The sequence below is a fragment of the Bradyrhizobium shewense genome, from assembly GCF_900094605.1.
In the GTDB taxonomy this organism is placed as follows: Bacteria; Pseudomonadota; Alphaproteobacteria; order Rhizobiales; family Xanthobacteraceae; genus Bradyrhizobium; species Bradyrhizobium shewense.
In genome coordinates this window covers 114,624-171,704 of the sequence record NZ_FMAI01000009.1, presented here as the reverse complement: position 1 = coordinate 171,704, position 57,081 = coordinate 114,624, and the positions used below count along the sequence as shown (strand labels likewise).

Here is a 57,081-nt window from a genome sequence, read left to right as displayed (position 1 = left end):
ACTCGCAGAATGAAGAGTACCAGCACGATACAAGACAGAGCTGCCCAAACCGTCGCGATATAATCGGCGATATCGCGTTTCTGGCGGATGGTTCTCTGCATCGAAATGTAGGCCAGCAACAGCAAGGCGAGGGAGCCGATAATTGGCACACCCATCGTGTACAAGATCAGTTTCTTGCCGGTGGTCGCGAGCGCGGCAGCCACAGTCTGGTTTAAGCCGTAGCCGGCCACAGAGTAGAAGTAGAGCACCTCGGGTAAGAAGCGAACTATAAAGTAGCCGGCTACAATGCCGAGGCCAGCTACGAAGCTAATATGGGAAAGAAGGAACTGCCGGATCGGCCGTTCGGTTTTTAGAGATCGTTCGAACGCGAACATCGTGACGATTGGGGCGATGACCAATGCTCCGTACATGAAGGCGTGGAAACGAGTCAGCGTTGCAAGCCCTAGGAAAGCACCAGCGACAAAGCTGCCCGCCGTGTTGCTGCCGTCGGATCGTCTTACGAAAAGCGTAAAGAGTGATGCGCCAAAGAAGAATGAAGCGGGCATATCAGGCAGGCGCGAAGGAAGACCATACTTTGGATCCCAAAAGCAAAACGCCAAAAATATGGCCCACGGCGCTGCAAATGCGTAGAACGCCGACTGAGTCCGTACCCAGATGCAGGCGCAAAGCGACGCAAGAAAGAAAAACGCGGCGAAACAGGAGAAGTACAGGTGCCCATTGACCGAAAGTGTGTTGTTCTGACCCACAACGGCATACGATAGTGTGCGGAGGGGGTCGCGGGCGTTGTCACGTGCGAAATGTAGAACATGGGTGAGCCACCGTCCCGGTGGGCCACTGTCAAGAATAGACAAATCTCTCAGCCAATAGGAAGCTGTGTCGCCGATCAGAGGCCAACTGCGATAGAAGACTACGTTAACGTGGACCGCGGCAAGGAACAGCACAGTAGCCATTAGGGCAGACCAGACCGCGATTAGTCCAAGCCTGTTCCGCGTCCCCACCGTAATCAACATCTCTCTTGGACCGATGTCAAACTCGAACCCGCTGTCGAAGGCAGCAGGATCTTGTTCACCTAATTCTTTGCACCAGGTGGTAACCTTTACCCTTATTTGAGAATAGGTCTAGCCAACTGACGAATCTAGCAGATAGCACGATCGAAATTGTACGGAAAGTCGCGCTCCGCTGCAAAGCGCGGGTTGAGAATATTTTCCTTGCTGTGCGCCTTACCAACCCGGCAACTGCTCTTTTGATCGTGTACTTTCTGTCTACTTTTAGCATTGCGCTTGAGCAATAGCGTTTCTCATATAGAGCCTTGGCGACGGCATGTCGCTGCTGTAACCACTGATAGTTTTCCGAAGTCGGATCCTCGCTCCAGTTGCGATAGTGGTGCAGGGCAATCGCGCGCGTGTAGACTACCTTGTAGCCTTTGAACAGGACCTCGGCAGTCAGAGCATTATCAATTCCATAGTCGCGGAACTCCTCTGAGAACCCGCCAATCTCCTGAAGCAGGCCAGTAGGTAATACCCCTTGATTGACATTGAGAATACCCGCTGGAGAAAGTCCGCCGATAAACGGCGCGTCAGCAAATGGTCCTTGTACATCTTTTGTCTTGAGAGCGACCATGCCAATGGTGCGGTCGTTTTCAAGAATATTTACAGCTCGGTCCAAGCCATTATTGACCACTTCATTGTCGTCGCTGAGCCAACAAACAAATGGCGAATCCACATGCTTGAACACCTCATTGTATGCTCTCGCTTGTCCCAGCTTCTTTCCCACAAAAATCGGAGTGATAGACTCGCTTGCGATTGAGCTGAGATATTCGATCGTCCCATCGGTTGAGCCGGCATCCGTGACATACACGCGCGTGTGAGTCGTCGTGTTCGCGACGATACTCTCGATACATCTCTTCAGTTGATCCAGTCGGTTATACGTGCCTACGACAACGGTCAAAACGTACTTCATGACGCGCTCACCCAATGAACTGAAGCCGATAGAACACGAGCGAAGTCCCCGAGGACTCGCAAGGCTTGCTGTGGCTATTCACAACTCAACCAGACCGCTTGCGTCGAGGAAGTCTGCTGTTGACCGAGACTTCCCGATAACCCATCTCGGTGAGAGCGAAAGCCATTGCTGGAAAGGAGCTCGGTCGCTCTAGAGATTTTGAGTTCATCGTTTCGCATTAAGTTCCGCCGGGACACTCCGGATGTTTAATGCAGCTTTCGCTGTTTGAAGAAGGTTTAGCTTTAATTCATCGATGTCGATTTTCACTAGGGCAACCCCCCTTGCGTGATTGGTCACGATGCATCCTCTAGAAAATTGACGTTCTTTGTCGGTGAAAAGTTCTTTACATCGACCCCATCGACATACAGTACGAGGCAAGTATTCCGGATACGAAACAGAGGGCGTTCGATGCTGAGTTCTTGGAGATAGCCGAAAACTCCCGGACTCTTCGGAGCATAGTCGTGCCATACGACCATGCCGCCCGGCTTGAGCATTTCGAACGCTTTTAGCGTATCGTTCCTGATGCCTTCGTAACTGTGATCCGCATCGACGAATATATAATCCATACTCGCCGCGTAATTGGTGGTATCGAACCTACGCGAGTCAGAGAAGAGTTGCTCGATTCGATTTTTATAGGGGCTGTCCTGAATAAGCCTACCGATGTACGGACCATATCGTTGGTCCTCATTGGGAGGTAGGTTAAGCGTAAAGACCTTGACTTCCTTGCTGATCGACGCAAGGCCGCAGGTGGTTCTGCCCATGTATGTGCCGAACTCGAATATTCGCTTGGCATTCCTTAGCTTTGCCGCAGCGACAACGAACATCATATCCATGTGGTTTTCATGGTGGCTCGCTTCGTTGCTGATACTTAAGGGCAGCGACATCTTGCCGATACCTTCGAAGATCTCCTCTGCGTAGAGCTCTCTGATATTGCTTGCTTCGAGCGTCTTACCGAAGCCGAGTTCGAGGAGCATTCGATTGAAAAGACCGCCGAGTTCAGCCTCTAAAGTGCCCCGCACGTACAGCTCTTCAAGGCGCGTGCGAGGATGCTTTTCCAGTAGAAGCATGCATTTGCTGATGGTGCTCTGTGCCAATAAAAGGCTAGGGGTGCGAAGGGCAGTTAATATTCGTTCGATCTTGTCGATGTGCTGTCCGCTTGATGCAAGAATCTCAGCAAACTGCCCAAGTAGAATGGCACCCGCTTTCTTATTTTCGAGTTTGGGCAGCAGGAACGAAATCAGATTTGATATCGCGCGCCGCTCGACTTTGGTCCTCGGCTCAGTCTCAGGGGTGTTATTGTCTTCCATGAACCAAACCTATCGCCACTCATTAGAGAATTTAACCAGGATGTCGCCCTGCTGGTTAGGAGGTAATCTGCCTGTACCGAAAAAGTCGGACTCGGTCACTATAAGACGCTTTGCAGAGATAAGTTTGTCTGTGGTCGATCGGTTGATGATGCATCCCAAATCAAGGTCATAAATTCCAGGAAGTAATGGAAGTTGCGGTATTCTGATCAGATACTCCCCCTCGCTATGTATCCTCGTGGGGAGTGTCGTAGGAAGAACTTCGCTGGGAGTGCCAAACAGTCTCTGTCCCTTGTCGTTCTTAAATACGACTGAAATACTCAGATCCCTAATGGGTTCGAGCTTTTCAGGTCGCGCTTGGTATCTCAGGCCGATAATGACATCCTGGCCGGACTTGAGGCGTTCGCATCGCTGCATATTGCCATCATAAAACGAGATGCTGCTGAACCTCAGGTCGCCGGTACCGATTCGTTCATGGCGCGTGTCGAGCGATTGTACCGTAGCAGGAATCATCGCTTTGTAGTATTCGGCGATACCAGCCTCGGTAGATCCGAAGTATCGCACTTGGCCTTGATCCAGCCACAGCACCTTAGAGCAAATATTGGAAACGGCGCTGAGATTGTGGCTTACGAACAGGACTGTGCGACTACCCCCTACCATCTCCGAAAACCTATTAAGGCACTTCTGCTGGAAAGCGATATCGCCGACGGCGAGCACTTCGTCGACAAAGAGCAGATCCGGATCCAGATGCGCCGCGACAGAAAATGCCAAGCGGCTGTACATTCCGCTTGAATAATGTTTGACAGGGGTATCGATGAATTTCTCGACTCCCGAGAATTCCACGATCTCGTCGAGCCGCGTAGTTATTTGCGATCGTGTCAGGCCGTGCAGGGACGCGTTGAGAAAGATATTCTCACGTCCCGTCATATTCGCGTTGAACCCAGTTCCCACTTCGATCAAAGAGCTGACGCGCCCGCGGATAGTCGCGCTGCCCAGCGTCGGCGAGATAATGCGCGAGAGGATTTTTAGTAACGTACTCTTGCCTGCACCGTTCGATCCGATGATGCCGACGACTTCTCCCTGTCCAACCGAGAACGATATGTCGCGGAGAGGCCAGAATGTTTGCCGTTTCTTGATGATCGGCGGAATAGGGTGGCCCCTCAGTTTGCGATAAGGCAACCATGCAAGCTCGCGTGCAACACGACCCAGGGTCGCGCTACCACCAGTGCCTATCGCATATTGCTTTGATAGCGCATCAACTTCGATCACCGGAGTTGTCATGCTCTAAATCGCCTCCACCAGTTCGTGCTCGTATCTCATATAGAGATAGAGACCTACGATCACGGCGATCATTGCGAAAGCGAGCGAAGAAAGCCAAGCTTGCCATGGGAAGCCTTCACCAAAGAGAGCCGCGCGCCAACCCATCAGAGCGCCGACCATCGGATTTAATTGATAGATGATGTGAAATCGGTCTGGGATCATCTTCGGAGAGAAGATGACGGGCGAAACAAACATTGCGAGATAAAGGCTGAACTCGAAGACTTTCTGAAAGTCCCTGAGTCGCAGCGTCACCGCGGCGATGATGAGACCCGTGCCGAGGGACATCAGCATGACGATGAGGAGAGTCGGCAGTATCATGAAAATAGCCCGCCCGGGATACACGCCGAAATAGACCATCATTCCGACTAGGGGAATCGCTGATACGATCAGATCCAAAAGATTTGCGATTAAGGGGACAGTGGGCGTGAGCAACCGAGGAATATAGATCTTCGTGATCAGTGACGCGTTCGCCTTGATGTTCATTGACACGTCGATCGACGTCTCCATGAAATAGTACCAAAGGATCAAGCCACTGTAGATATAGAGCGTATAAGGGAGTTCGACCCCTGTTTTTGCTTCGGACCAGCGTTTGAATAGACCGAAGATTGTCACATAGATTAGTGGTCGAGCGCAGAGCCACACAAACCAGAAGTACATCTCGCCGAATGATGCGCGGATCTTCTTCCACACGAGCATCGAGAACATATACCGGGCGTTCCAGTACTCTTGAGGATCGATGGCCATGAATCGTCCCGCTGGGGTAATGCGGGTGACTTGCTCTCGACTTGCCATGAAGGTGCTCTCGCTACTTAGCTATGAATGTCGCGTCAGGTTCGTCCAGCGGCAGCCGCTTTTGCGATCGAAAGGAAATCGCGCGCATATCGTAGGCTGCGCTCGACAGCCTCGCGACGGGCCAAGCGTTCGTTCTCCAGGCGTGGCTGGTGTGAGGCCTGATTCCACGCCGCCAATAGTTTTTCTGCCAGATCATAGTGGTCATCAACAGCGAAGAAGACCGCGTTCGCCGGATTTTGCTCCTTGTGCACGTCGATGTCTGACAAGACTATTGTTTTTCCGAGTGCACGCGCGTCCTCGACTGTTGTGCTCCATCCCTCAAATCGAGAAGGCTGAAGCACAAGGCTGGCTTGGCGATAGAGTTGGATTTGATCGCGACGATCAAGTAAGCCCAGGCGAAGAGTCTGCCCGTGGATTGAGTAGCTTTTCAGGAGATCGTCAAGGTGACGGCCATATTCGTTGGTGCGATAGTCCTCATTGCTCCCCGTACAAACGAGCGGGATTTGAATCCCTCGCTGCTTAAGAATTCCAAGTGCGCGGAAAGCGGTGTCGTGTCCCTTGTGCTGCCACAGCTGGTTCGGCAGATAAACAAACTCATTGGGCAGAGCAAACCGGGTGCAGACGGATAGCGGATCGGCTGCGAAGTCGTCTGGCGCGAACGTGCTAACGAAATGGAGGATGCGCACGGGCTTCTCTTCGAACTGCGGAAAGAAGCGGTGAAAATCTTGCTTCGCCGCCTCGCTGCTCAAGACTAGAATTCCAGGCTCTGCAAACATCCGATTGTACATTGCGTCGCGGCTCTTGAGCTCTTCTGAAGAGAAGAATTCCGGAAAGTGTTTATATTGGAAGTCGGGCACCCAATATATCTTCTGGGACGGGCCCGGGATATTGGGCCCCTTTGCGGGGAAGGCGACGACGCACTCATCGGAAAGAAGAAATTTGCCCTGCAGCTCTCGGCCGGAGAGTTTGCGGAATGCACGGCGCAATTTGCTAAGCGTGTCGTGGCCGACCTTAAGAGGGGCGTCGATAAGCACGTTTGGATAAGTCCGAAACTCGTCCTCGAAACCTGCAAGTCGATTCTTCGAACTGATTTGCAGAACGAGCTGAGGGCGCTCGGAAGCCGGCAGGAGGGCAAGTGCCCGTAGCAAATTACGGGTGTACTGAACGCCACCGATCCAGTGCAGGCCGCCAGTCAGGTAAATTAGGATTTTCATCTGAGCGTCCGGAACCAGCTCACGTACTCAGCCACGCCCTCGTCTATCCCCACTTGGGGTTTGAATCCGAGCGCGCTGACCAGGCCGATATCGGCCCGCCAGTTCTTAGGATCTCCGGCGCGATTGTCCCCGCTAAAGACTATTCGTTCCTTATTCTCTCCGAAAGCAGCGACGACGCGGTGGGCAATCTCCGAGATGGAAATTTCTATGCCCCGCGCGACATTGTAACTTTCGCCATTGAATGCTCCTCTGCGGAGAAGACAGAGCGTCGCTTGAGCGATATCGGAGGCGTGAACGAAGTCACGGGATTCGGTCCCGTCGCCACCAAGCCGAATGATATCGCCAGCAAGGCATTTGTGACACAGGTCCCAGAATATTTGCTTCCGCAGTCCTGCCCCATAGGCCGAAAAGATGCGCGAAGAAGCGACTTGCAGGCCGTAGATCGAGTGATACTCGGCGGCCAGCTGCTCACACATGACCTTGTGGAATCCATATGGTGAAATAGGCTGTCGCGGCATATCCTCGGTAATGGGCAATAGATTGGGTTGACCATACACTGCCGCACTCGAGGCGAATAGGACCCGTGTCTCGGGCGATCGAAGACGCACTTGGTCGAGGATAGATGAGAAGAGATTCACCGACGAAAGGAAGTCGAAACGAGGAGCTTGGATTGACGTTCCGACATTGGCATTACCCGCCAGATCAATCAGGTAGGTCGGTCTCTGCTCCTTAAGAATCTGGCCGAGCTCAGAATCCAGGTCGGTGCAACAATAGAAATTCAGATAGGGCTGTTGCTCAGCAGCCGCAACAATGTCCACGCCAATCACGGAGAGGCCTGCCCTGGAAAAGTAGCGTGAGACAGCTCTGCCGAGAAAACCGGCTGCTCCGACTATAACAACACGTTCCGGCGAGTTTACCATTTTCGAAGTGCAAATCCGACGCCATAGCCGATATCCGCATCAGTCCATGCAGTGAAGCGCGAATCCTCCACGATGAGGCGCTTCCAGACATCCTCTAGATAGCGATGTTTCGGATGGCAAACATCATCGAAAACAATCGCGCCGCCGATCTTCAGGTGAGGTAATACATAGCATAGATCTTCTACGGCACCATCGTAGGAATGGTCACCATCAACGGTGATGAGATCGAACGCTAGGTCCTGATGAGTTTCGAAAAACGGCTTCAGCGTCTGATGCGAGTTGCCATCGGTGAAGATACGCTCGCCCGAATGTGAGAACTTGTCTAGTTCTTGTGAGACGAGTTCCGGGCCGGGGTTCTCCATACCTGCGTAATTGCTTACCCACATGTCGAACATGTAGAGATCGCAAGCGGGAGCCTTCGATGCGACGGCGCTGACACTGCGACCGCGGCGGACGCCAATCTCGAGATAACTCTTCGGCTGTAATTGTTCTGCTAAAGCGAGTAGTACAGTTACGATATCGACATAACGCCAGCCGGCATTGAAGCGACGAGCGCCTTCTCTGTAGTATTTCAAGAGATATTCGCTGTAGTCGTCCCTGCTCAAGCGGTCTAGCAAGGCAATCGCCTCCTGAACGCGCTCAGCGCATACCGCGCGTTGCGCGATCGACCCTGCTGACACCATTAGCGGTGGATACCATTGGGTCTGCCCCGGTGCGGCTGTGTAGCAAACCGCCTCGACGTACTGATCCATTTTGAAGTAGGCGGGCGTCTGCGTGTTTGGAGAAGAGCTCGCTGTCGACTTCCGGAATTTTTCTAACATGCGCATAGCCTCTTTCAATTCCTGTCTTTTAAGTCGACAAAAGTTGTCTTTGAGCCGATGACTAAGGTATCAGGCGGAACATCGCTCGTCACGATACAGCCTGCGGCAACAATCACCCGGTCTCCGATACTCACGCCCTTCAGGATTGCGCTTCCAAACCCGAGCCAGCAGTTTCTGCCAATTGTTACCGGGGCGCTCGGAATCTCGATTTTCTGATCAATTTTTTGGCCGAGAATTTTCTTGAAGTGCTTCTCACGTTCCAACCAATTGATGGAGTGGGATGTGTTATCGAAAATCTGGACGCGATGTGCAACCAGAGTCCCGCTTCCGATCGTAATCTGCTGTGCGGCACTGATGATGGTATCGTCTCCGAGATAAACCTCCTCGCCGATGGTCAGGGCTCCTCCAGGCTCTACTCGGATCGTTCCTCGACATACCGTATGTTGCCCGATCCGAACGGCCTCGCGATTGTGCTTGTTAATCAAACGAGCGTTGCCGCCGAGGCTCACACCTGCGGCACAAACGGCTGCTCTGTCCCAGGACCTCCAAAGGCGCCTAACGCAATAGTCTCCGTACAGCTTTTCGGCAAGTTTTAGAAATGGATCAATCAGGAGAGACCCCGCGCCCCTGGGGCGCTTGTAGACGCCTCCGCTCGCAAAAGCGTGGTCCCAATACTTGGTCAAGTTGCCCCCTGTCGAGTTTCGGCAGGATAAATGAACTCGCTGCCATGAAGAATGCCATCACATATCACGTCCAAGCCGACATCGCTTCTGGGCAACAATTGTTCAATGTTGTCGATGCCGATTTCATAAGGAACTCCTCCGGAGGCCGGTTCCATGTAAGAAATCGGAATAAAACGACGAAAAAAGAAATGAAACGCGTATTTTTGCGCCAAATCTACCGTCCTCGCGTCCAAGCGTTTGCCAGCCGGCAATTTGTCAAGGATAGCAAAGTAGGAGTCTGGCGACGTTGCGTCGCGGGTAAGACCTTTATTCCGGATCCATGCCTCTCCCGCCACGATCACAGGAATGCCCATGGCCGTCAGTTCGACACCCGTCTTGGTTCCGTAGATAATGACGGAGTCGCTGTTTTCGCAAAGCACGTAGGTGCTGACCTGACTGTCCGGTGGAATGACAAACACATTTTCTGGCAACTTTGGGAAGAACGTTGTTATTTCATCTACTAGTGGTTGACGAGACGGTATGGCGCCTCTTACCTCGGCAGGATGGATTCTGATCGCTAACTGGAGATCGGGACGGCCCTTGAAATATTCGATGGTCTGGACCAGCCAATCTAGCATGTCGCGAAAGGCGTTCGCCTTGTAATGGAGCTGCGCGTCCCAGAAGACGTTAGTTAATAGGCTGATCGTAGGGCGTGAGAAATCGATCCCAGTTTCGTTCATGATCATTTCAGCATTGTGCTTCGGCTGATCGTGAAACCAGATCCAGTCGTCGGTGCCGTACCAGCGACTCTTCAGATATGCCAAGGTGTCGTTTTGCAGGGCCTCATTCCAGGCAAAATTTTTCCAGTTGGAGTCTGGCTCTTCGAGAAGGGTGTGATGATATGTCTTCTTGTGTGAGAAGATAAACGTCCTCTTCCGATAGCCTACCTGCCAGTTTGCGACGCGAACCCCTCTCGCCCGGCAAACCTCACCGATGATGCCCTGAGGAACGTAGATTCCATGATGGAAGACTGCGACCTGGGGCGCGTACTTGGAGCAATATCTACTCGTGACCAGTTCAGTAATCAGAGCCGCCTCGAAATATCGGCGCAGAACCTGGTCGGCCTCGGTCGTCTGGGGTAAAGTTCCGCACGCGAAGAAACGTAATGCGCCGGCAAGGGCATGCTCTCCGAGAGCGAGACCGCCCGCCGTATAAGCGCTGATGTCATCAGAGGAAATGGTCGCCGCGAAGTTTTTGAGGTTGGCCCGCTCAGCGTCCGAGATGAATTCGCTGTAGTAGGAGACCGCGAGACCGATTTTATCGTAAACCGACTTCCCTCGTGCTAAGCAACCCGGGCAGACTTCTTTCTTGAGACGATACTCCGTGATGACCTCAGTACTTTTCACTTTACCTGCATGTATGTGAAGACATGCCGGCAGCGCAGCGTCACACAGCAGAAGGCGAACATTTGCGCCCCTCAAGGTCAGCGACACTGCGATTAGGCTCTCCAATATTGTGGCTGCTGCAAGGCCGCCGACACTTGTTGCAACCAGGACTTTCTCGCCCCCTTTGGCTGCTTGGAGAGCTTTATCCCAAGTCGGCGAGTTCTTAAGATATTTGTGCCAATCGGGGAGGGAAGGCGGAGCTTCGCGCGCAGGCCTCTGGGCAATCGGCTGGCTAGCTGAAGTAGCCATACTCCGTAGCCGCCTTACGATCGCGGACAGTAACCTGGATGACATCGTTCGCCGTAGCCTTCATACTGGAGACGATTAATCGTCAAAGTGATTGTGACGTTGAAGGAGAAGCTTCGCCTAATCCACGTCTCCCTGCAGCTGCAGGCGCAACGAGGGGAAAGGAAAGGCGATCTCGGGGTTAAATGCGCCATCAGAACTGCTGGTGTAATCCTAGAACGGGCGTCCCTCTCACAAGGTGAGCGATCTCCCTTAGGCGCACGTCGATTAGGTCGAGCTTAAGGCATAGGTGATCGTTTGGGCGACCGATACTGCGTCCAGGCGCACACGCTCCAAAACTTGTTGATTCGTGCCGCTCGGCGGCACATCGTATAGGCCAATACAAGTGTAGGGGATGCTCGCGCCAAGGCCCGCTAGCGTTCTGCCGATGGCATCGCCCTGCCCCCCGATCACGTAATGATTGTCGATGGAAAAGACGTGCCTGCAATTTTGCACAGTCCTCTTCATCCAGCTAGGGCTTACAACGTTCAGCCAAGGTAGGTTGATCACCTTGACACTTAACTTGGCTGTCTCGGTTACCATGCGAGCTGCCCTGACTGCGGAGCTCAACATGACCGGGCCGTATGCAATGATAACGACGTCATTGCCCTCGGTGAGGACAACGCCTTCACCGTATTTCGGCTTATAGTTTGAAGGGAGCGAATAAGACACATCCCACGGCAGCGAGATCAAACGAATATAGCTGCTGCCCGGAGCCTCGTCGATGCACCATTCCAACAAGCTCTCGACTTCCGCCTCGCAGGAAGGTTCAACGATCGTCATCTTCGGGATTGCTGCCAGAGCGGAGATATCCCTGACCGCTTGGTGCGAATGTCCAGGCCCGCCTGGTACAACCCCGGCGAGAGACCCGACATACACGATTTTCGTGAGCTCAGTGGCGTTGTTATAAATCTGTTCGTTCGGGCGCGCCGATAGGAAACAGGCGAACGAATGTACAATGGGTAGTAGTCCTTTCAACGCCATGCCGCCGGCCATCGAAACCATGTCTTGCTCCGCAATCCCGCATTCGAAGAAGCGATTCGGGTACTTCTCCCGGAAGGGAATGAGTCCAGTATCCAAGATCAGATCCGCATCGAGCGCCACAAGATTGGCACGTCTTTCTGCCTGCTTGAGTAGCGCCTGCGTATAGGCTCCTATAAGCCGCTGCGCTGTTGCGGGTAGCGCGGACGGCTGCGGGCGTTCAATCGTTTCCAGCTCCATCGGTGCCATGCCGGAGTCCGAAAACTTCTTGTTCAGCCTCGTCATGATCTCTTGGGCCGCAGCGCGGTACAAGCTGGCGTCCGGTGCGCCGCTGTGAAATCGGTACATGGCCACGTCCGAGTCAAGCGAAGTGTGCTCCATGAAAGATACGCCCTTGCCCTTCACCGTGTCCGCGATCACAATCTTCGGCCGACGGTCTCCTTCGATAGAGGCGAGCGCTTCAGCGAAGGCACTCAGATCGTGGCCATCGCAGCGCTCGACCCGCCAGCCAAAGGCCTTGCACTTGGCTTCGAGGTCTCCGAGGTCGGAGACGTTCTTAACGAATGTATCGGACTGTAGCTTGTTGTGATCGACAATCACTGTAATCTCGTGCAAGCCGAAGTTAGCCGCAGAGATAAGAGACTCCCAGAACTGACCTTCCTGCAGTTCGCCGTCGCCGGTCATGACGAAAATTCTTCCGTTGCGGTGCGTCAAGCGATTGGCGAGGATCATGCCCTTCGCTTTCGATACCCCCATGCCAAGCGAACCGCTGTTGGTTGCCATGCCCGGCGTGCCGATGTCCGGATGGCCGGGTAGGCCATCGATCTGGCGCAGTTTGTGGATCAGTTCAAAGTCAAGTCTGCCCAATCCGATGAGGGCAGCGTAGTAACCGGGGGCGTCGTGGCCCTTCGAGCTGAAATAGACGTCCGCTCCCTCAATTTCCTCGAGCAGCAACCAACTGACGATGTCCAGGCTGCTGAAACTGCTGCCGATGTGTCCCGAGCCTGCGCGCGCGATCATGTAGAGCGCGTTCAAGCGACACAGATCCCCGAAAATTGCTGCTCTTTCCTTTGCGGGAAGGTTCGAGCCGGTAACGCGTTCGAATTCGGCATGCGGGGCAAAATAAAGCGTGCCTTCGACGGCCTGTCCTGCGAGCTCACCCACTTCAAACTCCACTTATTCGTTGACTTTATAAGGCTCGATATCGATCGTCGGGAGTACGGTCGCCTTGGTATCGAGAAGCCTTTCCGCTAGCCAGCAGTCTTCCGGCTCGTTGATGTCGAATCCTTCGTAGCCTTGGCTCACGAAAGGAATGATGGCTTCCCCTGCTATGCTGTTTAGTTTGAGCGGAACTCGTGACCATGCAATTTCAAGACTAGCGTCCTGCGCGTAGACTAGAGGAAGCGAGGCATATTGGCTGCTATGCCATGGCGTGTCTCCGTTAGAGAACGGCAACAATGGCAGCATGCGGCCGCCTCGAATGACCCACATTTTTCCTGGATGCTGCTTACACTTTTCGACTGCACGAAGCGAATCTGCGCCGGGATCAGCCAGAAAGGTTGACCACGCTCGCTGGATCGTTTCTGGAAGCCGGAATGGGCTAGTCGGCCGCAAGATGCTGAAGATGTCGAAATGACACCCTATTGCGGTCAGCTGATTCAGCATCCATACGACCCATTCAATATCCGGAGACTTATCGCCCGATATCTCGGCCGATCGTAGGAATGGAACCTCCGCACCGTAGTGGCGAGCGATGTCTGCATAAAGCTCGCTATCGGTTGCGCAGATCACGCTACCGAATACGCCACTATCGATAGCCGCTCGGATTGAATACGCCATGATTGGATGGCCGCCCAACGGAAGGATATTCTTGTTCCGGACCCGCTTTGATCCAGATCGTGCCGGAATGAATGCGACAGCGCGGGAAGGCTTGCTCATGACAGCAGCGCGGGTCGTATCAGGAAGGAAATATTCTTTAGCTCGGAATACACCTCAAGCGCCTCTACCCCAGGTTCTCTTGTTCCGTTACCGGAAGCGCCGAACCCACCAAACGGCATGTGTGGCTCGCTGCCGTAGGTTCCCATGTTGACGTTAGCGACGCCGGCTTTAACGTGCTGCGCGAACCACATGGCACGATCAACATTGGTGGTATGAATCGCGGCGGTAAGCCCATATTCGGAAGAATTGGCTGCGGCAACCGCTTCGATGATGTTTTCGACCACGTGCAGGGTGGCGACGGGGCCGAACACTTCTTTGGACCCAATTTCTGAGCCGGTCGAAAGACCGTCGATGACGGTAGGTTCTACATAATAACCGTTGATCAGGTCGAGTGCGTCGGAAGCCTTGCCGCCGCACAGGATGCGTCCTCCTTCAGCCCTAGCGCGCTCGATAGCTGCGAGAATTGACTGTTGCTGTCGCCGGCTGACGACCGGTCCGAGATCGCTATCGGCCGATATGCCGAGCTTGAGGCTGCGAGCTTTCGCAACCAATTTGTCCCGGAATGGTTCGTAAACGGAGCGAAAAACCAACATGCGGCTGCCAGCCGCGCAGCGTTGGCCAGCGTTGCTGAAAGCCGATAGGCTCGCCCAGTGCACAGCCTGATCCAGATCGGCATCGTCGCATACTACGAAAGGATTCTTGCCGCCCAGTTCTAGCGAAACTCGTGCAAGTCGCTTGCCGGCGACTTCGGCAATCCAGCGGCCAACATTCGTCGAGCCGGTGAAGCTGATGACGTCGATCCGCTCGTGCATCACCAGGGCGGCGCCGCTTTGCTGCCCGCGCCCTTGGATGAGATTGAACACCCCATCAGGCAATCCTGCGTCCTTTGTGATCTGCGCGAATAACCATGCGATCTGCGGAGAGTCCTCCGCAGCTTTCAGGACAACGCTATTTCCGCAAATTAGTGCAGGAAATGTCTTCCAGGCGATATTGGCAATCGGCGTGTTGGCTGGGACTATGAGACCAGCGACGCCTCGTGGTTGGCGGACAGTGTGGCTGTATTTGTTGGGTGTCCCCGAGGTTAGAGAACGCCCATGCAGCCGCATTCCTTCGCCTGCGAAATATTCGGCCTGCAATATCGCTCCATCGGTTTCGCCCAATGCATCCTGTGGTGGTTTCCCCGTTTCGATGGCTATGCACTCGGCGAGCTCGGCGCGGCGCAGATGCATTATCGACGCGATGTTAGCCAGGATTTGTCCGCGCCTGATCGGAGTAATTGCCGCCCACGCTTGTTGCGCGTCACCCGCTGCTGAAACCGCCAGCTTGACGTCCTCCTCCGTCGAGTCTGTCACATAGCTCAACAAGCGCCCGTCATGGGGAGTAAACTTTTCGAGCCAGCCTCCGGTCGACGATCGACGCGGCTTGCCGTCTATCCAGTTAGGAATCCGGAGTTCGGTCATCGCTCAAATCGCTGTCCAGCCGCCATCGATCACCAGAGTCGCCCCTGTCATGTATCGCGACGCGGGGCTAGCTAGGAAGACTATTGCTCCATTGTACTCGCTCGCCGCTGCCATGCGCCCAACCGGAATGCGTCCGCAATAGGCGGCGAGGAACTGTTCGTCTTGATTATTGAAAACGCCCGCAATGGTCAGTGAATTTACTCTAACGTTGCGTTTCGCCCAATATACAGCAAGATATCGCGTGAGATTGAGGATGCCCGACTTCGAAGCCGAATAAGCAACTGGCTTGTAAAAGACCTCGCCGCGCTGACGGCGGTACTCATACAGGCTTTGGTCGGGCGCGACCATTCCGTATATTGACGCAACATTGATGACCGATCCCTTTTGGGCTCGCGCCATCGCGCCGCCAAATATCTGGCAGCATAGATAAGTCCCCTTGAGATTGACGTCGATAACGTTGTCCCATGACGACTCTGGGTAATCCTCGAAGCGCCCATTTTCTTCGATAGGAGCCGACGGTGGCGAATCGATCGCGGCGTTGTTGACGAGAACCGTTGGTGTGCCGAATCGACTTTCAACTCGATGAAGCGCCTCGTTGATAGAAGATCTGCTCGTAATATCGGAATCTACAAACATGAAAGTGTCAGAAAAAACAGATAGCAGTTCTTCGGTGGCGGGCGAGATACGCAAATCGAGCCCAGCAACCCGAGCGCCGCGCGTCAGAAAGCTGCGTGCATATTCACTTCCAAGTTGTCCAGATACGCCGGTGATGAGGACGATTTCGCTGGCGACATCGAAAAGCTCATCCATGATTATCTCGGCCATTGTCTAGTCGCCCCGCGTTGAAGACAGCGTCGCAGATTTCGCGAACGGCCCCAAAGCCGCCGGGGCGCTTCGTCCGCCAAATTACATGGAGGTCAACGTCCGGGTGGGCGTCCGCAACGGCGACGGGCAGTCCAACGACTGCGAATGCCGGAATATCATTGATATCGTTGCCGACGAACATCGTCCGTTCAGGTGTTACTCCGAATTCTCGACAAGACAGCAAAACGGCTTCGGCTTTATCGTCAATACCTTGTTTGCAGGGCAGTCGAAGTTTCGTTGCGCGCGCTGTCACAACTGGATTATTTTCGGTCGATACGATCAGCAATTTTACTCCAGCGGAGCGCAACCTGGTCAGCCCCAGGCCATCGCTACGCCAACAACGAACAGACTCGATGCCATCTTGGGTTACGTAGACCGTGTTGTCCGTAAACACCCCATCGAAGTCGAACACGATCAACTGCACGACAGCTAGGCGATTTGCGTCAATCATGGTCAAACGCGCCGTTTCGATGTTCTACATCCGAGAGTTCGATTGGTTCCCCTTTCGCGATATCCCGCTTCAGTTTGGTGCCGACGATCTTGTTGGATTCCCGGACGGGCAGATACTGCTTGTTGAAAATGCGTCCCGATAGCACATCAAGCGTCAGCTCGTCGCCTGCCTTTAGATCCGCAAAAGCGATGACGGATTTGCCTAGCTTTTTGAAAACTTGCTCAGCGCCAATGTCGACTGCAGGTTTAGGCGGCATCATGTGGCGCACGCGCTTTATATCTCGGACGAACTTGCGGAAACCTTCTGGCTCGAGCGCGAAGCTATGATCGGTGCCCTTCCACGCACGGTTGAGCGTCACGTGCTTTTCGAATACACGCGCCCCTTTCATGTAGGCGATCGGCCCCGACAATGTACCGTTAAAATGGTCCGATGAACCGATCACACAGTTGGGGAACTCTTTGATCAATGTGTCGATATTGTCCAGCCCAAGCCGATTGTACTCACACGGATACTCAGAGACGCAATGCAGAATTGCGATTTGGTTGTGATGGCGAAGCAATAGCTCAACGCTTGCGCGGATTTGATCCATCTTGCCGCCTCCGACGCTCATCACCACAGGTCTGCCAACCCTTGCAATTCGGTTAAGGAAGGGCAGATTGCCAAGATCGAATGATGCGACCTTCAGGAGGTCCACGCCGATATTTTGGAGCAAGTCGAGGCTGGGTTCATCGAACGGCGTCGACATAAATTTCACCCCATACCTGTCACAATCCCCCTTGAGGATGGGCAGCCATTCCGGCTTCAGTTCGAGTTTCTCACGATGAGCACCATAGGTTTCAGCGAAGGCATTCTCACTGGTATACGCAGCTTCATAAGCACTGGATGAGAACAGGTACTTGTTGCTTCGGGTCTGAAATTTGATGACGTCGGCGCCTTCGAACGCGAACATCCGAATATATTCGCGTGCGATATCGAGGTCGCCTTGATGGTTCTGGCCAACCTCAGCAATCACAAGCGGGGAATGGTCAAGCTTATCTCTTTCGAGCAATGGGTCACCCTGGTATCTTGATGGCTGCGGAAGGTCAGTTGTGCGAACGGCACCGTTTGGCGCGAACTAACATAATTGCCGGACGTCGCGCCAGCTGGTTTTGATCGGGTGGCAAGGGCGGGATTGTCTGGGCTCCGCGAGCGTCAAATGGCCTGGATTGGCCTTCTCCAGCTTTCAAGTTGTCGTTTGTTCGGGGAGAGCGGAGCCACCCGTCGAGAGCTGCGAGTTCGACGCTCCCGGGGAGGGGCGATAGCCCAGTACGCGCCTCCGAACACTGAACTTCCAGTGTATTTTCATCGAATTCCACTAGTTCGCGACGCTCCACCTGCCCCTGCGCCCCTCCGCAATCCCCAGCCTGCAGATGAGGATCGCGGGCGCGTCCCGACGAACAAGAGCAGCTAAGCGAGAGCAAATTCGTAATGAATTCAATAGGATTGGAGTCTGGTTCCAACTAAGGGACGTTCCCACCTTAAGCGAACGCTTAAAAAATGGTCGATGCGGCTCACCGTCGGCTTCGTGGGACACCGCGAGAGGTGTTATATTACCGTACCTAGAGGTCATCGAGTCGGCGGGGTCAAAAGAACGCCGCAGCGCCTTCATCGACATGAGCCGGAGATAAACGGAAATTTTTGCCGCATGCGGGAGGATGGTACCCACACCGTCCTTCGTGACGGGCAAGTTCCGAGCCCGCGCGCAGCGCGTCCACGAGGAAAGCGCATTTCTCCCGACGGCCGGCGTCCACGTCGGTGCCATCCGGTCACCGGCCCGACAACCCTGTGCATTTCGCAAATGATATGGGTCCAAGGGAGCGCCGTGGCCCAAACGATGAGGGCTCAACCCTCCAGCGAACTCTTGGATCGCGTCTCGTCCGATCTTTTGGCCGCGCCTCGCTATGGTCGTCGTGCACTAGCGTTCCGCGATGGAGTCAGCGCGAGCTTCTTGTTAAACTTCAGAACGGTCTGATTCGGCGTTCTTGTCTTCGGTTCACAGGCGTTGATGCCGCTGGCAGCGTGGACGCAACTCGCGAAGTCAGATGGCACTAGCGATCGTTCATCGGTCGCGAACGGCATCCTTTGGCATACAAAGTAATGTCATAGTCAAGCTGTGCCGCTTGACCCGATGGGAGACGGTATGAGAAATGGTTTGATTTTAGCTTTTGGTATTGTTCTGGTTGCTATCACTAATTCGACTCTGGTGGACTTTGATTGCAAGAGTAATAAGCGTGCCAAAAGAGGCGTCATAGCGAATGTTTTTATTGTCGGACTTGGACTAATTCTTGTTTCTATCGCACGCTCTGGAATTGCTGACGATTTTGAGGGCGGAGAAATGGGAAATTGAGCTATTGCACTTGGGGCCGACAGCGCGCGATCGTTTTCATATGTTAGAACTCGGCTTTAATGCCTAGCAGTCGAGATGCGCCAGTCGGCTTCGGCATTCTCAGGGACTTCTTCCGAACTGATTTGGCTTGCACCTGTTCTTGTGAAGGGTGTCGAGAGGGTAAGGCGGCGGTCTGACTTGCACGGAACCTTACATCCGCTAAACATTCTTGATTGTGGTCCGTTAAACGCTTCCCAGTGTCGCCCACCTGACGACAAGAGAAGGGCCTGGGGTCGGCTCGTCAAACATGACTAGCCGGGAGGCTGGCCCAGGCAGGAAACCCTGAAAGAGGCGGCCGGGCCAAGGCTCCAATAACAACTTCCTACGAAAACCGTGGCTGTAAGCAGAGGTGGTGCGAGTGCCAGAATAGCGGCAATCCAGAACTTCTGCTCGTGATTATGGTTGAGATGTTCGCTCATTTGCGCGATTCCTTGTTTCTAGTTCTACCGCAGGCAAGTTTATGCCGCTCGTCCGCCTAGGAGCTCGGAACTAGCCGCTTAGTTGCATCAACACTAATGCAGTGGTTTAGTAACCTATTTTCGACCGAGAGGTGTGTTGCATGACAATAGCAGCGGGCGGCGAGGGGGATGGTATCTTCCAACCAAGCTTTGTGCATTTGTTCATGCGAACAACAGCAGCCGTCAATACCGGCGCAATGTTTTCTGTATTCGCATTAGCGGTGAATGACTCCCTTCTGAAAGGGTCCGCGATTTTCCTGATGGTGACTTATCTTTCCATGTTCAATTACTGGCGCAGACTGCTAGCGCCTGTTGGCATGGCTCTTTTCCTTTTTGCGATGGCAAAATGGCTGGACATCGATTTTGTCGCTGTCCTCTCAAAGCTTAAATGACGCCGTCGGGACTATTGAGTCCATTGGAACGAGGAAATGCTTCCGGCCTGGTGACGCAGATGTCGATGAGCTAACGCGAGACCTCAGCCTCGGCCGTCGCCGGCCCGGAGGATATCCAGCTCGGCATATGGTCGCGGAATGGATGTTTCCGGGCGAGGTACAGGCCTCAAGAAACTCAGAGCCATACGGTAGAAGCGCTGTACAAGGCCATCACTGGAGCGCGCCGAACATTGATGTCCACCCAGCTGTGCCTTCGAATTTAGGGGCGGTGCGTAGCGCGTCCATGGACTGAAGAGTGTCTCATTTGCTTTTGAGCGTAAGGCAGTGCCTATGAAAATCTCTTCGGGGCCGCAGCTGATTGATGTGGCAACGCCGGGGAGGGACAGTATCTCGCGCGCCTGAATGTAGACTTCCGCGCTGATAGCATGTTGATCAAAACCGTATGATCGAAGACGGGCCTCGATATCGAGCGTAGCAGAAGGGTCTAGCTGCCAAGCCCTTTGGGATATTGATCGGATAGATTTCAGCTACATCCTGAAAGTCTGGGGCGATGCCGACGACATCAATGCGTCGAAGCGTCACCCGTAACATGCGATAGCGTTGCATCTCCCTGGAAAGTTCGGCGATGTCGATGGCGAGGAGCCATTCGACAGGCGCCATTCGTTTGAACCGTTGTCACTGGTATCTCCGACGCAAGTACAAGCGTTTACTTGCCGCGCTGCCCGAAGTTCCCGCGTGGGCGGCGAGATACCGGTGCGTTGATTGGCGCTGCGCTAACGCTCCAATCGCCGTTGAATTCCAATCCGTTCGGCAACAGTATTGCTCGTTTTAGCGGCAGGAATGGCCCTTGTTTCTCGCGGGCTTAGAGCACCTGAGGAGTGCCAACGAAGCCGATACGCATGAACAGCAAAGAGCTGGATGCAAAAGACGCGGCGCAGAGAACGATTCCGTTCAATCGCGCGACAAGTTGAAATGAAGCCGGAATTGTCGGAAGATCGGCTGCGCTCAGTCCAACTTAGGCGACAAGATTTTGATGCGTCCGGCAGTCTTCTTTGATCGTGACGGCGTTCTCAACGAGGACGACGGCTATGCTTTTGATCCGGACAAGATCCGGTGGGTGAAAGGAGCGCAACAGGCAGTAAAAGCAGTCAATGACGCCGGGTATTTTGCGTTTGTGGTAACGAACCAATCGGGAATTGCGAGGGGGTTTTACGAGGAGCGGCATGTTCGCAATTTGCACGAATGGATGTCGCGAGAGCTTGAAAGCCTTGGCGCGCATATCGATGCGTTCGAGTTTTGCCCACATCATCCGGATGGCCTGATTGAGCGTTATCGTGTCCTTTGCAACTGTCGTAAGCCGCAGCCTGGGATGATCAGAGCTCTGCTTGAGCGTTACGCGGTGGATATCGATGCTAGCTTCATGGTTGGCGATAAGCAGAGTGATCTTGATGCGGCACAAGCGGCCGGCATCGCAGCCTATCTGTTTGATGGGGCAAACCTCGATTCGTTCATCGCCCAGCTGCTAGCAGACCGGTCCTCAGATTCCCCGCCTCAAATACTATCGCGTCGCGGAGTTGCCAGGAATGAGGATTGATGCCGTCGATTCCGCGATCGACGGATCGATCGCTAGCTAGCGAAATCCGAGATCAAGTTGGGAGCAAAGCGACAAGTCGGAGTCAATCGCGCTAACGCAGCGAAAAGTACCGGTTCGTTGGGAAAACAATATCGGGGCGCAACGCTTGTCGCCATGGATTATCTCATTGGGCCGAAGCGGATCTTTCCGGTTCCGATGGGTTCGACGCAGTTCTTGCCGAGGATATCAACGGCGAGGATATGGAAGCCGCACTTCAAGATCTGGCTCAAGCTAGGAGTCGACAGGATCGCCTTGCGAGCTCTCAGGCTAGGTCTGATCCTTGCCGTGGTTGGAGGGCGCTCAACCAAAAGGAAATGAGTTTTTTTCGAGCTTAGAGCGGTATGAAAAGGCTGCGCTTTCGCGGCAGCGGCGGGCGCTCAAACGCTTGAAGCGATACAATGTGTGAGGATCACAAGCGGGTCGAGAACATAAAGGCGGGAACTTAACTGCGCCTTTTCAAGCCGGGATCATCGTCCGATTGGACGGTTTGCGTTCCTCTGCTAGTATGTCAAAGTCTTGGAGGCTGCATGAACTACATCTTCCCACTGCTAGCCGTCGCCATCACCATCGGCCTTTTTATGGTCTACGCGATGGTGCGCGAGAATTTTCGCCGATCCCGGCCCGCGGATGAAGTTCCTCGCTGGCCGGATTCCAGTCTGAGGTAGCGCCCCAGTGACTTACGTCGGCAGATCGCTAGACAACCGGGCCTACGAGGGTCAGGGGTCGCCAAACGGCGCTCATCGAAAAAACCGAAATTTCGCTTGTGCCGTCGGGCAAAACAGTGGTTTATGAGATGCTGGTCCAGCCGTAAATGGAGCCTAGCCATGGCCGACGAATGCAAGGCTTTGTCCGATTTGCCGGAACTAGCTAAGCTGAACGGAGAATTCCGAAGGAACTACGGGAAGCTTCTTGGAGCTTTCTTATATCTGCGTTCTATCAGTGCCGCCCGCGGGCGGTCCTGGTTTTGGACCGCTTTGCTTTCAGCCGTTTGCTCCGCCGCGCTGGCGTGGCTGGGGAAGCGGGGTGTCTCGCTATGAGCCGCAGGTGATATAGGCTGGAAAACAATTGGCCGTTGGCGGTGCATGATTTACGCCCGCGCTCTCTCAATCAAAGGGCGATGCACCTCACGACCAGGCGAGCGATTTCTCCAAGCGCTGCGGCGAGATCGCTGCAAGGTGCAGACGTGCTGACGAGGGGCCCGTTAAACCATCCCGCCGAAGTCGATGCCTTCCTTGGCGAGCTTCTCGGCTTCCTCTGCGGACGCGGTGGGCTTCGTATCAAGGTAGGGATGTTCAGAAGCCGGCAGGATGGTGCGGATGTGCTGGCCATCCGCCCGCGTGATGCGGGCAACCCAGCCCCGCCGACCGTGCTCAAATCGCTCGATATGGTACTGTTTGTACGTAATCATGACTCTCAAACGCAACTGACGCTGAAGGCCTTATCTATATGAGCCGGCGCCGCTGCACAACGGGTGTTAAAGCCAAGTTTAACCCGCCAGTCCGGACCGGCATCTCATCGGACTTAAGGTTCATAGAAAAACCCGCCGACTTGGGAGCCGGCGGGAGTTAACTGAGATTGCGACCGCGTTAGTGGTCGCCTGCTGTCCATAGCACGGCGGCTTGCCAGTGTTAAACCGGGGGCTTGCCCGTTTTTTGCTCATCCATGCACGGTCTGCGGCCGGCGACGACGGCGTTGTGGTTTACAGCAGCCGATAGCTGAGATTGCTGACCCCGGCAGCAGCCCGGTCGGTAATCACCCGCCCTTTCGAGCCTGACGCGATCCGCGCTCTGCAACTTGCCGACGGAGGTCGGGCCGGCTCGGAGGCGCCCTAATACTTGCATGGCTGCCCGCCGAAGCAACACAGCGCGAAGGGTTAGCCGCGATCATGGCTTAGCCGAGTACAACAAAACCGTACTCGATTGCGTACTGTTGCCGACGAACGGCAAAGTAAAACGTACAATCCGCTTTTCCGAATCAGCGCGAGTGTGGCGGGGAATTTCGCGTTTCGACGCAGGTTACTGCGACATAGAACTCCTCAGGATTCAGCTCTTCAAGAAGGATCTCTTGGAAAAGTGTCGCCCCCGTATTGCGCCTGCGAAGGGTTGGTGCGTTTCTAGCGGTCGGTCGCGACCATTCGGCCGAGCAGCGCAGCCGCATCATGCCGGCCCGGTTGATAGAGATACGCAATGCGCCGCTTGCTAGGGCCGCCGGCTTCTGCACGGGTTTCAGTCGCGCTGGCGATCTGGCTCGGTCTCCCTCAGACGCGCGCTTGGCGCAGCGGTCCATTGAGGAAGCGCTGATTCCTGATCTCGCGAAGGAGCAGCACGCGCTTGGTTTGTGCGGCGTTGAGCAGCCCCTCGAACAAGACCATGACCTCGCGGGCCTGCACGTAGACTTCGGTGGTGATGGCGTGTTGGTCAAAGCCAAAGGTCCTAAGCCGCGCGTCGATCTCGGATGCAGCGACGGGATCACACCGCCAGCTCAGGGCATTTTGTAGCGTGTAGGTCTCGGCCTCCGCTTCGAACTCGGGATCAATTCCGACCATGTCGATGCGCCGCAGCGCCGCCTCAACTGCCTTTTGGCGATAGGTCTCGAGCAATTTATGCCGCAACATGCGTAGCGCTGGATGTCCCAGGACAGCTCGGCGACGCTCGATTGCGAGCAGCCACTCGATGGCGGACCGCGGCGCGAGGTCGGCAAAGATCGCCTGCCGGAGTGCCTGGTAGTGTTCCAGCTGTTCGCCCGGCAGCAGGAGGGGCGGGGGCGCCAAGGACTCAAACTCGACCGGCAGCGCCGTGACGGTGAGCTCGCGCGGGGTTTGGAACAGACCGTTCATCCGGCGGCCTCCGAATCCAGGTTTGCCGCAAGCGACGCGGCGCTGACGGCGACGTTGGCGGGATCGTGGACGGGGCTTGCCGCCCACAACTCCTGCGCCACCGGCAGCGGCGCGATCTGCAGGTTCGCCCACCACGCCCGTTCATTGCCGTGCTGATGCAGCTCCTGGTGATGCGCGCGGCACAGCGGGACAGTGAACTCATCGCTGACCTTGCGGCCGAGCGCCCGGGCTTGAGCGAATTTCAGATGATGGGCATCGCACGGGGTTTGCTGGCACACGAGGCAGGGCTGCTCCTTAACAAAGCACAGGTGCGCCTTGCTGCGTTTGCGGGACGGCTCCTTGGGATAGGCGAGCCCGGCCTCGGGTAGCGCTGGCTGCAGCGCGGCCTCGGCGTCGGCAGCAGGCGCTGCTGGCAGGCTTGGCGTGCCATTCAAGTCGGCCGTCTGATCGGCCTGAGCGCGGCCAGCGTCCTCAAGCTTGGCGTCGACGTGCCGGGCTCGGGCTCCTGCAGGCTGTTCTCGGCATGGGCCTCGCGGGTGCGCAGATAAGTCGCCGCGCACGCGGCCCACAGATTGGACGCGGTCATGTCGACCACCTTGACGGCGGCGAGCCGCGGCCGTGGGGTCTCGATGGCGAACAGCAGCGGCGGCTCGCCGCTCTGCACGCAGCGCCAGAACTTCTTTTCCGCGGTCAGCAGCAGGTGCTGGGTGCTGGTAGAGCGGATCGGCATGCACGGTGATCTCGACCCATTTGCCGCCGCCGGTGATGATCGACGGCACGGCCGCGCGCGCCGCGACCTACCCACATCTTGTGCTGCAGTTGCGCCATGTGCTTCTCGGCCGCCGCCTCTTCGGTAAAGGCCCAAGGCAGCATGAACTTGGCCTCGAACACCGCGCCGGTCGGCGCGACGATGCCGTCCAGGGTAGCTGCCACCCAGGAATGGACGGGGTGCCGCACCCGCTTCTGGATGTCGGTGCTAGAGCAAGCAAGGGCCGCGTTCGCGCGACTACGGGACACCACGCTGGCCGACCTCACCCGCGCCAAGGGGATTGACGATTCTTTTCCGTAGTCCGGAGAAGAATCCAGTGGATGGCTGTCCGGGCCAGCGTGCAGCCTCGCGCTGAGTCGTCTCTGATCGATCGCGGTTGGCTAGGTGAGCCTCTCCATCACCCAATCGTGCAGCCCGAGCCGCATGATGGTCGAACCTAACTCGCGACCGGTCCAGACTTGAATGTCAAAGCGGTCGTCAGGGGCGCTCGGCGCCCCTTTGGCGAATGACAAATGAAGAAGAACCGGTCGAACTGCTCGGTGGCGTCCATCCGGCGGAAATAGGCATCCAAGGTCTTTTGGCTGGCGGAAGACTTGACCTGAACTGCTGCCCGCTCGTTGATCACCGCATGCTCCAGCTCGAGGTCAACCAGCTTCTTGGTGCCGCCGAGCACGGAGATCCGGTTCCAGCCACTGCGCGCAAAGATGATGTCAACAAGGGTTTCGAAATCGGCCCAGTGCAGCAGCTGCAGTGCCTCGATCGTCACCTCGAGCAGCGCGGTTCGGGCTTGGCTCGCCTTTGCGACGATCAGCTCCTCGATGCCATTGATCCGCCGTAGCAGGTAGTCCCGCGCTTTGACGGCACAGATCGTCCGACGATAGCTTGCGACCTTGGTTAGCTTGGTGCTGAGCGAATTTATTTTGAGCGGTGTCCCATTGATGTCGGTGTTGCGCCACCCGGCGATGGCCTTCCTGAAGCGTTCGCCTGGACACGTTGGATCAGGTTTGACCCAGGTGACCTCTCGCTCCGTAAACGTCCACCACAAATGATCGCGCGCGAACGTGATTCCAAAGACACCTTTCGTCCAATTCGTAGAAGTCGGCAACCTCCTGCGCGTCGCGCCCCGCGGCCTGTGGCGATCCGCCCAGCGCAATCAGATGCGCAATGATCTTCGCCCGGTTGCAGTCAACGGCAAGTTCATGGCTCACCGAACCATAGCCGAAGTGCAGCTCAGCGCGGTCCAGGCTGTTCTCCCACCGGCCGCCGGCACCGAGCTTGATGTACCGAACCGTTGTCGCTGAAACCTTCATCAGGTGCCCCGTAACTGCCGCCACTGACATCATGGTGGGCGCGCTCGCGGTACTGTGCGGTAGGCGCAGCCCGCTTGCGGCTGCTGAGCCAGCAGGAGATCGCCACACCATCCAGACCACCCGGGTCGAGGAGACCACCGGCCACATCTCCACCCTGCTCGCCCATTCCTCCGGCGAGTGGATCTCCTCGGACTGGCCGGTCTGCGCCGCACGGGACATCGAGGCGCCGCATCGCATGGGTGCGGCGCTCACCTACGCCCTGTTCGCGCTGGTCGGGATTGCCGGCGAGGATGATCTAGACGCCCCGGATACGGCCGCCGGTCCCCCCGCACCACCTAACCTCAAGGCCTCGCCTGGCAAAGGCGCTCTCACCCATGCCCCGGTGCTGCGGCGGGGGAGTCCGCCGCACTCCGGGAGCGACTGTTGCGCCAGCTCGAAGCGTTGCCTGCCAGCACCGATCTACCAGCTGGGCCATGGCGAGCCTCCCGCTCAAGCATGGCCAAGACCGAGCTCAAGAAGCTGCTGCCGGAGGATGCCAAAGAAGGGTTCGGGCACGGCATTCGCGCCAAGCGCTCCAAAGCCGGCGCCGTCAGCTTTGATCCGGTTGAGATGGCGGCCGTCCAAGCACCAGGCCAGTGAGCATATCGGGGCGATCGCGGCGGCGCTGGCTCGCGCGCAAGCCGAACTGACCAATCCGGACAAGACCCTGACCGCTCAGATCCGCTCGCCATTTCTGCGCGATGACGACCGCACCTTTCGTTACGCCTCGCTGGCGAGCGGCCTCGACATCGTGCGCAAGACGCGGCTGCTCGCGGCGACGTTCTCCGTGCAGGTCATTGCCCGTGGCGCGCAAAGTCATGCGCTGAAGACAGATCTCATTCCGATCGTTAAGTCGAGGCCCGGTTCGGTGCTCAATGCTGCCGGTTGTCGCGTGCCCATCGCGCACAGCGATCAGCAGCTCGAAGTCCCAGTGCCTTTGCCGGAGCCCGGAGGCTTACGCGTTGACGGCGGCTCCCTGTTCGAGCACCGCCGGTCCCTGATTCTTCAGCGAAATTTCCCTGTTCGCTATTGGCGCCCGACCACGCGACAGGCTTGTTTTCGAAGGCGTTTCTGTCGTTTCTTTCGTTGAGTTGGTGGCGATTTGCGCCAGGTTTCCCTGTAAAATTCCCTGTTAGCAGGGAATTGGGATTTGCGGGGAATGTCAGCGCTCGTCCGCAATCACCTTGCCGTCGTTCGGCAGCGCGCCGGGACTGACGAACTCGACGCTTCCGCCGAGTTTCGTCACGGCGCGCAAGCTGGTCGCGATCTCCTCGCGCAGGGCGTCACTCGTGGCCGCCGTTTCCGCTTTCAGCGTCATCGCGTCGGTCTCGCCCTGCCGTGTGACGACGAGGCGCAGTCTTCCGAGCGCAGAATGACGCTTGCCGATCTCGGCGATCTGTTCGGGACGGATGAACATGCCCTTGACCTTGGTGGTCTGGTCGGCGCGGCCCATCCAGCCCTTGATGCGCATGTTGGTGCGGCCGCACTTGCTTGGGCCCGGCAGCGCTGCGGTGAGGTCGCCGAGGGCGAGCCGGATCCAGGGATGGTGCGGATCGAGCGACGTCACCACGATCTCGCCGACGTCGCCCGGCGTAACGGGATCGCCGGTGCCGGGCTTGACGATCTCCATGATCAGATCCTCGTTCACGACCATGCCCTCGCGCGCCTCGGTCTCGAACGCGATCAGGCCGAGGTCGGCGGTGCCGAAGGCCTGGTAGGCATCGATGCCGCGCGCCTTGATCTCAGCCTGCAGCGAGGGCGGGAACGCCGCGCCAGAAACCAGTGCGCGCTTGATCGAGGAGACGTCCCGTCCCAAGCTCGCTGCGGCATCGAGCAATATCTTCAGGAAGTCCGGCGTGCCGCTGTAGCCAACCGGGCGGTAGGCCTCGATCAGCTCGAATTGCTGCTCGGTGTTGCCGGGCCCTGCCGGGATCACGGCGCAGCCGAGCGCCCGCGCCGAGGCATCGAAAATGAAGCCGCCGGGGGTGAGATGGTAGCTGAAGGTGTTGAGGACGATGTCATCGGGCCGGAACCCGGCCGCGAACAACGCCCTTGCGCCGCGCCAGGGATCGGCCTGCGGCCCCTCCGGTTCGAAAATGGGCCCTGGGGAGGTGAAGAGGCGGGCAAACGACCCCGGCGCCGCCGCCACGAAGCCTCCGAAGGGCGCAGAGGCCTTGTGCAGGGCGGGCAGTTCCGACTTGCGCAACACCGGCAGGCCCGCCAGCGCCTCCCGGGAGGTCACGGCGGCGGGATCGAGACCTCTGAGCCGCTCGGCATAGGCCGGGGCGGCCATCGCGGCTCGCAGCACCTCCGGCAGGCGGGAGAACAGATCGGCCTCGCGGGCGGCTTGTTCGCGCGTCTCGCGGGCATCGTAGTGGGCGGTCATGGCTGTTCTTTCCGTGTTGGCATCCGTTGCGCGCCGCCGCTGGCGTGGGTATCAGACGGCGATTGGCCGGGCCTGGAGAGGACGCGATGGCGGACGAAGGAATCATTGCGGCGGAGGAGGCGACGGACGTCGTCGCGCGCCTGAAGCGCCGTATGATCGAGAACGCACTGCCGCTGTGGTCGACCGTCGGCTGGGATCCTGCTGCAGGCGGTTTCATCGACCGGCTGCACCCCGACGGCGCGGCAGACCCAGCCGCGCCTCGGCGCGTGTTTGTGCAGGCCCGGCAGATCTATTGCTACGCCAAGGCCGCGCAGATGGGCTGGTACCCTGAGGGCCGCGCCATCGCGCTGAAGGGGCTGGAGCATCTGCTCAGCAAAGCGAAGGCGCCCGACGGCAAGCCCGGCTATGTGCACCGGCTGACGCCGGAGGGCGCGGTGCTGGACGGCCGGCGCGATGCCTACGATCACGCTTTCATCCTGTTTGCGCTCGCGACCGTTTACGCGCTCGACCAGGACGCCCAAGTTCGTGCCGAGATCGACGCGCTGCTCGCTTTCCTCGACGGCCATCTGCGCTCGCCGCATGGAGGCGTTCACGAAGGCCTTCCGGTGTCGCTGCCGCGCCGGCAGAACCCGCACATGCATCTGTTCGAGGCGATGATCGCCTGTTTCGACGCGACCAACGACCTGTCGTTCCAGAACCGTGCGGGCGAGTTCTTCGCGCTGTTCCTGGCCAATCTCTACGACAAGCAGAAGCGCATCCTGACCGAATATTTCGAGGAAGACTGGTCGAAGGTCGAGCCAGTCAGCGTCGAGCCGGGCCACCAGGCGGAATGGGTCTGGCTGCTGAAGGGGTTCGAGCGCATCACGGGATGCCCGACCGGTCAGCGCCGTGCCGAGTTGCTTGCGACCGCGCTCCGGTACCGCGACGAGGTCACGGGCTGCCTGGTCGACGAGGGCGACGACATCGGCAATATCCGCCGCAGCACGCGCCGGCTGTGGCCGCAGACCGAGATCGCGAAAGCGTGGATCGCGCAGGCCGAATCCGGCGAGGCGGGCGCGGCGGATGAGGCGCGCGCGGCGCTGGTGCGGCTCGAACGGCATTATCTCAGCCATTCCGTGAGGGGCGGCTGGTACGACCAGTTCGATCGCGACGGCAAATCGCTGATCGACACCATTCCTGCGTCGTCGTTCTATCATGTTCTCTGCGCGGTCACGGAAGCGGAGCAGGTGCTCGAACCCTAAAAGTTCAGAGCCAGCGCTTGCGCCGCTTGAAGCTCTTGAGGTTCTTGAAGCTCTTGCGCTGGTCGCCGGCGCCGCCGAGGTAGAATTCCTTGACGTCCTCGTTGTCGCGCAATTCGTCGGCGGTACCGTCGAGCACGACCTTGCCCTGCTCCATGATGTAGCCGTGGCTCGCCACCGACAGCGCGGCGCGTGCGTTCTGCTCGACCAGCAGGATGGTGACGCCGAGGTCGCGGTTGATCTTCTGGATGATCGAGAACACCTCTTTCACCAGCAGCGGCGACAGGCCCATCGAGGGCTCGTCCATCAGGATCATCTTTGGGCGCGCCATCAGCGCGCGGCCGATCGCGAGCATCTGTTGCTCGCCGCCGGAGAGATAGCCGGCAAGGCCGGTGCGTTCCTTCAGGCGCGGGAAATAGTTGAACACCATGTCGAGATCGGCATCGACCTCGCGGTCCCTGCGGGTGAAGGCGCCGAGCTTGAGGTTCTCCAGCGACGTCATGTCGGCGACGATGCGCCGCCCCTCCATCACCTGGAAGATGCCGCGGCGGACGATCTTGTCGGGGTCGATGCCGTTGATCCGCTCGTTCTCGAACACGATTTCGCCGCGTGTGACCTCGCCGTCCTCGGTCTTGAGCAGCCCCGAGATCGCCTTGAGCGTCGTCGATTTGCCGGCGCCGTTGGCGCCCAGCAGCGCCACGATCGCGCCCTTGGGTACGTCGAGGCTGAGGCCGCGCAGCACCAGGATGACGTCGTCATAGACGACCTCGATATTGCGCACGGCGAGCAGGGCGGCGGGCGGCACGGCAGTCGGGGTGGTTCGAACAGCTTCTGCGGTCTGGGTCATGTTTCGTAACTCTCCGCTGTCGTCGCCCGGCTTGACCGGGCGACCCAGTATTCCAGAGACGCCCGAGATTCACGGAGAAGCCGCGGCGTACTGGATCCCCCGCCTTCGCGGGGGATGACAGTTGTGTGTGGGGAAACAGCGTGGCTCACCAGCCCAGCAATTCCGGCTTGCGCGGCAGCTCGACGGACTTGACCTTCTCGAGCTTGATCGTGCCCTTGGCCATGAGATCGTTGAGGTCGCCGTCGGTCGCGCCCGAGATCTTGGTGCGATAGAGATCGACCTTCAGCGTGCCGCGATGGTCCTTGTCGGTCCAGGTCGAGGGATTGCAGACGCCTTCCATCCCGGCCGGCACCCAATCCTTCTTCTGGTAGAAGCCCTTGGCGACGTTGTCTCCGGTAGCGCCGCCGTTCTTGGCAGCCCAGTCGATCGCCTCCTTCATGTACAGCGCCGAGCAGACCGCCGCGACGTAGTGCACGGGACGGTAGACCTTGCCGCTGGCGTCGGACATCTTCGAGATCTCCATCAGCGTCTTCATGCCGGGCGCGTCGCCGCCCCAGCTCACCGCGGTGCGCAAGGGGAAGATCACGCCGTTGGCGGCGTCTCCGGCCGTCTTGGCGGCGTTCTCGTCCATGCCCCAGACATTACCCATGAACTGGATCTCGACGCCGGCGGTCTTGCAGGCCTTCATCACCGAGATGTTGGAGGCCGCGGTGTTGCCGAGATAGGCGTAGTTGGCGCCCGAGGATTTCAGGCTCAGGCACTGCGCGCTGTAGTCGCCCGGCGCGAGCGCGAACACCAGCGGCGGCAGCACCTCGAAGCCGAGCTCCTGCGCCATCGCTTCACCGGCGGCCTTCGGCGCGTTCGGATAGGGATGGTTGGCACCCATGTGCACGAATTTCGGCTTGCCGGACTTGCCTTTGGCCTTCCAGTCCTCGGCCGCCCACATCAGCATCGCACGCAGCGAGTCCGAATAGCTCGGGCCGTAGAAGAAATTGTAAGGAGCGGGCTTGGCCTTGCCGCTGACGCCTTCGGGATCGGTGAGGGCGGCAGCATACGAGCCGGACATGTCGGGGATCTTGTCCTGGGCGAGGAAGCCGGTCAGCGCCTCGGTGTCGGCGGTGCCCCAACCCATGATCGCGGCGACCTTGCTGTCCGGCGCCGACCACTTCTTGTAGAGCGCGATCGCGCGCGGCACCTGGTAGCCATAGTCGTTGGTGTCGACGTTGAGCTGCTTGCCGCCGACGCCGCCGTTCTTGTTGACCCAGGCGAAGGTGTCGGCGACGGCCTGGCCATAGGGCGTGCCGACGTCGGAGGTGCCGCCGGAATAGTCGGCGAGGTGCCCGATCGCGATCTGCGCCTGTGCGCCGGCCGAGAATGCGGCGATCGCGACGGCGAGCGATGCGGTGCTCAAAAGGGATTTCATCGTCATGGGTCGGTTCCTCCTGTTTATTGTTTAAGTGAAGTTGCCCGCGCTCAATGCGAGAACGGGTAGAGTTTCCAATACGCCTTGATCTGCCGCCAGCGATGCGCGAGCCCGTCGGGTTCGAACATCAGGAAGGCGATGATGATCACCCCGATCGCGATTTCGCGCAGGAAGGTGATGTTGGTGTTGAGCGACAGGGCCTTGTCGATCGCGCCGCCCTTCAAATAATGGCTGATGAACTCCATCCCTTCGGGCAGCAGCACCACGAAGGCGGTGCCCATCAGCGTGCCCATGATCGAGCCGGTACCGCCGATGATGATCATGGCCAGGAACAGGATCGAGCGCTCGATGCCGAAGCCTTCCTGCGACACCACGAGCTGGTAGTGCGCGTAGAGCGCGCCGGCGATGCCGGCGAAGAAGGCGGCGAGCCCGAACGACAGCGTACGGTATTTGGTGAGGTTGATGCCCATGATCTCGGCCGAGAGATAATGGTCGCGGATCGCCACCAGCGCACGGCCGTCGCGGGTGCGCATCAAATTGGTGACGAGGATGTAGCTGAGCAGCACATAGGCCAGCACGACGTAGAAATACTGTTTGTCGCCGCGCAGCGTGTAGCCGAAGATCGAGAACGCGTTGGCGCTCGCCGGCACCGAGCCGCCGGTGAACCATTCGGCGCGGGAGAAGAAGTCGAGCAGGATATACTGCGCGGCCAGCGTCGCGATGACGAGATAGAGCCCCTTCAGCCGCGCCGCAGGGATGCCGAAGATCAGGCCGACCAGCGCGGTGACGATTCCGGCGAGCGGGATCGCGAAGAACACCGGGATCGGCGCGTTGTTGGAGATGTAAGCCGAGGTAAATGCGCCGAGCAGGAAGAAGGCGGCATGGCCGATCGAGATCTGGCCGGTGAAGCCGACCAGGATGTTGAGCCCGAGCGCCGCAATCGAGAAGATGCCGATCTGGATCAGGATGCTGAGCCAGTATCCGCTGAAGAATTGCGGCGCGAGGCATAGCAACAGCACGCCTGCGATGGCGAAGTTGCGGCTGGTCGTGGTCGGGAAGATCGTGGTGTCGGCCGCATAAGAGGTGCGGAAATCACCAGCAGGAATGAGGGCAGGGCCGGCCATGGGTCAGATCCGCTCGATGTCGTGGGTGCCGAACAGCCCGTAGGGCTTGATCATCAGCACGATGATGAGGACGTAGAACGGTGCGATCTCGTAGAGATTGCCCCAGTGCAGGTACTCGCTGTCGATATATTGTGCGACGTTCTCGAGCAGGCCGATGATGATACCGCCGAGCACGGCGCCGCCGACGGAGTCGAGTCCGCCGAGGATCGCCGCCGGAAACACCTTGATGCCGTAGGCGGCAAGGCCCGAGGACACGCCGTTCACGACCGCAACGACGACACCCGCGACCGCCGACACCGTCGCCGAGATCGCCCAGGCCATCGCGAACACGCTTTTCACGGAAATGCCGAGCGATTGCGCGACCTGCTGGTTGAACGCGGTGGCGCGCATCGCAAGGCCGTATTTGGAGGCGCGGAAGAACCAGGCCATGCCGATCATCATGGCGACGGAGACCACCAGGCTCATGACATAGACGGTCTGGATCTGTAAGCCTAGCAAGCTGACCGACTGGCTCTCGAACACGCGCGGGAACGGCTGCGGATTGACGCCGAACATCCATTTCAGCGTTGCCTGGAGCACGGTGGAGAGGCCGATCGTCACCATGATCACGGAAATGATGGGCTCGCCGATCATCGGCCGCAGGATTAGCACCTGGACCGCGATGCCGAACACGAACATGAACACGAGCGTCATCGGCATGCCGATCCAGAACGGCACCTGATATTTGGCGAGCAGAGCCCAGCACACCCAGGCGCCGACCAGCAGCAATTCACCTTGCGCGAAGTTGACGACCTGCGTCGCCTTGTAGATCAGCACGAACGACATCGCGACCACGCCGTAGAGCGTGCCGACCACGAGACCGTTGACCAGGAGCTGGATAAGGAAGGCGGTGTTCATGTCGGTTGACCCAGCTCGTCATTGCCGGGCTTGACCCGGCAATCCATCGATGCGGAAGGAAGATTGTTCGGAAGAGGATGGATGCGCGGGTCGAGCCCGCGCATGACGACCATTTGTTTCACTCCGCAGCCTCCGCCATGTGCCCATGTCCGCCGAGTTCCACCACGCGCAGTGTCGTCCGCACGCGCTGGGTGGTGCCGTCCTGGAAGCGGATCACGGTGTCGACGGGGATGTCGGCATCGCCGCGGTAGATGGCATCGATGATGCCCTCGTATTTCTCGTTGATGACGCTGCGGCGCACCTTTCTTGTGCGGGTGAGCTCGCCGTCGTCGGCGTCGAGCTCCTTGTAGAGCAGCAGGAAGCGCGAGATGCGCTGGGCCGGCGGCAGCGTGGCGTTGACGGTCTCGACCTCCTTCTGAAGCAGCGTATAGACCTCCGGCCGCGAGGCGAGATCGCTGTAGGTCGTGAAGGAGAGGCGATTTTTCTCCGCCCATTTCGAGATGATGGAGTAGCGGATGCAGATCATCGCCGCGAGCGCATCGCGGCCGGCCCCGAGCACCACGGCTTCGGCGATATAGGGCGAGAACTTCAGCTTGTTCTCGATGAACTGCGGCGAGAAGCGCTCGCCGCGCGAGGTCTCGGCGAGATCCTTGATACGGTCGATGACGACGAGCTGCTGGTTCGCGTTGAAATAGCCGGCGTCGCCCGACAACATCCAGCCGTCCTTGATGTCGGCGACGCTGGCCTCGGGATTCTTGTAATAGCCGAGGAACATGTTGGGATGCCGCACCACGATCTCGCCGACGCCGTGGACGTCGGCATTGTCGATGCGGATCTCGACTTGGTCGGACATAGGAACGCCCGTGGTGTCGGGATCGACCTTGCCCTCGGGATGCAGCGTATAGGCCCCCAGCAGCTCGGTCTGGCCGTACAGCGTGCGCAGCGGCACGCCCATGGCCTGGAAGAACTTGAATGTCTCGGGCCCGAGCGCCGCGCCGCCGGTCGCGGCCGAGCGCAGCCGGGTGAAACCGAGGCGATCGCGCAGCGCGCGGAACAGGATGGCGTCGGCAAGGCCCGAGCGCTTGCCGTGTTCGAGCGCGGCGAGGCCGCTCTTCATGCCGACGTCGAACAGGCGCTGCTTGAGAGGCGTCGCGTCCATCACCTTGGCGCGGACGTCGGCGGCGATGGATTCCCAAACCCTTGGGGCAAAGAGCACGAATGTCGGCGCGATCTCGCGCAGATCGTTCATCATCGTGTCGGGCTCTTCGACGAAGTTGATCTTCATCCGGCAGAGCAGGCCTTTGCCGAGCACGTAGACCTGCTCCATGATCCAGGGCAGCGGCAACACCGAGACGTATTCGTCGTCCGGGCCTTTGGGGTCGAAGGCGAGATAAGTCGCGCAGTGGCCGAGCACGCGGCCGGCGGCAAGCATCGCGAGCTTGGGATGGGACGTGGTGCCCGACGTCGTGCAGAGGATCGCGACGTCCTCGCCCTTGGTGGCATCGACCAGTCTGTCGTAGAGCTCCGGCTCCCGCGCGGCACGGGCCCGGCCGAGCTCGGCAAACCTCTCTGCCGACATCAGCCTGGGATCGTCGTATTTCCGCATCCCGCGTGGATCGGAATAGATGATGTGCTTCAGCTTCGGCGCGCGCTCGGCGAGGGTGAGCAGCTTGTCGACCTGCTCCTCGTCCTCGGCGAAGACGAGCTGCGCCTCGCCATAGTTGAGGAGATAGGAGGCCTCCTCGTCCAGCACGTCGCGATAAAGTCCGAGGCTGAGGCCGCCGATGGCGTGCGTCGCCACTTCCGCCGCCACCCAGTCCGGCCGGTTGTCGCCGATGATGCCGATGACGTCGCCGCGGCCAAGGCCCATTTCGAGAAGACCGAGCGCAAAGTCGCGCACGCGGGTCTGGTAGTCGCTCCAGGTGAACAGCCGCCAGAGCCCGAGATCCTTCTCGCGCAATGCGATCTCGTTGCCGTGCTCCTTCGCGTTGAGCCGGAGCATCTTCGGATAGGTGTCGGCCTGCGCGACGCGGCCTGCGTAATCCATCATGCCGCGCTCTCCTGGGCGGGTGCAGCATCATCCGGATCGACCAGCACCTCGTCTTCTTCGCCAAGATAGGCCCGCCTGACGTGGGGATCGGCGAGCACCGTCGCCGGATCGCCTTCGGCGATCTTCTTGCCGAAATCCAGCACCATGACGCGGTGGGAGATGTCCATCACCACGCCCATGTCGTGCTCGATCATCACCACCGTCATCCCGAATTCCTCGTTGAGATCGACGATGTAGCGGGCCATGTCCTCCTTCTCCTCGAAGTTCATGCCGGCCATTGGCTCGTCGAGGAGAATGAGACGCGGCTCCAGCGCCATGGCGCGGGCGAGCTCCACGCGCTTGCGCAGGCCGTAGGAGAGGGTGCCGGCGGTGGCCTTCCGCACCGACTGGAGGTCGAGGAAGTCGATGATCTCCTCGACCTTGCGGCGGTGCTCCAGCTCCTCCTTGCGCGCGCCGGTGAGCCAGTACAGCGAGCCTGTGAGGAAATTGTTCTTCAGGAGGTGATGGCGCCCGATCATGATGTTGTCGAGCACGCTCATGTGGTGGAACAGCGCCAGGTTCTGGAAGGTGCGGCCGATGCCGAGCGAGGCGCGGGCGTTCGGCGTCAGGGCGGTGATGTCGCGGCCCTGGTAGAACAGCTGGCCTTCGGTCGGCTTGTAGCGGCCGGAAATACAGTTCACGATCGAGGTCTTGCCGGCGCCGTTAGGGCCGATGATCGAGAACAGCTCGCCCTCCCTGATGGAGAAGCCGACGTCGGTCAGCGCCCGGACGCCGCCGAATCGCAGGGACACGTCGCGCACTTCAAGACTGGTAGCCACCAAACGAAACCCTCCCGGTGATGGCGCTTTTTAGTGGCGCTCTTCGTCCGTTCCCGCCCAGCGATCCTAGTACGGCGGTGCCGGTGAGGCCATGCAGCAGATGGTCTCGACCGGACCCGCGCCACTCTCGTTCCCGTCAGGGATCAAAAGCCGCATCGTCCGAGGTGGTCCTCAATAGGGGAAAGCGCTATTTTGAAATGTCTCGCGGCTGACAATTCTGCGACAAAGTTTGCCGGGCGGCGGCGGCCTTCATCTTTCGTCGGATGGCGGTTGGAATCATCATGCTGCAATGCAGCAGAAGATGGAGTGACGAAACGGTGCGGCTGGCCGCGAGATCATGATTTCAGAAGATCAACTGAAGCGCGTCGCCGCCTGGTCGCGCGAGCTCACGCAAGCGGAGATCGAGGTCGCGCGCGCCGGAATCACGGAGCGGTCCTACGGCACCGGCGAGACCGTGTTCATGCGCGGTGATATTTTTGCCTATTGGGCCGGCATGGTGGGCGGCCTTGCCCGCATGGGCGGGGTCTCCAGGGACGGCAAGGAGACCAGCCTCGCCGGGCTGACGGCGGGCGCTTGGTTCGGCGAGGGCAGTGTGCTCAAGAACGAGCCGCGCCGCTATGACGTGGTCGCGCTGCGCGACAGCCGCGTCGCGCTGATGGAACGCAGCGCCTTCATGTGGCTGTTCGAGAACAGCGTCGGCTTCAACCGCTTTCTGGTGCGTCAGCTCAACGAACGGCTCGGCCAGTTCATCGGCATGCTCGAGGTCAACCGGACCCTGGATGCCACCGCGCGCCTCGCCCGCAGCATCGCCTCACTGTTCAATCCGATCCTCTATCCGGAATCGACCGCTCATCTGGAGATCACCCAGGAGGAGATCGGTGCGCTCTCCGGCATGTCCCGCCAGAACGCCAACCGCGCGCTGAACCGGCTGGAGAAGGAGGGACTGCTGCGGCTCGAATATGGCGGCGTCACCATCCTCGATATCGAGCGGCTGCGCGGGTATGGCGATTAGGCGCGGTCATCGCGCATTCGCGGGTGCATGGACCGGCCAGAGGTCGGCGCGCCAGCGGATCGCGATCGCCAGCATCGCGATGAAGCCGGCGGCGGCATAGAGCGAGCCTGTCGCGGAATAACCAATGATGTCGATCAGGCTGCCGGCCGCGAGCAATCCGATCGGCAGGCCGTAGATCACCATCATGCGCACGCCCATCACGCGGCCGCGAAGGTGTGCGCTTGCGGTGCGCATCAGGATCACGGCCGCCGAGATCATCGACATGCTCTGGGCGATGCCGGCGAGCATGAGGCAGGCCATCGCCACCGGCATGGTCCTGATCTCGACGAATACCAGCAGCATGGCGTACCAGGCCAGCGTCGCGCCGATCAGAAGCCGGGCAATGCGCACGCCGCTGACGAGGCTCAGCGTGATGGAGCCGATCAGCGAGCCGACCGCGAAGCTCGCCGAGAGGTAACCGAGGCCGGTCTGGTCGGTATGAAAGATTTCCCGGGCGATGTAGGGCAGCAATCCGCCAGTGAAGGGAAATGCGGTGAGATTGGCCAGGAAGGCGACGCACAGCGCCGCACGCATTCCCGGGCCACTCCAGGCGTAAACGATCCCTTCCTTCAGATCGCCGAGCAGCCGCGAGACGGCATGGCTATTCGCCGGAAGATCGCTCGTGGTGACGGTCCTCTTCGGCCGGGTCAAACAGAGCATCAGAAGCGCGGCCACGAAGTAGAGGCAGGCGATCGCGACGTAAACGAGGCCGATGCCGAGGACGGCGAACAGGCCGGCGCCCGTCAACGCTCCGGCGATGCGCGCGCTGTCCTGGGTCGTGCGCGCGACGCTGATGGCGCCCACCAGCTGCTCGGCCGGCATGATCTCGGCGAGCAGCGCGCCGCGGACGCCGAGATCCGAAGGGCGAATCAGGCCCATGACCGCGACGATGATCATGACGCTCAGCGGCGACAGATGACCGGTCAGCGCCAGCACCATGATGGTCGAAGAGAGTACCGTATAGGCAAGACGCATCGCGACCAGCAGATCGCGATGACCCATGCGGTCGCCGATCATGCCGAACACCGGCGCGACCAAGGTCCCGACGAATTGGAGCGAGGCAAGCACGGTGAGCAGCAGCACCGAGCCGGTCTCGACCAGGATGTACCAGCCCAGCACCAGCGTCTCGACCTCGAACGCCCAGGATGTGAGCAGGTCGGACGGCCACTGGAAGCGATAGTTGCGGATGCGGAATGGCGCGAGCGCCGACGGCCGCGCGGCTGCGCTCAAGACGCGATGACGCGTGTCACGGCGAATCCCTTGCCTTGTTGTTTCTTCTTTCCGATCAGCAACGTAGCGTTGGCGACGCTCGTGTCAATCGGACCGGCCGCATGCTGCCATGCATGGCTGCATCAGCACGTCCGCTGCAGGCGCGTGACCGGTCCGTGCGAATGTCTTCCCCTGGTTTCTGCGATCGGTTCGTCCATGGACGCATGAGGCGGTCATAGTGTCTTCATCTTGCTGTGGCCCAACAGGTCGCGGGCGCGGGGAATCGGAGCGATCGCAGCATGTGGGTATGGTGGCCGAGGTTTGCCGCGCAGTCTTTTTGTTTTGTACTTCTCGTAAGCGTCATGGTCTCGCCGGGGCAGGCGGGGTCGCAAGACTTGTTGGCGCTGATGCAGCGCATTACGGCGCTGGCGAAGGAGGGCCGCTATGGCGAGGCGGTCGGCTTTGCCAGGAAGCTCGTCGTTGAGGCCGAGAAAAGCACGGGGCGACAGTCGCCCCTGACCGCGACCACGCTGGTCGTGCTGGGGCAGGCGCTCCAGACGAAAGGCGAGACCACCGAGGCCGAAAGCGTGCTGAGGCGGGCCCTCGTCATTCGCGAGAAGAGCCTTGGTCCCAATCATCCCGATGTCGCAGCCGTGCTCGCCACGCTGGGCCAGATCGAGCTCGGCCAGAACCGGCTCGGCGATGCCGAGCGCGACATGTCGCGCGCGATCGCCATCGACGAGAGCGTGCTGGGCCCTGACCATCTCACCACGGCGCTGGCGCGGATGCAGCTCGGCAATCTCCGTCACCGCCAGTTAAAGGAGACGGAGGCGCTCGATCTGTTCAACCGTGCGCTCGTGGTGTTCAGGAAGTCTCCGGGACAGGCTGACATCATGATCCCGGTGACCTTGAACAACATCGCGGAGGTCAATCGGGCGCAAGGCCGTTTGCAGCAGGCCGAGGCGAGTTTTGCCGAAGCGCTTGTGCTTCAGGAGAAGCAGCATGGCCCGGACAGCATCTATCTGACAGCGACCCTCAACAATCTCGGCGAGCTCCGCCGTGCGCAGGGACGGCTTCCGGAGGCCGAGCAATTGGCCCGACGGACTTTGGCCATCAGGGAGAAGGCGCTCGGACCTGATCATCCCGATGTCGCCGCGAGCCTCAACAATCTGGCCCTGGTGTTCTCGCGCGAGGGCCGGGACGCCGAGGCCGAGGGGCTGCTGACCCGCGCACTCGCGATTCAGGAGAAAGCCGTCGGGATAGCGCATCCGAACGTGGCGACGGCATTGAACAACCTTGCGGAGGCCTGGGCCCATCTCAATCGCAAGCTGGAGGCGGAGCAGCTGTTCCGCAAGTCGCTGGCGATCCGTGAGAAGGCGCTCGGTCCGGCGCATCTGGATGTCGCGATCGCTCTCGACAATCTGGGCACGCTGATGAGCGAGGCCGATCGCTACGCCGAGGCCGAACCCTTCGCACGCCGGTCGCTTGCGATACGCGAGGCCGCGCTCGGGGGTTCTCACCCGCTGGTCGCCAACAGTCTCAACAATCTGGCCGTCATTCTGGACAGCACCGGCCGGCCGCAGGAGGCCGAGCCGCTGCTGAAGCGCGCGCTGGATATCCGCCTGCGCGCTCTCGGCGAGCAGCATCCGGATGTTGCCAACAGCTTCGCCAATCTCGGCGCCCATCATATCGATTTGAAGGATTGGCAGCAGGCCCGCGACGCGTTCGCGCGCGCGGTCGCGATCCAGAACGGCCGCCGCGCCGCCGAGCAGGAGAGCCGCGGCGATGTGAAGGTCCATGAAGAGACCAATCCCCATCCCGGACTGATCGTAGCCGCCTATAACCTCGCGAGCGCCAATGCGGGGCAGGCCGGCGCCTTGCGATCGCAGGCGTTCGAGGCGGCGCAATGGATCGGTGACGAGCAGGCTGCGCGGGCGATTGCCGGTATGTCGGCCCGCATCGCCGATGGCAGCGGGGATCTCGCCGCGCGCGTCCGTGAGCGGCAGGATCTCGGCGCGCAAGCTGTCGCGACCGACAAGATGCTCGTGGCGGCGATCTCGCAGGCGGATGCTGCGCGCAACCCGGCGGCGGAGCAGGCGCTTCGTGCCCGAGCCTCGGCCATCGCGGGTCAAATCCGGGAATTGGATCGCACAATCGCTGCGCAGTTTCCGGACTATGCAGCGCTCGTAACCAAGGCGCCGATTGCGATCGAGGATGCCCAAAAGCAGCTTCGTCCCAACGAGGCGATGTTGCTGTTCACGACGACGTCACGCGCCACCTTCGTCTGGACCGTGACGCGCTCGGACGTGCGCTGGCATCCGGCGGATCTCGGCGAAAAGCAACTCGCTGAGGCCGTCGGCGCCTTGCGCTGCGGTCTGGATACGGATGCATGGCTGGACAAGGCGACCACATGTCCGCAGAAGCTCGGCCGCAAGACCCCGCTTGGGGCGGACGAGCCATTGCCGTTCGACCAGGAGCGCGCCTTTGCGCTCTACCAGGCGCTGCTCGGGCCTGTCGCGCGCGACATCGACGGCAAGGAGCTGATCCTGGTGCCGTCGGGACCGCTGGCGACGCTGCCCTTTCAGGTCTTGCTGACCGACAGGCCCCCGGCAGGCGGGGACCTCACGAAGGCACCCTGGCTGGTCAAGCGATTTGCCACCACAGTGCTGCCTTCAGTCTCCAGCCTCAAGGCATTGCGGCAGGTCGCACGCAAGAGCGCGGCGTCGAAACCGTTTCTCGGCGTCGGCAATCCCATGCTCGACGGCGATGGCCGCAGCGATGTCGCGGTGGCGCGTGCCAAGCTGGCGCGCCAGATTCGGACCTGCGCCGCTATTCCGACGCAGGCGACCCAGGTCGCACAACGGAGCTTGCGCGCCGTGGACGCGCTGTCGGGCGGCACTGCGGACATCGTGCAGCTCAGGCGGCAGATGCCGCTGCCGGAAACTGCGCTCGAACTGTGCGCGGTGGCCAGCACCTTCGCGCCCATCAAGGGCGACGTCGTCCTCGCCGGCGACGCCTCCGAGACCAGGATGAAGGCGCTCGGCCAGAGCGGCGATCTCGCGAAATACCGCATCCTGCATTTTGCGACCCATGGCGCGCTTGCGGGGCAGGTGCGTGGATTGATCGAGCCCGGACTGATCCTCAGCCCGCCGGCGGCGCCGACGTCCACCGATGACGGCTATCTCTCGTCGTCGGAGATTTCCGCCCTCAAGCTCGATGCCGATTGGGTGATCCTGTCGGCCTGCAACACCGCTGGCGGGCAGGCCGCCAATTCGGAGGCCTTCTCCGGTCTTGCGCGGGCCTTCTTCTATGCCGGCACGCGCGCGCTGCTGGTGTCGCACTGGGCGGTGAACTCCGACGCCGCGGTCGCCATCACCACCGGCACGATCGACGCCATGAAGACGCATCCCGATATCGGCCGAGCAGAAGCGCTGCGTCGCTCGATCTCGGCACTGATCACCAAGGGCGGCGACAGTGCGCAGCCCGCAACTTGGGCGCCCTTCGTGCTGGTGGGGGCCGGCGCCATGTAGCCGATCGGCGCGCCGGCGCGCGCTGAACCGGGATGAGCGAAGCCGCGCTCGCGGCCGTTAACCAGCCACCGCTTGCTCTTCCGGCACGAGGAGCCCATGCTTGCCAGGTTCCTGGGCCCATCGGACAGGCCCAGTAGACCGCGTCATCGCGGCTTCCGCGGGGTCTTGACCCATGAACTGCTCTTGCTGCGGTTCCGAGGTTCAGAGCGGCTTTGCTTTCTGCCCGAAGTGCGGCACGAAGCAGCCGAACGCGTGCCCCGGCTGCGGCTATGCATGCGCACCGGATTTCACCTATTGCCCGAAATGCGGCGCCCTCGTCAGTGAGGCCCCCGGAGCGGGGGGACAGGCGCAGCCGAGCCGGTCGCCAGCGCCGGTCAGAGCGTCGTCACCGCCGCTGGCGCCGGCGGTCGACCCTCACCAGGCATTTCGACCCCAGCCGGACAGGATGGACAACGAAGCCAACCGCCGCACCATTACCGTGCTGTTTGCCGATCTCAGCGGCTTCACCGCGATGAGCGAGCGCCTCGACCCCGAGGTCATGCAGGCCCTTCAGAACGAATTGTTCGAGGAGCTGACGGAAGCGGTGCAAGGCTTTGGCGGCTTCGTGGACAAATTCATCGGCGATGCGCTGCTGGCGCTGTTCGGCGCGCCAGCAGCGCACGAGGACGATCCGGAGCGGGCGGTCCGCGCTGCACTCGACATGATCAAGCGGACGGAGCAGCTCAGCGAGCGTTCGAAGGTCTACGCAGGCGCACCCCTGCTGCTCCACATCGGCATCAATACCGGGCACGTGGTTGCGGGCGGACTGGGTGTGGGCGTTGCCAAGTCCTATTCGGTAACCGGCGACACGGTGAATACCGCGCAGCGGTTGCAGTCGATGGCGCCGCCGGACGAAGTGCTGGTCGGGCCGTTGACCTACCGCCTGACCCGGCATGCGTTCTCGTATGAATCGCTCGGAGAGGTCTCGCTCAAGGGCAAGATGGGCAGTGTCCTGGTCCATCGTCTCAAGGGACCGCTCGACACGCCGCGTGCGACGCGAGGCCTCGACACGCTGGGCCTCAGTGCGCCGCTGATCGGCCGCGACGTCGAGCTTGCCCGCATGATCGGCAGCCTCGATCGCGCGTGCGGCGGTGCGGCGCAACTGGTGCGGCTGGTCGGCGAGGCGGGCATCGGCAAAACGCGCCTGGTGAACGAATTCGTTGCCCGCATCCGCGATGAGGAGCGCTTCGCAGGTGTGGCGATCCGGCAGGCCGCCTGCTCGCCCCTCGGCGAACAATCCTACGGCACGCTCGCCGCGGTGCTGCGCAGCGCCTATGGCATCGCGCAGAAGGCCAGCGCGGCGGCGGCTGAGGCCAGGCTGGCTGAGGCGCTGTCGGAGCTTGGCCTTCCGACCGAAGAGGCAGAGCGGCTGATGCCGCTCTATGTCCATGTCCTTGGCCTCGGCGGCCCGGACGCCACATTGCAGCACGTCGAGCCCGAACAGCTTCGGCGGCAGATATTCTTTGCGATCCGGACCGTTTTCGAACGGCGCCTGGCCTTGTCACCGCTTCTGATCATCGTCGAGGATCTGCATTGGGCCGACGCCGTCTCCCTTGAGGCGCTGCGGTTCCTGATGGATCGGCTGGAGCGCACGCGGTTGATGCTGTTGTTCACGCATCGGCCAATGCTGGAGCTGGATCAGTTCGGTTCGGGCCGGATCAGCCACACGACCCTTCGATTGCTTCCGCTCGGTGACGCCGACGGACAAAACCTGCTCGCGGCTTATTTCAGTCACGGTTGGCGCGAGCCGCCGGGAAATCTGTTCAGTCGAATCCTGGAGCGCGCGAGCGGCAATCCGCTTTTCCTCGAGGAAATCATCCGCGGTCTCATCGAGGCCGGCGCCTTGGAGCGTGACGGCGCGCAGTGGCGGATAAAGTCGGATGAGGCCGCTGCCGACATCCCGGCAAGCATTCAGGCGCTGTTGCTGGCGCGGCTGGACCGGCTGCCGCACGAGGTGCGCCGGCTGGCCCAGGAGGCCGCGGTGATCGGCCCGCGCTTCGACGCGGCCCTGCTCGGTGCGACGGCAACCGGGCCGGCGAAGGTCGAAGTGGGTCTCGAACTTCTGTGCGACGCCGAGATTGTCGAGGAGGTTGCGGGCGCAAACTCGATCTCGATGCGATCCTACCGTTTCACGCAGAGCATGCTGCAGGACGTGATCTATCAAAACCTGCTGTTGCAGCGGCGGATCGAGCTCCATGGGCGGATCGGTGCCGCGCTGCAGCGGCTCTATGGCAGCGAGCCCGAACGGCTCGAGGACCTCATCCTGCTCGGCCATCATTTCAGCCTGAGCGCGCACAAGTCGAAAGGCGCGCGCTATCTGCGCGCGGCCGGCGACCGCGCACGCGCGACCTATGCCAATGACGATGCCATCCGTCTCTACCAGCAGGCCCTCGCCATGTTGTTGACCGGCGGCGAATGCGTGCCCGAGCGCCCGGTTCTGTACGAGCGGATCGCGGACCTCTGCGCCGCGGCGGGCCGCCGCAACACGGCCGAGGAGCACTACCAGAGCGCGCTGGAGGGGCACCGCGCCGCAGAGGACCGCATTGGCGAAGCGCGAATCCTTCGCAAGCTTGGCAGGTTGTTGTGGGACGCCGGCAAGCGGATCAACGCAGAGAGGCACTACGCCGAGGCGGCTGACCTGCTTGGAGGGACCGATGCGCCGATCGAACGGGCGCACCTCTTGCAGGAGCGCGGCCGTCTCGCGTTTCGCATGGGCGATCACGTGGCCGCCGCGACGTGGGCGGACGAGGCGCTTGGCTACGCCCGATCCGTTCCGGCGGACGCAGACGAGCAGGCCGGACTCGAGGCGGCGCGCGCCATCGCCGAGGCTCTCAATACCAAGGCGGTTGCACTGGCACGGCTTGGACGACACCAGGACGCGGTGCGCGAAGTGGAGCAAAGTGTCGCGGCAGCCGAAGCCGCCGGCCTTCTCAATGTGGCCTGCCGCGGCTACACCAATCTCAGCGTGCTCTACACGATCGTCGACCCGGCGCAAGCCATGGAGGTTTGTCGGCGCGGACTGGATGTCGCGCATCGTATTGGCGATCTCGGGTTCCAGGCGCGTCTTCTCGCCAATTTTGCCGTTGCCTGCTGCACCTTCACGGACAAATGCACCGACGAAGGGGTGCCGGCTGCCGAAAAGGCAATCGAGATCGACCGTGCGCTCGATCAGCGCGAGCATCTCCCCGTGCCCCTGATCGTGCTCGGGCAAATCCATCAATGCCATTTCCGGCCCGATCAGGCCGCCCGTTGCTACAATGAGGCCATCAAGGTCGCGAGCGAAACCGGCGAGCCGCAGCAGCTTTTTCCGTGCTATGATGGTCTTGCGACCCTGAACCTTGATCGCGGCGACATGCCCGAGGCCGAGCGGTATTTCGCGCTGGCCGATGACGTCTGCACCAGGCACGGGCTTGATCCCGCCGGACTGATTGTACTGCCATTTCTTGACTAGGTCATGTGAAGGAGTTCAACCATGTCAGAACGTCATGTCGATGGACCGCTGCAACCGGGCGATCGCGCACCGAACATCGTGCTGGATGCCATCACCCGCGAAGGGAAGATCGCGCTCGATGATTTTCGCGGGCAAAGTCCGATATTGGTCGGCCTGTTTCGAGGCCTGCACTGCCCGTTCTGCCGCCGCCATATCGCGGCCCAGGCGCAGCTTGACGCGGCCCTGCGCGACAAGGGCGTCGAAAGTCTGACGGTCGTCAATACGCCGATCGAGCGCGCTCGGCTCTACTTCCGCTATCACCCGTTGCCCAATCTGCTTGCCGCGTCCGATCCCGAGCGGGTCTCGCACCGCGCGTTCGGCCTGCCCAATCTCGAGTTCACCGAGAAGGAAACCGAATGGCCGCGCAAGGTGGGCATGGATGTGGTCATGAGCATGCAAGTGGACATTCCCGGAGAATTGCCCGGGCCGATGAATCGTTTGGCAGCCGCCGAGCAGCTCAACAACAAGGATGGCTACGAGATGATGGAGGCCGATCAGCGCATGGCGGCAACCGGCCAGGGTCAGCTATTCGGCCAGTTCCTGCTCGATCGGGAAGGGATCGTGCGCTGGGCCTTTACAGAAGTACCGGAAGGCGGCCAGCGCATGTTCGGGATGCCGAGCCCGGGTGAGTTGATGTCGGCAGCCTCGCAGGTGGCGGGCTAGACATCGTCGCGCGGTTGGCGTGGTGCTCTTGACCGCAGCAGGCGCGAGCCGGTGCGCTCGAGGTGATGCCGCCGTTTTCCCGATCACGGCCTGCGCATGACGAACGATTAATCCGAGCGCACTTAATCCGAGCGCACAATGACCGACATTCAGGAAAGGCTCCTCGAAAGCAAGATGACCGAGATCGAGCGGGCCCGATCCTGGAGCCCCCGCGTGATCTCCAAATTCGAAACGCTCATCATAAGCGGTGACGATCTATCGCTCCATCGCGTCAATCCGCTGGCATTTGCGCGCGACCGCGCCATTGCAGAGGCGGAAAGCATTGACCTGTTTCTCTATGCGACGAGAAGCGGGCTATTCGAGATGAGCTGGGACGTTGTTTGTCCTCAATCCGGCATGGTGCTCGATAGCTTCGGCGCCTTGCGCACGCTCAAGACGCACTATGTTTGTGGTTTGTGCGACGTCACTGGTGAAACCAATCTCGACGACTTCATAGAGGTCACGTTTACGGTGTCGCCCCAGCTTCGGCGGCTTCCGTTCCATGATCCTGCCTCCCTCTCGGTCGAGGATTTCCATTGGAAGCTTCGATTTCTGAATGACGCGCGGATACCTGGCCAACAAATCCGATTTCTCGACTATTTGCATGCGTTCGTTCGCGGCCTTTCGTTCTTGCCGCCAGGCTCCGCCACGACCATTCGTTGCGAACTCGGTCCCGGCGCGCTGGCGGGGGTCAATATTCAAACCCAGGCTGCGTTCGTCGTCGCGGTGGCCGGCGAGCCGACGACCTCGCCGACAATCTTGCGAATTGGATACGACGGACAGCGCTTTTCTCCCTCGCTGGCCGCCGTGCCGCCCGGCCCCGTCATTGTCGAGGCGGAGAACTGCGGATCCGTGCGAGGCTCCTTGCTCCTGATCAATTGGCCGCCTGAGGTTCTGGCTCAAGCGATCAAGCCGCCGCTTGATTTCGAGCCCTACATGTCTGGCGGGATGTTGCTCGCGAGACAGACGTTTCGCCGCCTGTTCCGGTCGGAACGCGTGGACGAAACGGAGGGCCTGGGTATTCGGCAGGTGACCCTGCTGTTCACGGATCTCAAAGGTTCGACCGCCATGTACGAACGGCTCGGCGATCTCAATGCATATACGCTGGTCCGCGAACATTTTGCCTTGCTCGGTGCGACCGTTCAGGAACATTCCGGGGCCATCGTCAAGACGATCGGCGATGCAGTCATGGCGGTCTTCTCTCGCCCGACGGACGCGGTTTCGGCGGCGCTCCACATACTGGGGGAAATCGAACGCTACAATTCCGACCACGGCGAGCCGAGCATCATCCTGAAGATTGGAGCCCATTGCGGCCCCTCCATCGCCGTGACCCTGAACGACAATCTGGATTATTTCGGCCAGACCGTAAATGTTGCCGCGCGTGTGCAGTCGCTGGCGGACGCGGGCGAGATTTGTATCTCGGAGGCGCTGTATTCGGCGCCGGGAGTGAGCGATCTCCTTTCCGGGCATGCAATCGCAGTGTTTGAAGCTCCTCTTCGCGGCGTTGAAGGAAATGCCAGCGTGTATCGTGTCGTGCCCGGGTAGGACCCTTACGTCCCTTGCCGGGGCAGCTTCTCTGCGAGCGCGGCTGCCATGGCCGAGATCAGCGGCCGCATGAAATAGGCTTCATCGGCCGGCGAGACGTCCGTGCGCAGTCCATGGGCAGCAAGCTCGCCCGAGACCGCCGGGCCCACCGATGCAATCAGTGTCCGGTCGAAGCCGGCGCGCAGCTTCGCCTCGTTGCCATGCGCCTTGGCGGCCTCGATCAGGCGGCGGACCTGGCCGAGATTGGTGAGCGCGACGGCATCGATCCGCCCCGCGGCCATGTCGTCGATGGCGGTGACGATGTTGGCATCCGCTGCCTTGGAATCGTAGGCATAGGGCAGCACGGCATCGACCTCGGCGCCTTGCGCGGCAAGAGCGCCGATCAGCGCGCTATGGTCCTTGTCAGGATAGAGCTGAAGGCCAAGGCGCCGGCCCTTCAGGTCGAACTTGCCCAGCATCTCGATCACGCCCTCGGTGGTCGGCTTCTCCGTGGTCTGCTGCGCCTCGAGGCCGACCTCGCGCAGCGCCTTGCCGGGCTTCGGTCCGCGGGTGAATTTTCGCGATCGGGCGAGGGCCGCGACAAACGCGCCGTCGAGCCCACGCGCCCGCGCGAGCTTCATGATCCGCCGAAGTCCTTCGCCGGTCATCAGCACAAGGTCGTCAAGGGGCCTGTCGATGGCGCGGCGGATCCAGGCCTCGACCGGAGCAGGGTCCGGTGCATCCTGGATGGTAAACATCGGGCATTGCACGACCTCGGCGCCTTGCTCGGCCAGAAGCTTCGAGAACTGCGCCTCCTCGCGCGTTTCCAGGATCAGGATGCGGTAGCCGTTCAAGCGCTCGGCCATGGGCGTACTCCGGTCAGTCAAAGCAATCGTCCGTTCATCCTGACTCCGCCGTTGGGATTGGCGCAAGGGGACGTCGGTGATAGAGCAGGGCTCAAATCGCGGGTCGTTGCACAAACCTTCATCAAGAGCCAAGCCTGTTCATCAACATGCCCGATCATCAATATGTCCTGACCCTGTCCTGTCCGGATCGTCCCGGCATCGTCTCGGCCGTGTCGACGTTCCTCGCCCACAACGGACAGAACATTCTCGATGCTCAGCAGTTCGACGACATCGAGACCAAGAAGTTCTTCATGCGCGTGGTGTTCACCGCGGCCGATCTCGCCGTGGAACTGTCGGCGCTGCAGACCGGCTTTGCCGCGATCGCCGAGCGTTTCGGCATGGAATGGCAAATGCGCGACCGGGCTGCGCATCGCAAGGTGATGCTGCTGGTGTCGAAGTCGGACCACTGCCTGGTCGACATCCTCTATCGCTGGCGCACCGGCGAACTGCCGATGACGCTTGCTGCCATCGTCTCCAACCATCCGCGCGAGGTCTATGCTGGGCTCGATTTCGGCGGTGTCCCGTTTCATTATTTGCCCGTCACCAAGGAGACCAAGCGCGAGCAAGAGGCGCAGATCCTCGATCTCGTCGGCAAGACCGGGACCGATCTCGTCGTGCTTGCCCGCTACATGCAGATATTGTCCGACGACCTCTCGGCAAAACTGTCGGGACGCTGCATCAACATCCATCACTCGTTCCTGCCGGGGTTCAAGGGCGCAAAACCCTATCACCAGGCCCATGAGCGCGGCGTCAAGCTGATTGGCGCCACCGCGCATTACGTCACGCGCGATCTCGACGAAGGCCCGATCATCGACCAGGACGTCGAGCGCATCAGCCATCGCGATACGCCCGAGGATCTGGTTCGCAAGGGCCGCGACATCGAGCGACGCGTGCTGGCCCGTGCGATCCGCTACCATCTCGACGACCGCGTCATCCTCAACGGCCGCAAGACCGTGGTGTTCATGGATTAGCGAATGGGGAGTGGCGAATAGCGAGTGGAAGCGGGAGAGCGCCTTATTCGCTACTCCCTATTCGCCATTCGTCTCCTCAACGCACCGCAGTGCCCGACGTAGTCCCCGTCGCCCCTTTCTGCGCCTGCTCTTCCTTCTCGCGATCCGTCGCAGGCAGCAGCCGCTTGCGTTCGCGCTCCTTCATGTAGGCGTCGTATTGCGGCGTGCCCGCTCGCGGCGGGGCATCGGCCGGCAGCCCGCCGGCCCATTGCGGGACGTAGTCGCCCATGCCGGCGGAGAGTCTTTCGTTGACGGTGCCGCAGCCTGCAAGGTTGGAAGCCAGCAAGGCAACGACGGCGGCGATTGAAGGCGAACGGATACGCATGAGCATTTTCTGGGTCGAGCTGGACCGGGCGCGGATGACCGGCGCCCGACGAGCGCCAGCGGCGCACTCTAGTCCTCAACAAGTAAAATTGGCCTATTCGACGACGGATCTCTTTGTATACATAACGGTATAATAGTAAGTAATTTTTGGCGTTGATTGGGTTTTCCTAGGTGATACGGTATACAATTCGTATTCTCGCCGAGGGAGCGATTGGGGTTTGGGATTCGATCTCGTCGTCTGGCGAATGTTCGAATTCTGCAAAGCAGAGGCGGATTTCTCCAACCACGTCGCCGCCGGGCGCTCCTACAGTGCGGCATCAACCCGGAGGACCCGCGACAGGCTTTTTTGTTGACAGGGCCAGTTTATTTGTACAATCGTACAAATGTCTCCCCCGCCGTTGATCCGATCGTGCGGCTTGCGCCGAATGGTCGCCCAACGTCCGATTGACAATGGGGTTGCAGAGGACGCCATGTGGCCGCGCGGCATGGCTTATCCGTAGGTTAGAGCGCGGCAAGGACCGGGTACTCGGTCTGGCGCACAACAGGTTAGGAATGAAGGGGAGGGACATCTGATGTTCGAACGAAGAGTTTTTTCACGCACCGTCGCAGCAGCCGCCATCGCGGGCGTTGCAGGCCTTGCGCCTGCCAAGGCCGAGGACAGCGTCAAGGTCGGTCTGATCCTGCCGATGACCGGCGGCCAGGCCTCGACCGGCAAGCAGATCGAGAACGCGATCAAGCTCTACATGCAGCAGAAGGGTGACACCGTCGCCGGCAAGAAGATCGAGATCATCCTCAAGGACGACGCGGCGATCCCGGATAAGACCAAGACTGCCGCGCAGGAGCTGATCGTCAACGACAAGGTCAACTTCATCGCGGGCTTTGGCGTGACGCCGGCTGCGCTCGCGGCCGCGCCGCTTGCGACGCAGGCCAAGATCCCGGAAGTCGTGATGGCGGCCGGCACCTCCATCATCACCGAGCGCTCGCCCTATATCGTGCGCACCAGCTTCACGCTGGCGCAGTCCTCGACCATCATCGGCGACTGGGCTGTGAAGAACGGCATCAAGAAGGTGGCGACGCTGACCTCGGACTACGCGCCGGGCAATGACGCGCTGAACTTCTTCAAGCAGAACTTCACGGCCGGCGGCGGGGAGGTGGTCGAAGAGGTCAAGACGCCGCTGCAAAACCCGGACTTCGCGCCGTTCCTGCAGCGCATGAAGGACGCCAAGCCCGACGCGATCTTCGTGTTCGTGCCGGCCGGCCAGGGCGGCAACTTCATGAAGCAGTATGCCGAGCGCGGCCTCGACAAGGCCGGCATCAAGGTGATCGGGCCGGGCGACGTCACCGACGACGACCTGCTCAACAACATGGGCGATGCGGTGCTCGGCACGGTCACCGCGCATCTCTACTCCGCGGCGCACCCCTCGCAGATGAACAAGGATTTCGTCGCAGCCTACAAGAAGGCGTTCGGCAATCGTCCGGGCTTCATGGCGGTGAGCGGATATGACGGCATCCACCTGATCTATGAGGCGCTCAAGAAGACGAATGGCGACACCGACGGCACCAAGCTGGTCGAGGCCATGAAGGGCCAGAAGTGGGAGAGCCCGCGCGGCCCGATCTCGATCGACCCCGAGACCCGCGACATCGTGCAGAACATCTACATCCGCAAGGTCGAGAAGGTCGACGGTGAGCTCTACAATGTCGAGTTCGCGACCTTCGAGGCCGTCAAGGATCTGGGCAAGACCAAGAAGTGACCCGCGACAGCGGGGCATCCCGGGGCGCGCATTAGCGCGAACCCGGGATCTCATGCCCCTTGCTCCGCGTCATGCTCGGGCTTGTTCCGGGCATGCACGCGAAGCCAGGAAAACAAAGTCCGGACAAGAACGTGGATGGCCGGGACAAGCCCGGCCATGACGATAACTCTAAGCTGAGACGATGACCTCTATCCTCACCAACCTGTTCGATGGCGTTGCCTACGGCATGCTGCTGTTCGTGCTCGCGTGCGGGCTCGCGGTCACGCTTGGATTGATGAACTTCGTCAATCTCGCCCATGGCGCCTTCGCCATGGCCGGCGGTTATATCTGCATGGTGCTGGTCAACCGGATGGGCTGGCCGTTCTTCGCGGCGCTCCCGCTCGCCTTCGTCTCCTCTGCCGCGATCGGCATCGCGCTCGAACGGACGCTGTACCGCCACCTCTATGCGCGCAGCCATCTCGACCAGGTGCTGTTCACCATCGGCCTGACCTTCATGTCGGTCGCCGCCGTCGATTACATCCAGGGCTCGTCGCGGGTCTTCATCAACCTTCCGGCGGCGCTTCAGGGTCAGTTCGACCTGTTCGGCGTCGGCATCGGCCGTTACCGGCTGATGATCGTCGTGATCTGCGGCCTGCTCACCATCGCGCTCCAGATGGTGCTGGCCAAGAGCCGCTTCGGCAGCCGCTTGCGCGCCGCCGTCGACGACCCCCGCGCCGCGAGTGGCCTCGGCATCAACGTGCCGCAGGTGTTCGCCTTCACCTTTGCCTTCGGTTGCGGCCTCGCCGGCCTCGGCGGCGCGCTGAGTGCCGAAATCCTCGGCCTCGATCCGTATTTCCCGCTGAAGTTCATGATCTACTTCCTGATCGTGGTCACCGTCGGCGGCTCGTCCTCGATCACCGGCCCGTTCCTGGCCTCGCTCCTGCTCGGCATCGGCGACGTCGCCGGCAAATATTACGTGCCGAAGATGGGCCCCTTCGTGATCTACACCATGATGATCGTGATCCTGATCTGGCGTCCGAACGGCCTGTTCGGCCGCACGGCCGCGCGTTGAGTTCGCCGATGAGCGCTTCCTCCGACGTCGGTTTTCACGCCCAGCGCCACGCGCGCTGGCACTACGGCGAAGTCGCCTTCTGGCTGATCGTGCTGGCCTGCGGCTTTGCATTTCCAACGCGCTATCTGATCATGACTGACATCCTGCGGCTGGCGCTGTTTGCGATGTCGCTCGATCTCATCCTTGGCTATGCCGGCATCGTCTCGCTCGGGCATGCTGCCTTCTTCGGCGTCGGCGCCTATGCCGCGGGGCTTCTCGCGCTTCATGGTATCGTGAACGAGCCCGTGCTGGCGCTGATCGTCGCCGGCCTTGCCGCGATGGTGCTCGGCTTTGCCACCAGCTTCCTGGTGATCCGCGGCGTTGACCTGACGCGCCTGATGGTGACGCTCGGCATCGCGCTGCTGCTGGAAGCGCTCGCCGAGCGTTTCTCCAACATCACCGGCGGCACCGACGGCCTGCAGGGCATCGAGATGCAGCCGATCTTCGGCGTGATTCCGTTCGACATGTTCGGCAAGGCCGGCTTCTTCTATTCGCTCGCCGTCCTGTTCCTCCTCTTCCTGTTCGCCCGCCGCGTGGTGCATTCGCCGTTCGGCCTGTCGCTGCGCGCGATCAAGAACAATCCGCTGCGCGCCGCCGCGATCGGCATTCCCGTCAACCGCCGCTTGATCGCGATCTACACGCTCGCGGCGTTCTATGCCGGCGTCGCGGGCGCGCTGTTCACCCAGACCACGGCGATCGCCTCGCTCGACGTGTTTGCCTTCGAACGCTCCGCCGACCTGATGCTCGTGCTCGTCATCGGTGGCACCGGTTACCTCTATGGCGGACTGGTTGGCGCGGTGATCTTCCGCATGCTCCAGGAAGTGTTCTCCACCATCACCCCGCAATACTGGCAGTTCTGGATCGGTCTCGTGCTGGTCGTGATCGTGCTGGTCGGCCGTCAGCGCCTGCACCGCTGGGTGCTGTACGTGCCCAATCTGGTCATCAGGCAGATTGCGGGACGCAAGGCCGTCGTCGCCGTGCCGGAGAGCGACGCATGACCATCGTGCTCGAAACCCAAAATCTCGAAAAGCAATTCGGCGGGCTGCGCGTCACCCGCGATCTGTCCTTGAAGATCGAGCAGGGCGCCCGCCACGCGCTGATCGGCCCGAACGGCGCCGGCAAGACCACGGTCATCAACCAGCTCACCGGCGTGCTCAAGCCGAATTCGGGCCGCATCCTGCTCGAAGGCCAGGACATCACCGATCTGCCCGTGCACAAGCGCGTGCTGCGTGGCCTCTCGCGCACCTTCCAGATCAACCAGCTTTATCCTGACCTGACGCCGCTGGAGACCATTGGCCTGGCCGTCTCCGAGCGCCTCGGCCATGGCGGCGACTGGTGGCGGCGGATGGGCACGCGCAGCGACGTCAACGGTGAGATCGCCGATCTGCTCGCGCGCTTCCATCTGCTCGACGTCATGAATGAGCAGACCGTGACGCTGCCCTACGGCAAGCAGCGCCTGCTCGAGATCGCGGTCGCGATCGCCGCCAAGCCGCGCGTGCTGCTGCTCGATGAGCCCGCCGCCGGCGTGCCCGAGAGCGAGCGCCACGACATTCTCGCCGTGGTCGGCGCGCTGCCGCGCGACGTCACGGTGCTGCTGATCGAGCACGACATGGATCTCGTATTCTCCTTCGCCGACCGCATCTCCGTGTTGGTTTCGGGCGCGCTGCTCACCGAGGGCCCGCCCGAGCAGGTCGCGCGCGATCCGCAGGTCAAGGCCGTCTATCTCGGCGAGGAGGCGGTCAATGTCTGACCTGCTCGCGATCGATGCACTTCGCGCCGGTTATGGCGAGGCGGTGGTGCTGCCCAACATGTCCTTGCGCCTCGCCGAGGGCCAGGTGCTGGCGCTGCTGGGCCGCAACGGCACCGGCAAGACCACGCTGATCAACTCGATCGTCGGCGTCACCCGCCGATTCTCAGGCAGCGTGGCGCTCGCCGGCGCCGATGTCACTTCGCTCCGGCCCGACCAGCGCGCGCGCGCCGGCATCGGCTGGGTGCCGCAGGAGCGCAACATCTTTCGCTCGCTCACCGTGGAAGAGAACATGACCGCGGTGGCGCAGCCCGGTCCCTGGACGGTCGAGAAGGTCTACGAGATGTTCCCGCGGCTGAAGGAGCGACGGAGCAATTTCGGCAACCAGCTCTCCGGCGGCGAGCAGCAGATGTTGGCGATCGGCCGCGCACTCACCCTCAACCCGAAAGTGCTGTTGCTGGACGAGCCGACAGAGGGCCTTGCCCCCATCATTGTCGAAGAGCTCTTGAAGGCGATTGGCAGCATCACGCGGGCAGGCGGCATCTGCTCGATCATCGTCGAGCAGAATGCCCAAAAGATTCTGGGGCTGGCCGACCGCGTTGTGATATTGGAGCGCGGGACGATCGTCCACGACGCTCCGAGCGCCGCGCTGAAAACCGACCCCTCGGTCCTGGAACGCCATCTCGGCGTTGCCGGGGCGGCGGCTCACTAAACTAAAATGTCCAGGGAGTAAGACATGCAGCGAACCAAAGCCCCCTTCCGCGCCGACGAGGTCGGCAGCCTCCTGCGTCCGGCCAAGATCAAGGAAGCCCGTAGCCGGCTCGAGAAGGGCGAGATCTCGGCCGACGACCTGCGCAAGATCGAGGACATGGAGATCGAGAAGGTCGTGCACAAGCAGGCCTCGATCGGGCTCAAGCTCGCGACCGACGGCGAGTTCCGCCGCTCCTGGTGGCATTTCGACTTCCTGGCCAAGCTCACCGGCTGCGAGCTGTTTCATCCCGACACCGGCATCCAGTTCGCAGGCGTGCAGACCCGGCACGACGCGGTGCGGGTGATCGACAAGCTCGACTTTCCCGACGACCACCCGATGCTGGAACACTTCCGCTTCGTGAAGAAGGTCGCCGACCAGGCCCACGTCACCGCCAAGATGACGATACCTTCGCCGGCAGTGCTGCACTTCCGCGGCGGCCGCAAGTCGATTTCCAAGGACGTCTATCCCGATCTCGAGGCCTTCTACGAAGATCTCGGCAAGACCTACCGGAAAGCCGTCAAGGCATTCTACGATGCCGGCTGCCGCTATCTCCAGTTCGACGACACCGTGTGGGCCTATCTCTGCTCGCAGGATGAACTGCAGAAGGCGCGCGAGCGCGGCGACAATCCGGACGGTCTCCAGCAGATCTATGCCCGCATCATCAACTACGCGCTGGCCGAGAAGCCCGCCGACATGGTGGTGACGACGCATGTCTGCCGCGGCAATTTCCGTTCGACCTGGATTTCTTCGGGCGGCTATGAGCCCGTTGCCGAGACCATGCTCGCCGGTACCAACTACGACGGCTATTTCCTCGAATACGACAGTGACCGCGCCGGTGGCTTCGAGCCGCTGCGTTTT

Annotated in this window: 51 protein-coding genes and 3 pseudogenes (2 of these 54 running past the window's edge); 20 read left to right on the top strand and 34 right to left on the bottom strand. The window is 60.3% G+C overall.

Going from position 1 to position 57,081, the window contains the following annotated elements; all coding sequences use genetic code 11:
- From GA0061098_RS19055 to GA0061098_RS18980, 16 genes are all read right to left on the bottom strand, one after another.
- On the bottom strand, positions 1-950 hold the 5' portion of the coding sequence (locus GA0061098_RS19055; RefSeq protein ID WP_129590889.1) for a hypothetical protein. The gene continues 712 nt to the left of window position 1, outside the view; 950 of the gene's 1,662 nt are visible here — the first part of the coding sequence; it begins with the start codon at positions 948-950; its stop codon lies beyond the left edge, outside the window.
- Between the two features lie 115 nt (positions 951-1,065).
- Entirely contained in the window at positions 1,066-1,959 is an 894-nt protein-coding gene (locus GA0061098_RS19050) for a glycosyltransferase family 2 protein (RefSeq protein WP_091959191.1), read from the bottom strand.
- A gap of 332 nt (positions 1,960-2,291) precedes the next feature.
- A complete protein-coding gene (locus GA0061098_RS19045; protein ID WP_091959188.1) occupies positions 2,292-3,305 on the bottom strand; it encodes a class I SAM-dependent methyltransferase in 1,014 nt (337 codons plus the stop codon).
- Positions 3,306-3,314: 9 nt separating this feature from the next.
- A complete protein-coding gene (locus GA0061098_RS19040; RefSeq protein ID WP_091959183.1) occupies positions 3,315-4,583 on the bottom strand; it encodes an ABC transporter ATP-binding protein in 1,269 nt (422 codons plus the stop codon).
- Between the two features lie 3 nt (positions 4,584-4,586).
- Complete coding sequence (locus tag GA0061098_RS19035) at positions 4,587-5,366, bottom strand: ABC transporter permease (RefSeq protein ID WP_245323427.1); 780 nt, start codon at positions 5,364-5,366, stop codon at positions 4,587-4,589.
- An 83-nt stretch (positions 5,367-5,449) separates the two neighbouring features.
- Positions 5,450-6,628: a glycosyltransferase gene (locus tag GA0061098_RS19030; RefSeq protein ID WP_091959180.1), complete on the bottom strand. Its 1,179-nt coding sequence runs from the start codon at positions 6,626-6,628 to the stop codon at positions 5,450-5,452.
- Positions 6,625-7,548: an NAD-dependent epimerase/dehydratase family protein gene (locus GA0061098_RS19025; protein WP_091959177.1), complete on the bottom strand. Its 924-nt coding sequence runs from the start codon at positions 7,546-7,548 to the stop codon at positions 6,625-6,627. The genes GA0061098_RS19030 and GA0061098_RS19025 overlap by 4 nt, the downstream gene beginning before the upstream one ends.
- Positions 7,542-8,369: a class I SAM-dependent methyltransferase gene (locus GA0061098_RS19020; RefSeq protein WP_245323425.1), complete on the bottom strand. Its 828-nt coding sequence runs from the start codon at positions 8,367-8,369 to the stop codon at positions 7,542-7,544. Before GA0061098_RS19020 ends, GA0061098_RS19025 begins: the two co-directional genes overlap by 7 nt.
- A gap of 14 nt (positions 8,370-8,383) precedes the next feature.
- Entirely contained in the window at positions 8,384-9,052 is a 669-nt protein-coding gene (locus GA0061098_RS19015) for an acyltransferase (protein WP_091959174.1), read from the bottom strand.
- Positions 9,049-10,725 carry a capsular polysaccharide export protein, LipB/KpsS family gene (locus GA0061098_RS19010; RefSeq protein WP_129590888.1) on the bottom strand — a complete coding sequence of 559 codons (1,677 nt, stop codon included), beginning with the start codon at positions 10,723-10,725 and terminating at the stop codon, positions 9,049-9,051. Before GA0061098_RS19010 ends, GA0061098_RS19015 begins: the two co-directional genes overlap by 4 nt.
- Positions 10,726-10,989: 264 nt before the next feature.
- Positions 10,990-12,906: a transketolase family protein gene (locus GA0061098_RS19005; protein ID WP_245323424.1), complete on the bottom strand. Its 1,917-nt coding sequence runs from the start codon at positions 12,904-12,906 to the stop codon at positions 10,990-10,992.
- A 12-nt stretch (positions 12,907-12,918) separates the two neighbouring features.
- Positions 12,919-13,680, bottom strand: a complete 762-nt coding sequence (locus tag GA0061098_RS19000; protein WP_091959171.1) for an acylneuraminate cytidylyltransferase family protein — start codon at positions 13,678-13,680, stop codon at positions 12,919-12,921.
- Positions 13,677-15,140 carry an aldehyde dehydrogenase family protein gene (locus tag GA0061098_RS18995; RefSeq protein WP_091959169.1) on the bottom strand — a complete coding sequence of 488 codons (1,464 nt, stop codon included), beginning with the start codon at positions 15,138-15,140 and terminating at the stop codon, positions 13,677-13,679. The genes GA0061098_RS19000 and GA0061098_RS18995 overlap by 4 nt, the downstream gene beginning before the upstream one ends.
- A gap of 3 nt (positions 15,141-15,143) precedes the next feature.
- A complete protein-coding gene (locus GA0061098_RS18990; protein ID WP_245323422.1) occupies positions 15,144-15,950 on the bottom strand; it encodes an SDR family oxidoreductase in 807 nt (268 codons plus the stop codon).
- On the bottom strand, positions 15,943-16,455 hold the full coding sequence (locus GA0061098_RS18985; protein ID WP_091959547.1) for a KdsC family phosphatase: 513 nt from the start codon (positions 16,453-16,455) through the stop codon (positions 15,943-15,945). The genes GA0061098_RS18990 and GA0061098_RS18985 overlap by 8 nt, the downstream gene beginning before the upstream one ends.
- On the bottom strand, positions 16,448-17,503 hold the full coding sequence (locus tag GA0061098_RS18980) for an N-acetylneuraminate synthase family protein (protein ID WP_091959166.1): 1,056 nt from the start codon (positions 17,501-17,503) through the stop codon (positions 16,448-16,450). The genes GA0061098_RS18985 and GA0061098_RS18980 overlap by 8 nt, the downstream gene beginning before the upstream one ends.
- A gap of 1,131 nt (positions 17,504-18,634) precedes the next feature.
- On the opposite strand from GA0061098_RS18980, the gene GA0061098_RS43870 reads away from it, so the two are divergent.
- Together GA0061098_RS43870 and GA0061098_RS18975 are read left to right on the top strand one after the other, a co-directional pair.
- A complete protein-coding gene (locus GA0061098_RS43870; RefSeq protein ID WP_129590887.1) occupies positions 18,635-18,841 on the top strand; it encodes a hypothetical protein in 207 nt (68 codons plus the stop codon).
- A 598-nt stretch (positions 18,842-19,439) separates the two neighbouring features.
- Positions 19,440-19,730: a hypothetical protein gene (locus GA0061098_RS18975; protein ID WP_091959163.1), complete on the top strand. Its 291-nt coding sequence runs from the start codon at positions 19,440-19,442 to the stop codon at positions 19,728-19,730.
- A gap of 432 nt (positions 19,731-20,162) precedes the next feature.
- On the opposite strand, the gene GA0061098_RS18970 is transcribed toward GA0061098_RS18975, so the two are convergent.
- The gene (locus GA0061098_RS18970; protein WP_091959160.1) at positions 20,163-20,390 is read right to left on the bottom strand and encodes a hypothetical protein; all 228 of its coding nucleotides are present in this window, start codon (positions 20,388-20,390) and stop codon (positions 20,163-20,165) included.
- 370 nt (positions 20,391-20,760) lie between these two features.
- Between GA0061098_RS18970 and GA0061098_RS18965 the strand changes: the two genes are divergently transcribed.
- Positions 20,761-21,324 (top strand): D-glycero-alpha-D-manno-heptose-1,7-bisphosphate 7-phosphatase, encoded by a 564-nt coding sequence (locus GA0061098_RS18965; protein WP_091959157.1) that lies wholly within the window; start codon positions 20,761-20,763, stop codon positions 21,322-21,324.
- Between the two features lie 566 nt (positions 21,325-21,890).
- Complete coding sequence (locus GA0061098_RS45080; RefSeq protein WP_165637463.1) at positions 21,891-22,028, top strand: hypothetical protein; 138 nt, start codon at positions 21,891-21,893, stop codon at positions 22,026-22,028.
- Positions 22,029-22,564: 536 nt separating this feature from the next.
- On the opposite strand, the gene GA0061098_RS18950 is transcribed toward GA0061098_RS45080, so the two are convergent.
- From GA0061098_RS18950 to GA0061098_RS47440, 6 genes and pseudogenes are all read right to left on the bottom strand, one after another.
- Entirely contained in the window at positions 22,565-22,771 is a 207-nt protein-coding gene (locus GA0061098_RS18950; RefSeq protein WP_091959152.1) for a hypothetical protein, read from the bottom strand.
- Positions 22,772-23,620: 849 nt separating this feature from the next.
- Positions 23,621-24,199 (bottom strand): hypothetical protein, encoded by a 579-nt coding sequence (locus tag GA0061098_RS18945; protein WP_245323420.1) that lies wholly within the window; start codon positions 24,197-24,199, stop codon positions 23,621-23,623.
- A complete protein-coding gene (locus GA0061098_RS46125) occupies positions 24,196-24,633 on the bottom strand; it encodes a DUF968 domain-containing protein (RefSeq protein WP_165637450.1) in 438 nt (145 codons plus the stop codon). Before GA0061098_RS46125 ends, GA0061098_RS18945 begins: the two co-directional genes overlap by 4 nt.
- Before the next feature lie 62 nt (positions 24,634-24,695).
- Positions 24,696-25,174 (bottom strand): annotated as a pseudogene (locus tag GA0061098_RS46120) (YqaJ viral recombinase family protein); the annotation flags it as partial.
- 230 nt (positions 25,175-25,404) lie between these two features.
- Positions 25,405-26,013, bottom strand: a complete 609-nt coding sequence (locus GA0061098_RS18935) for a hypothetical protein (protein ID WP_091959148.1) — start codon at positions 26,011-26,013, stop codon at positions 25,405-25,407.
- The gene (locus GA0061098_RS47440) at positions 25,967-26,278 is read right to left on the bottom strand and encodes a hypothetical protein (RefSeq protein ID WP_129590886.1); all 312 of its coding nucleotides are present in this window, start codon (positions 26,276-26,278) and stop codon (positions 25,967-25,969) included. Before GA0061098_RS47440 ends, GA0061098_RS18935 begins: the two co-directional genes overlap by 47 nt.
- 77 nt (positions 26,279-26,355) lie before the next feature.
- Between GA0061098_RS47440 and GA0061098_RS18930 the strand changes: the two are divergent.
- From GA0061098_RS18930 to GA0061098_RS47435, 3 genes and pseudogenes are all read left to right on the top strand, one after another.
- Positions 26,356-26,775 (top strand): annotated as a pseudogene (locus GA0061098_RS18930) (ERF family protein); the annotation flags it as partial.
- A 1-nt stretch (position 26,776) separates the two neighbouring features.
- Positions 26,777-26,917 (top strand): annotated as a pseudogene (locus tag GA0061098_RS45635) (YqaJ viral recombinase family protein); the annotation flags it as partial.
- Entirely contained in the window at positions 26,874-27,407 is a 534-nt protein-coding gene (locus GA0061098_RS47435; RefSeq protein WP_430649268.1) for a hypothetical protein, read from the top strand. The pseudogene GA0061098_RS45635 and the gene GA0061098_RS47435, both read left to right, overlap by 44 nt.
- Positions 27,408-27,479: 72 nt before the next feature.
- Here GA0061098_RS47435 and GA0061098_RS18920 read toward each other — a convergent pair whose 3' ends face one another.
- The gene (locus GA0061098_RS18920) at positions 27,480-28,703 is read right to left on the bottom strand and encodes a phenylacetate--CoA ligase family protein (protein WP_091959146.1); all 1,224 of its coding nucleotides are present in this window, start codon (positions 28,701-28,703) and stop codon (positions 27,480-27,482) included.
- 86 nt (positions 28,704-28,789) lie between these two features.
- On the opposite strand from GA0061098_RS18920, the gene GA0061098_RS18915 reads away from it, so the two are divergent.
- Entirely contained in the window at positions 28,790-29,944 is a 1,155-nt protein-coding gene (locus tag GA0061098_RS18915) for an AGE family epimerase/isomerase (RefSeq protein WP_165637462.1), read from the top strand.
- Positions 29,945-29,948: 4 nt separating this feature from the next.
- Here the strand turns inward: GA0061098_RS18915 and GA0061098_RS18910 are convergent, their stop codons facing one another.
- From GA0061098_RS18910 to GA0061098_RS18885, 7 genes are all read right to left on the bottom strand, one after another.
- On the bottom strand, positions 29,949-30,788 hold the full coding sequence (locus tag GA0061098_RS18910) for an ABC transporter ATP-binding protein (protein WP_091959142.1): 840 nt from the start codon (positions 30,786-30,788) through the stop codon (positions 29,949-29,951).
- 145 nt (positions 30,789-30,933) lie between these two features.
- Positions 30,934-32,217 carry an ABC transporter substrate-binding protein gene (locus GA0061098_RS18905; protein ID WP_091959139.1) on the bottom strand — a complete coding sequence of 428 codons (1,284 nt, stop codon included), beginning with the start codon at positions 32,215-32,217 and terminating at the stop codon, positions 30,934-30,936.
- A gap of 44 nt (positions 32,218-32,261) precedes the next feature.
- Complete coding sequence (locus tag GA0061098_RS18900; RefSeq protein ID WP_091959136.1) at positions 32,262-33,335, bottom strand: branched-chain amino acid ABC transporter permease; 1,074 nt, start codon at positions 33,333-33,335, stop codon at positions 32,262-32,264.
- 3 nt (positions 33,336-33,338) lie between these two features.
- On the bottom strand, positions 33,339-34,232 hold the full coding sequence (locus tag GA0061098_RS18895; RefSeq protein ID WP_091959133.1) for a branched-chain amino acid ABC transporter permease: 894 nt from the start codon (positions 34,230-34,232) through the stop codon (positions 33,339-33,341).
- Complete coding sequence (locus GA0061098_RS43855; RefSeq protein ID WP_129590885.1) at positions 34,229-34,345, bottom strand: ABC transporter; 117 nt, start codon at positions 34,343-34,345, stop codon at positions 34,229-34,231. The genes GA0061098_RS18895 and GA0061098_RS43855 overlap by 4 nt, the downstream gene beginning before the upstream one ends.
- Before the next feature lie 5 nt (positions 34,346-34,350).
- Complete coding sequence (locus tag GA0061098_RS18890; RefSeq protein WP_091959130.1) at positions 34,351-36,282, bottom strand: long-chain fatty acid--CoA ligase; 1,932 nt, start codon at positions 36,280-36,282, stop codon at positions 34,351-34,353.
- Complete coding sequence (locus GA0061098_RS18885) at positions 36,279-37,100, bottom strand: ABC transporter ATP-binding protein (RefSeq protein WP_091959536.1); 822 nt, start codon at positions 37,098-37,100, stop codon at positions 36,279-36,281. The genes GA0061098_RS18890 and GA0061098_RS18885 overlap by 4 nt, the downstream gene beginning before the upstream one ends.
- A gap of 337 nt (positions 37,101-37,437) precedes the next feature.
- Between GA0061098_RS18885 and GA0061098_RS18880 the strand changes: the two genes are divergently transcribed.
- Positions 37,438-38,112 carry a Crp/Fnr family transcriptional regulator gene (locus GA0061098_RS18880; protein ID WP_038949013.1) on the top strand — a complete coding sequence of 225 codons (675 nt, stop codon included), beginning with the start codon at positions 37,438-37,440 and terminating at the stop codon, positions 38,110-38,112.
- Positions 38,113-38,118: 6 nt separating this feature from the next.
- Here GA0061098_RS18880 and GA0061098_RS18875 read toward each other — a convergent pair whose 3' ends face one another.
- Positions 38,119-39,381: an MFS transporter gene (locus GA0061098_RS18875; RefSeq protein WP_091959127.1), complete on the bottom strand. Its 1,263-nt coding sequence runs from the start codon at positions 39,379-39,381 to the stop codon at positions 38,119-38,121.
- Between the two features lie 386 nt (positions 39,382-39,767).
- Between GA0061098_RS18875 and GA0061098_RS18870 the strand changes: the two genes are divergently transcribed.
- The 4 genes from GA0061098_RS18870 (at position 39,768) to GA0061098_RS18855 (ending at position 48,666) form a co-directional block, all read left to right on the top strand.
- On the top strand, positions 39,768-42,890 hold the full coding sequence (locus GA0061098_RS18870; protein WP_208610659.1) for a CHAT domain-containing protein: 3,123 nt from the start codon (positions 39,768-39,770) through the stop codon (positions 42,888-42,890).
- Positions 42,891-43,062: 172 nt separating this feature from the next.
- Positions 43,063-46,380: an adenylate/guanylate cyclase domain-containing protein gene (locus tag GA0061098_RS18865; RefSeq protein WP_091959119.1), complete on the top strand. Its 3,318-nt coding sequence runs from the start codon at positions 43,063-43,065 to the stop codon at positions 46,378-46,380.
- Between the two features lie 21 nt (positions 46,381-46,401).
- A complete protein-coding gene (locus GA0061098_RS18860) occupies positions 46,402-47,082 on the top strand; it encodes a redoxin domain-containing protein (RefSeq protein WP_091959114.1) in 681 nt (226 codons plus the stop codon).
- Between the two features lie 138 nt (positions 47,083-47,220).
- A complete protein-coding gene (locus tag GA0061098_RS18855; RefSeq protein WP_091959111.1) occupies positions 47,221-48,666 on the top strand; it encodes an adenylate/guanylate cyclase domain-containing protein in 1,446 nt (481 codons plus the stop codon).
- A gap of 5 nt (positions 48,667-48,671) precedes the next feature.
- Here GA0061098_RS18855 and GA0061098_RS18850 read toward each other — a convergent pair whose 3' ends face one another.
- Positions 48,672-49,511, bottom strand: coding sequence for a uroporphyrinogen-III synthase (locus GA0061098_RS18850; RefSeq protein WP_091959108.1), 840 nt, complete (start codon positions 49,509-49,511; stop codon positions 48,672-48,674).
- Positions 49,512-49,657: 146 nt separating this feature from the next.
- Between GA0061098_RS18850 and purU the strand changes: the two genes are divergently transcribed.
- Positions 49,658-50,521 carry a formyltetrahydrofolate deformylase gene (purU, locus tag GA0061098_RS18845; protein ID WP_091959104.1) on the top strand — a complete coding sequence of 288 codons (864 nt, stop codon included), beginning with the start codon at positions 49,658-49,660 and terminating at the stop codon, positions 50,519-50,521.
- A gap of 76 nt (positions 50,522-50,597) precedes the next feature.
- On the opposite strand, the gene GA0061098_RS18840 is transcribed toward purU, so the two are convergent.
- The gene (locus tag GA0061098_RS18840) at positions 50,598-50,891 is read right to left on the bottom strand and encodes a hypothetical protein (RefSeq protein WP_208610658.1); all 294 of its coding nucleotides are present in this window, start codon (positions 50,889-50,891) and stop codon (positions 50,598-50,600) included.
- A gap of 565 nt (positions 50,892-51,456) precedes the next feature.
- On the opposite strand from GA0061098_RS18840, the gene GA0061098_RS18835 reads away from it, so the two are divergent.
- From GA0061098_RS18835 to GA0061098_RS18810, 6 genes are all read left to right on the top strand, one after another.
- Entirely contained in the window at positions 51,457-52,635 is a 1,179-nt protein-coding gene (locus GA0061098_RS18835; protein ID WP_091959101.1) for an ABC transporter substrate-binding protein, read from the top strand.
- Positions 52,636-52,816: 181 nt separating this feature from the next.
- Positions 52,817-53,686: a branched-chain amino acid ABC transporter permease gene (locus GA0061098_RS18830; RefSeq protein WP_091959098.1), complete on the top strand. Its 870-nt coding sequence runs from the start codon at positions 52,817-52,819 to the stop codon at positions 53,684-53,686.
- 8 nt (positions 53,687-53,694) lie between these two features.
- Positions 53,695-54,723 (top strand): branched-chain amino acid ABC transporter permease, encoded by a 1,029-nt coding sequence (locus tag GA0061098_RS18825; RefSeq protein ID WP_091959095.1) that lies wholly within the window; start codon positions 53,695-53,697, stop codon positions 54,721-54,723.
- Complete coding sequence (locus GA0061098_RS18820; protein ID WP_091959092.1) at positions 54,720-55,475, top strand: ABC transporter ATP-binding protein; 756 nt, start codon at positions 54,720-54,722, stop codon at positions 55,473-55,475. Before GA0061098_RS18825 ends, GA0061098_RS18820 begins: the two co-directional genes overlap by 4 nt.
- Positions 55,468-56,184, top strand: a complete 717-nt coding sequence (locus GA0061098_RS18815) for an ABC transporter ATP-binding protein (protein ID WP_091959089.1) — start codon at positions 55,468-55,470, stop codon at positions 56,182-56,184. The genes GA0061098_RS18820 and GA0061098_RS18815 overlap by 8 nt, the downstream gene beginning before the upstream one ends.
- A 24-nt stretch (positions 56,185-56,208) precedes the next feature.
- On the top strand, positions 56,209-57,081 hold the 5' portion of the coding sequence (locus GA0061098_RS18810) for a cobalamin-independent methionine synthase II family protein (RefSeq protein ID WP_091959086.1). The gene runs 246 nt beyond the window's last position; the window shows 873 of its 1,119 coding nt (coding positions 1-873); its start codon is at positions 56,209-56,211; its stop codon lies off the right edge, out of view.

What these genes read in the sequence shown, in the direction of transcription:
- GA0061098_RS19040 (WP_091959183.1), bottom strand. Translation starts at nt 4,583, where the DNA reads ATGACAACTCCGGTGATCGAAGTTGATGCGCTATCAAAGCAATATGCG.
- GA0061098_RS43855 (WP_129590885.1), bottom strand. Translation starts at nt 34,345, where the DNA reads ATGGTCGTCATGCGCGGGCTCGACCCGCGCATCCATCCTCTTCCGAAC.
- GA0061098_RS18835 (WP_091959101.1), top strand. Translation starts at nt 51,457, where the DNA reads ATGTTCGAACGAAGAGTTTTTTCACGCACCGTCGCAGCAGCCGCCATC.
- GA0061098_RS19045 (WP_091959188.1), bottom strand. Translation starts at nt 3,305, where the DNA reads ATGGAAGACAATAACACCCCTGAGACTGAGCCGAGGACCAAAGTCGAG.
- GA0061098_RS18840 (WP_208610658.1), bottom strand. Translation starts at nt 50,891, where the DNA reads ATGCTCATGCGTATCCGTTCGCCTTCAATCGCCGCCGTCGTTGCCTTG.
- GA0061098_RS18895 (WP_091959133.1), bottom strand. Translation starts at nt 34,232, where the DNA reads ATGAACACCGCCTTCCTTATCCAGCTCCTGGTCAACGGTCTCGTGGTC.
- GA0061098_RS19050 (WP_091959191.1), bottom strand. Translation starts at nt 1,959, where the DNA reads ATGAAGTACGTTTTGACCGTTGTCGTAGGCACGTATAACCGACTGGAT.
- GA0061098_RS18970 (WP_091959160.1), bottom strand. Translation starts at nt 20,390, where the DNA reads ATGGCGCCTGTCGAATGGCTCCTCGCCATCGACATCGCCGAACTTTCC.
- GA0061098_RS18860 (WP_091959114.1), top strand. Translation starts at nt 46,402, where the DNA reads ATGTCAGAACGTCATGTCGATGGACCGCTGCAACCGGGCGATCGCGCA.
- GA0061098_RS45080 (WP_165637463.1), top strand. Translation starts at nt 21,891, where the DNA reads ATGAACTACATCTTCCCACTGCTAGCCGTCGCCATCACCATCGGCCTT.
- GA0061098_RS18825 (WP_091959095.1), top strand. Translation starts at nt 53,695, where the DNA reads ATGAGCGCTTCCTCCGACGTCGGTTTTCACGCCCAGCGCCACGCGCGC.
- GA0061098_RS18945 (WP_245323420.1), bottom strand. Translation starts at nt 24,199, where the DNA reads ATGAACGGTCTGTTCCAAACCCCGCGCGAGCTCACCGTCACGGCGCTG.
- GA0061098_RS19000 (WP_091959171.1), bottom strand. Translation starts at nt 13,680, where the DNA reads ATGAGCAAGCCTTCCCGCGCTGTCGCATTCATTCCGGCACGATCTGGA.
- GA0061098_RS18990 (WP_245323422.1), bottom strand. Translation starts at nt 15,950, where the DNA reads ATGGATGAGCTTTTCGATGTCGCCAGCGAAATCGTCCTCATCACCGGC.
- GA0061098_RS18915 (WP_165637462.1), top strand. Translation starts at nt 28,790, where the DNA reads ATGGCGGACGAAGGAATCATTGCGGCGGAGGAGGCGACGGACGTCGTC.
- GA0061098_RS18900 (WP_091959136.1), bottom strand. Translation starts at nt 33,335, where the DNA reads ATGGCCGGCCCTGCCCTCATTCCTGCTGGTGATTTCCGCACCTCTTAT.
- GA0061098_RS18865 (WP_091959119.1), top strand. Translation starts at nt 43,063, where the DNA reads ATGAACTGCTCTTGCTGCGGTTCCGAGGTTCAGAGCGGCTTTGCTTTC.
- GA0061098_RS19010 (WP_129590888.1), bottom strand. Translation starts at nt 10,725, where the DNA reads ATGGCTACTTCAGCTAGCCAGCCGATTGCCCAGAGGCCTGCGCGCGAA.
- GA0061098_RS18985 (WP_091959547.1), bottom strand. Translation starts at nt 16,455, where the DNA reads ATGATTGACGCAAATCGCCTAGCTGTCGTGCAGTTGATCGTGTTCGAC.
- GA0061098_RS19035 (WP_245323427.1), bottom strand. Translation starts at nt 5,366, where the DNA reads ATGGCCATCGATCCTCAAGAGTACTGGAACGCCCGGTATATGTTCTCG.
- GA0061098_RS18950 (WP_091959152.1), bottom strand. Translation starts at nt 22,771, where the DNA reads ATGATTACGTACAAACAGTACCATATCGAGCGATTTGAGCACGGTCGG.
- GA0061098_RS18880 (WP_038949013.1), top strand. Translation starts at nt 37,438, where the DNA reads ATGATTTCAGAAGATCAACTGAAGCGCGTCGCCGCCTGGTCGCGCGAG.
- GA0061098_RS18920 (WP_091959146.1), bottom strand. Translation starts at nt 28,703, where the DNA reads ATGACCGCCCACTACGATGCCCGCGAGACGCGCGAACAAGCCGCCCGC.
- GA0061098_RS18815 (WP_091959089.1), top strand. Translation starts at nt 55,468, where the DNA reads ATGTCTGACCTGCTCGCGATCGATGCACTTCGCGCCGGTTATGGCGAG.
- GA0061098_RS18910 (WP_091959142.1), bottom strand. Translation starts at nt 30,788, where the DNA reads ATGACCCAGACCGCAGAAGCTGTTCGAACCACCCCGACTGCCGTGCCG.
- GA0061098_RS43870 (WP_129590887.1), top strand. Translation starts at nt 18,635, where the DNA reads ATGAGAAATGGTTTGATTTTAGCTTTTGGTATTGTTCTGGTTGCTATC.
- GA0061098_RS18905 (WP_091959139.1), bottom strand. Translation starts at nt 32,217, where the DNA reads ATGACGATGAAATCCCTTTTGAGCACCGCATCGCTCGCCGTCGCGATC.
- GA0061098_RS19030 (WP_091959180.1), bottom strand. Translation starts at nt 6,628, where the DNA reads ATGAAAATCCTAATTTACCTGACTGGCGGCCTGCACTGGATCGGTGGC.
- GA0061098_RS18890 (WP_091959130.1), bottom strand. Translation starts at nt 36,282, where the DNA reads ATGATGGATTACGCAGGCCGCGTCGCGCAGGCCGACACCTATCCGAAG.
- GA0061098_RS19020 (WP_245323425.1), bottom strand. Translation starts at nt 8,369, where the DNA reads ATGTTAGAAAAATTCCGGAAGTCGACAGCGAGCTCTTCTCCAAACACG.
- GA0061098_RS18820 (WP_091959092.1), top strand. Translation starts at nt 54,720, where the DNA reads ATGACCATCGTGCTCGAAACCCAAAATCTCGAAAAGCAATTCGGCGGG.
- GA0061098_RS18995 (WP_091959169.1), bottom strand. Translation starts at nt 15,140, where the DNA reads ATGACCGAACTCCGGATTCCTAACTGGATAGACGGCAAGCCGCGTCGA.
- GA0061098_RS18850 (WP_091959108.1), bottom strand. Translation starts at nt 49,511, where the DNA reads ATGGCCGAGCGCTTGAACGGCTACCGCATCCTGATCCTGGAAACGCGC.
- GA0061098_RS18830 (WP_091959098.1), top strand. Translation starts at nt 52,817, where the DNA reads ATGACCTCTATCCTCACCAACCTGTTCGATGGCGTTGCCTACGGCATG.
- GA0061098_RS18975 (WP_091959163.1), top strand. Translation starts at nt 19,440, where the DNA reads ATGACAATAGCAGCGGGCGGCGAGGGGGATGGTATCTTCCAACCAAGC.
- GA0061098_RS18870 (WP_208610659.1), top strand. Translation starts at nt 39,768, where the DNA reads ATGCAGCGCATTACGGCGCTGGCGAAGGAGGGCCGCTATGGCGAGGCG.
- GA0061098_RS18855 (WP_091959111.1), top strand. Translation starts at nt 47,221, where the DNA reads ATGACCGACATTCAGGAAAGGCTCCTCGAAAGCAAGATGACCGAGATC.
- purU (WP_091959104.1), top strand. Translation starts at nt 49,658, where the DNA reads ATGCCCGATCATCAATATGTCCTGACCCTGTCCTGTCCGGATCGTCCC.
- GA0061098_RS47440 (WP_129590886.1), bottom strand. Translation starts at nt 26,278, where the DNA reads ATGAAGGTTTCAGCGACAACGGTTCGGTACATCAAGCTCGGTGCCGGC.
- GA0061098_RS19025 (WP_091959177.1), bottom strand. Translation starts at nt 7,548, where the DNA reads ATGGTAAACTCGCCGGAACGTGTTGTTATAGTCGGAGCAGCCGGTTTT.